Annotated in this window: 47 protein-coding genes (2 of these 47 cut by a window edge); 34 read left to right on the top strand and 13 right to left on the bottom strand. The window is 62.5% G+C overall.

The features are described 5' to 3' along the window. From FYJ44_RS03445 to FYJ44_RS03400, 9 genes are all read left to right on the top strand, one after another. Nucleotides 1-460: the end of an alginate O-acetyltransferase AlgX-related protein gene (locus tag FYJ44_RS03445; RefSeq protein ID WP_195840938.1), read on the top strand. The gene continues 752 nt to the left of window position 1, outside the view; 460 of the gene's 1,212 nt are visible here — the last part of the coding sequence; the start codon falls outside the window, past its left edge; it ends in the stop codon at nt 458-460. A 221-nt stretch (nt 461-681) separates the two neighbouring features. Continuing rightward, nucleotides 682-1,398: a glycosyltransferase family 2 protein gene (locus FYJ44_RS03440; RefSeq protein WP_229772472.1), complete on the top strand. Its 717-nt coding sequence runs from the start codon at nt 682-684 to the stop codon at nt 1,396-1,398. After that, nucleotides 1,395-1,982: a phosphatidylinositol-specific phospholipase C/glycerophosphodiester phosphodiesterase family protein gene (locus tag FYJ44_RS03435; protein ID WP_154509170.1), complete on the top strand. Its 588-nt coding sequence runs from the start codon at nt 1,395-1,397 to the stop codon at nt 1,980-1,982. The genes FYJ44_RS03440 and FYJ44_RS03435 overlap by 4 nt, the downstream gene beginning before the upstream one ends. Then, entirely contained in the window at nt 1,973-4,042 is a 2,070-nt protein-coding gene (locus FYJ44_RS03430) for a hypothetical protein (protein WP_154509168.1), read from the top strand. Before FYJ44_RS03435 ends, FYJ44_RS03430 begins: the two co-directional genes overlap by 10 nt. Continuing rightward, complete coding sequence (locus FYJ44_RS03425) at nt 4,043-4,768, top strand: HAD family hydrolase (protein WP_154509166.1); 726 nt, start codon at nt 4,043-4,045, stop codon at nt 4,766-4,768. It abuts the gene before it with no gap. Nucleotides 4,769-4,772: 4 nt separating this feature from the next. Beyond that, the gene (gene gmhB, locus FYJ44_RS14555) at nt 4,773-6,011 is read left to right on the top strand and encodes a D-glycero-beta-D-manno-heptose 1,7-bisphosphate 7-phosphatase (RefSeq protein ID WP_229772471.1); all 1,239 of its coding nucleotides are present in this window, start codon (nt 4,773-4,775) and stop codon (nt 6,009-6,011) included. A 111-nt stretch (nt 6,012-6,122) separates the two neighbouring features. Then, nucleotides 6,123-7,607, top strand: coding sequence for a glycosyltransferase family 4 protein (locus FYJ44_RS03410; RefSeq protein ID WP_154509164.1), 1,485 nt, complete (start codon nt 6,123-6,125; stop codon nt 7,605-7,607). A gap of 129 nt (nt 7,608-7,736) precedes the next feature. Then, nucleotides 7,737-8,807, top strand: a complete 1,071-nt coding sequence (locus FYJ44_RS03405) for a glycosyltransferase family 4 protein (RefSeq protein WP_154509162.1) — start codon at nt 7,737-7,739, stop codon at nt 8,805-8,807. A gap of 58 nt (nt 8,808-8,865) precedes the next feature. Further along, nucleotides 8,866-9,918, top strand: coding sequence for a glycosyltransferase (locus tag FYJ44_RS03400; RefSeq protein WP_195840937.1), 1,053 nt, complete (start codon nt 8,866-8,868; stop codon nt 9,916-9,918). Nucleotides 9,919-9,935: 17 nt separating this feature from the next. Here the strand turns inward: FYJ44_RS03400 and FYJ44_RS03395 are convergent, their stop codons facing one another. From FYJ44_RS03395 to FYJ44_RS03385, 3 genes are read right to left on the bottom strand one after another with little or no spacing between them, the layout of a single operon-like run. After that, on the bottom strand, nt 9,936-10,421 hold the full coding sequence (locus FYJ44_RS03395; protein ID WP_154509158.1) for a GNAT family N-acetyltransferase: 486 nt from the start codon (nt 10,419-10,421) through the stop codon (nt 9,936-9,938). Nucleotides 10,422-10,471: 50 nt separating this feature from the next. Next, complete coding sequence (locus FYJ44_RS03390) at nt 10,472-14,434, bottom strand: translocation/assembly module TamB domain-containing protein (protein ID WP_154509156.1); 3,963 nt, start codon at nt 14,432-14,434, stop codon at nt 10,472-10,474. After that, nucleotides 14,434-16,500 carry an autotransporter assembly complex protein TamA gene (locus FYJ44_RS03385; RefSeq protein ID WP_320860705.1) on the bottom strand — a complete coding sequence of 689 codons (2,067 nt, stop codon included), beginning with the start codon at nt 16,498-16,500 and terminating at the stop codon, nt 14,434-14,436. Before FYJ44_RS03385 ends, FYJ44_RS03390 begins: the two co-directional genes overlap by 1 nt. Before the next feature lie 277 nt (nt 16,501-16,777). Between FYJ44_RS03385 and FYJ44_RS03380 the strand changes: the two genes are divergently transcribed. The 7 genes from FYJ44_RS03380 (at nt 16,778) to FYJ44_RS03355 (ending at nt 22,239) form a co-directional block, all read left to right on the top strand. Continuing rightward, entirely contained in the window at nt 16,778-17,125 is a 348-nt protein-coding gene (locus FYJ44_RS03380; RefSeq protein WP_154509152.1) for a DsrE family protein, read from the top strand. Between the two features lie 250 nt (nt 17,126-17,375). Further along, a complete protein-coding gene (gene thiM / locus FYJ44_RS03375) occupies nt 17,376-18,278 on the top strand; it encodes a hydroxyethylthiazole kinase (protein WP_154509150.1) in 903 nt (300 codons plus the stop codon). Between the two features lie 236 nt (nt 18,279-18,514). Next, on the top strand, nt 18,515-19,189 hold the full coding sequence (locus tag FYJ44_RS03370) for a TetR/AcrR family transcriptional regulator (protein ID WP_154509148.1): 675 nt from the start codon (nt 18,515-18,517) through the stop codon (nt 19,187-19,189). Beyond that, nucleotides 19,186-20,142, top strand: coding sequence for an HlyD family secretion protein (locus FYJ44_RS03365; RefSeq protein ID WP_154509146.1), 957 nt, complete (start codon nt 19,186-19,188; stop codon nt 20,140-20,142). The genes FYJ44_RS03370 and FYJ44_RS03365 overlap by 4 nt, the downstream gene beginning before the upstream one ends. Further along, nucleotides 20,139-20,936 carry an ABC transporter ATP-binding protein gene (locus FYJ44_RS03360; RefSeq protein ID WP_308579147.1) on the top strand — a complete coding sequence of 266 codons (798 nt, stop codon included), beginning with the start codon at nt 20,139-20,141 and terminating at the stop codon, nt 20,934-20,936. Before FYJ44_RS03365 ends, FYJ44_RS03360 begins: the two co-directional genes overlap by 4 nt. Continuing rightward, nucleotides 20,936-21,103 carry a hypothetical protein gene (locus FYJ44_RS14920; protein ID WP_308579149.1) on the top strand — a complete coding sequence of 56 codons (168 nt, stop codon included), beginning with the start codon at nt 20,936-20,938 and terminating at the stop codon, nt 21,101-21,103. Before FYJ44_RS03360 ends, FYJ44_RS14920 begins: the two co-directional genes overlap by 1 nt. After that, nucleotides 21,100-22,239, top strand: a complete 1,140-nt coding sequence (locus FYJ44_RS03355; RefSeq protein WP_154509144.1) for an ABC transporter permease — start codon at nt 21,100-21,102, stop codon at nt 22,237-22,239. Before FYJ44_RS14920 ends, FYJ44_RS03355 begins: the two co-directional genes overlap by 4 nt. A gap of 143 nt (nt 22,240-22,382) precedes the next feature. Here FYJ44_RS03355 and typA read toward each other — a convergent pair whose 3' ends face one another. Further along, nucleotides 22,383-24,218 (bottom strand): translational GTPase TypA, encoded by a 1,836-nt coding sequence (typA, locus tag FYJ44_RS03350; RefSeq protein WP_154509142.1) that lies wholly within the window; start codon nt 24,216-24,218, stop codon nt 22,383-22,385. Nucleotides 24,219-24,380: 162 nt separating this feature from the next. Next, a complete protein-coding gene (locus FYJ44_RS03345; RefSeq protein ID WP_154509140.1) occupies nt 24,381-25,250 on the bottom strand; it encodes a purine-nucleoside phosphorylase in 870 nt (289 codons plus the stop codon). A gap of 191 nt (nt 25,251-25,441) precedes the next feature. On the opposite strand from FYJ44_RS03345, the gene FYJ44_RS03340 reads away from it, so the two are divergent. The 7 genes from FYJ44_RS03340 to sat all read left to right on the top strand — a co-directional run bounded on the left by FYJ44_RS03340 (nt 25,442) and on the right by sat (nt 33,225). Beyond that, nucleotides 25,442-26,860: a biotin carboxylase N-terminal domain-containing protein gene (locus FYJ44_RS03340; RefSeq protein WP_287701963.1), complete on the top strand. Its 1,419-nt coding sequence runs from the start codon at nt 25,442-25,444 to the stop codon at nt 26,858-26,860. A 19-nt stretch (nt 26,861-26,879) separates the two neighbouring features. Next, nucleotides 26,880-27,563: a DUF1847 domain-containing protein gene (locus FYJ44_RS03335; RefSeq protein WP_154509136.1), complete on the top strand. Its 684-nt coding sequence runs from the start codon at nt 26,880-26,882 to the stop codon at nt 27,561-27,563. A gap of 17 nt (nt 27,564-27,580) precedes the next feature. Continuing rightward, nucleotides 27,581-29,830, top strand: coding sequence for an acetyl-CoA carboxylase carboxyl transferase subunit alpha/beta (locus FYJ44_RS03330; RefSeq protein WP_154509134.1), 2,250 nt, complete (start codon nt 27,581-27,583; stop codon nt 29,828-29,830). A gap of 179 nt (nt 29,831-30,009) precedes the next feature. Then, nucleotides 30,010-30,660, top strand: a complete 651-nt coding sequence (locus tag FYJ44_RS03325) for a biotin attachment protein (protein WP_154509132.1) — start codon at nt 30,010-30,012, stop codon at nt 30,658-30,660. A gap of 72 nt (nt 30,661-30,732) precedes the next feature. Continuing rightward, complete coding sequence (locus FYJ44_RS03320; RefSeq protein ID WP_154509130.1) at nt 30,733-31,071, top strand: hypothetical protein; 339 nt, start codon at nt 30,733-30,735, stop codon at nt 31,069-31,071. Between the two features lie 46 nt (nt 31,072-31,117). Then, a complete protein-coding gene (locus tag FYJ44_RS03315) occupies nt 31,118-31,690 on the top strand; it encodes a single-stranded DNA-binding protein (protein WP_154509128.1) in 573 nt (190 codons plus the stop codon). Nucleotides 31,691-31,953: 263 nt separating this feature from the next. Beyond that, nucleotides 31,954-33,225, top strand: coding sequence for a sulfate adenylyltransferase (sat, locus tag FYJ44_RS03310; RefSeq protein ID WP_154509126.1), 1,272 nt, complete (start codon nt 31,954-31,956; stop codon nt 33,223-33,225). A gap of 145 nt (nt 33,226-33,370) precedes the next feature. Here sat and FYJ44_RS03305 read toward each other — a convergent pair whose 3' ends face one another. Both FYJ44_RS03305 and FYJ44_RS03300 read right to left on the bottom strand, forming a co-directional pair. Next, nucleotides 33,371-33,622 carry a hypothetical protein gene (locus tag FYJ44_RS03305; RefSeq protein ID WP_154509124.1) on the bottom strand — a complete coding sequence of 84 codons (252 nt, stop codon included), beginning with the start codon at nt 33,620-33,622 and terminating at the stop codon, nt 33,371-33,373. A 101-nt stretch (nt 33,623-33,723) separates the two neighbouring features. After that, a complete protein-coding gene (locus tag FYJ44_RS03300; protein WP_154509122.1) occupies nt 33,724-34,473 on the bottom strand; it encodes a sulfite exporter TauE/SafE family protein in 750 nt (249 codons plus the stop codon). Nucleotides 34,474-35,074: 601 nt separating this feature from the next. On the opposite strand from FYJ44_RS03300, the gene FYJ44_RS03290 reads away from it, so the two are divergent. From FYJ44_RS03290 to rlmN, 9 genes are all read left to right on the top strand, one after another. Next, complete coding sequence (locus FYJ44_RS03290; protein WP_154509118.1) at nt 35,075-36,145, top strand: hypothetical protein; 1,071 nt, start codon at nt 35,075-35,077, stop codon at nt 36,143-36,145. A 258-nt stretch (nt 36,146-36,403) separates the two neighbouring features. Continuing rightward, a complete protein-coding gene (locus FYJ44_RS03285) occupies nt 36,404-36,928 on the top strand; it encodes an RsbRD N-terminal domain-containing protein (RefSeq protein ID WP_154509116.1) in 525 nt (174 codons plus the stop codon). A gap of 228 nt (nt 36,929-37,156) precedes the next feature. Beyond that, a complete protein-coding gene (gene dsrM, locus FYJ44_RS03280) occupies nt 37,157-38,176 on the top strand; it encodes a sulfate reduction electron transfer complex DsrMKJOP subunit DsrM (RefSeq protein WP_154509114.1) in 1,020 nt (339 codons plus the stop codon). Between the two features lie 12 nt (nt 38,177-38,188). Further along, nucleotides 38,189-39,850, top strand: coding sequence for a sulfate reduction electron transfer complex DsrMKJOP subunit DsrK (gene dsrK / locus FYJ44_RS03275; RefSeq protein WP_154509112.1), 1,662 nt, complete (start codon nt 38,189-38,191; stop codon nt 39,848-39,850). Next, nucleotides 39,851-40,234, top strand: coding sequence for a sulfate reduction electron transfer complex DsrMKJOP subunit DsrJ (gene dsrJ / locus FYJ44_RS03270; RefSeq protein ID WP_154509110.1), 384 nt, complete (start codon nt 39,851-39,853; stop codon nt 40,232-40,234). It abuts the gene before it with no gap. Further along, complete coding sequence (dsrO, locus tag FYJ44_RS03265) at nt 40,234-41,025, top strand: sulfate reduction electron transfer complex DsrMKJOP subunit DsrO (RefSeq protein WP_154509108.1); 792 nt, start codon at nt 40,234-40,236, stop codon at nt 41,023-41,025. Before dsrJ ends, dsrO begins: the two co-directional genes overlap by 1 nt. A gap of 12 nt (nt 41,026-41,037) precedes the next feature. Then, on the top strand, nt 41,038-42,204 hold the full coding sequence (gene dsrP, locus FYJ44_RS03260) for a sulfate reduction electron transfer complex DsrMKJOP subunit DsrP (protein ID WP_154509107.1): 1,167 nt from the start codon (nt 41,038-41,040) through the stop codon (nt 42,202-42,204). 261 nt (nt 42,205-42,465) lie between these two features. Continuing rightward, complete coding sequence (locus FYJ44_RS03255) at nt 42,466-43,797, top strand: HD domain-containing protein (protein ID WP_154509105.1); 1,332 nt, start codon at nt 42,466-42,468, stop codon at nt 43,795-43,797. Nucleotides 43,798-44,294: 497 nt separating this feature from the next. Then, nucleotides 44,295-45,353, top strand: coding sequence for a dual-specificity RNA methyltransferase RlmN (gene rlmN / locus FYJ44_RS03250; RefSeq protein WP_154509104.1), 1,059 nt, complete (start codon nt 44,295-44,297; stop codon nt 45,351-45,353). A 62-nt stretch (nt 45,354-45,415) separates the two neighbouring features. Here rlmN and FYJ44_RS03245 read toward each other — a convergent pair whose 3' ends face one another. The 6 genes from FYJ44_RS03245 to FYJ44_RS03220 all read right to left on the bottom strand — a co-directional run bounded on the left by FYJ44_RS03245 (nt 45,416) and on the right by FYJ44_RS03220 (nt 54,715). After that, on the bottom strand, nt 45,416-45,901 hold the full coding sequence (locus FYJ44_RS03245) for a FeS-binding protein (RefSeq protein ID WP_154509103.1): 486 nt from the start codon (nt 45,899-45,901) through the stop codon (nt 45,416-45,418). Beyond that, complete coding sequence (locus tag FYJ44_RS03240) at nt 45,898-46,884, bottom strand: 4Fe-4S dicluster domain-containing protein (RefSeq protein WP_320860713.1); 987 nt, start codon at nt 46,882-46,884, stop codon at nt 45,898-45,900. The genes FYJ44_RS03245 and FYJ44_RS03240 overlap by 4 nt, the downstream gene beginning before the upstream one ends. A 42-nt stretch (nt 46,885-46,926) precedes the next feature. After that, nucleotides 46,927-48,351: an oligosaccharide flippase family protein gene (locus FYJ44_RS03235; RefSeq protein WP_154509102.1), complete on the bottom strand. Its 1,425-nt coding sequence runs from the start codon at nt 48,349-48,351 to the stop codon at nt 46,927-46,929. 9 nt (nt 48,352-48,360) lie between these two features. Then, nucleotides 48,361-49,296, bottom strand: a complete 936-nt coding sequence (locus FYJ44_RS03230) for an HlyD family secretion protein (RefSeq protein ID WP_154509101.1) — start codon at nt 49,294-49,296, stop codon at nt 48,361-48,363. After that, a complete protein-coding gene (locus FYJ44_RS03225) occupies nt 49,296-50,762 on the bottom strand; it encodes a TolC family protein (protein ID WP_154509099.1) in 1,467 nt (488 codons plus the stop codon). The genes FYJ44_RS03230 and FYJ44_RS03225 overlap by 1 nt, the downstream gene beginning before the upstream one ends. Nucleotides 50,763-50,839: 77 nt before the next feature. Then, nucleotides 50,840-54,715, bottom strand: coding sequence for an acyltransferase domain-containing protein (locus tag FYJ44_RS03220; RefSeq protein ID WP_154509097.1), 3,876 nt, complete (start codon nt 54,713-54,715; stop codon nt 50,840-50,842). A gap of 298 nt (nt 54,716-55,013) precedes the next feature. Here FYJ44_RS03220 and FYJ44_RS03215 point away from each other — a divergent pair, with 298 nt between their 5' ends. Together FYJ44_RS03215 and FYJ44_RS03210 are read left to right on the top strand one after the other, a co-directional pair. Beyond that, on the top strand, nt 55,014-56,333 hold the full coding sequence (locus FYJ44_RS03215) for an aminotransferase class I/II-fold pyridoxal phosphate-dependent enzyme (RefSeq protein WP_154509095.1): 1,320 nt from the start codon (nt 55,014-55,016) through the stop codon (nt 56,331-56,333). A 99-nt stretch (nt 56,334-56,432) separates the two neighbouring features. Continuing rightward, a protein-coding gene (locus FYJ44_RS03210) for a glycosyltransferase (RefSeq protein WP_154509093.1) crosses the window boundary here: on the top strand, nt 56,433-57,671 show its 5' portion. Its footprint extends 93 nt past the window's final position; 1,239 of the gene's 1,332 nt are visible here — the first part of the coding sequence; it begins with the start codon at nt 56,433-56,435; its stop codon lies beyond the right edge, outside the window.

The raw sequence follows: 57,671 nt of genomic DNA, 5'->3' as shown, positions 1-57,671 counted from the left end.
ATTCTCTCCCACGGATTTTAGCCCCTGCACGACACGGTCGGATCTGGCACATTTAGTGGGGATAAATGACTTCATGAATGAAAATGATCTGTGCCCATCAGCAGAATTCTATGTCGGGGAAAACATCGTGGACTCTGCCCTGGCAGAGGCATTCCCCGAAAGCCGAGGAGCACACGTGTCTGCCGGCACGTACTATAAAAATACGGCGGTGGCGTCAGGAAAAATTCTCGTTATCGGGGACTCATTTAATTTTAATTTGGGTATTCCCTTAGCCAGAAATTTCAGAGAGGTGCTGGTGCTTGATTATTATGGGGTTATGCGCGAAACGCATAACAACTCCGAGCCCGTTTTGCGCCAGATCAAAAATGCATATAATCCAGAGCAAATCGTTATTGTACGGCATAATATTTTTATGGACTTGCAGGCTGCCCGCGAGCTGTGTATCTTTTTTGAAAATTAGGAATTGTTTCAGTCTGCGCTAGTTGCAGAAGGACATGACTCTCTTGCACAAGCGTTGTGCCCTTGGGCGGAGCACTGTCAGGCGAATTTATGCGGCATTTATGGGGGGCAGGTTCGCACCAGCCAAAGCAATCTCCCATTCAGGTTTGTGTTCAGCGCAATCATTGGGACGGCATCATACCCTGCTGCCCGTTGCGGAATCGGAATAAGAAGTGAGTATCTATGGAATCCCTGCTGGCATCACTCGTTATTCCCTGTTACAATGAAGGCGACAATGTGCCCTTGCTTGTCGAGCGACTTACATCCCTGCAAGAACAGTCTTCAGACCTGGAATTTCTCATTGTCGACAATGGTTCAACGGATGGCACATCAGGGCTTTTTATTGACGCGGCGGCATCGCACAAACACATCCGAACAGTGCGCGTTGAAAAAAATCAGGGATACGGATTTGGCATCCTTTGTGGATTGCGGGAGGCCAGAGGCCGCTATTTGGGCTGGACACATGCGGACCTGCAAACCGACCCGGCTGATATAGTGCGCGCTCTTTCGTTATTGAGCGCAGAGCGCCGTCCCGAGCGGGTATTTTTCAAGGGTCTGCGGCAAGGCCGTCCGCTGGGAGACAGAATTTTTACAGCGGGGATGGGTATCTTCGAAAGTGTATTGTTCATGTGTCCTTTGTGGGACATCAACGCTCAACCCAATTTGTTTCATCGGAATTTATTCAAAAGCTGGAAAAATCCGCCGCATGACTTTTCGCTTGATCTCTATGCTCTTGTTGCGGCCCATAAGATGGGCTATGCCGTCCGCCGTTTTCCGGTAGAATTCACAAACAGGCTGCATGGCCATTCCAGCTGGAACATAAACTGGAAGGCGAAACTTAAATTCATCAGACGCACCATTGATTTCAGCTTGAAATTGCGCCGGAGGCAACACTTATGATTATTATCCGTCATCGGCGGAATACTGTCGCCGAATTGGAAGCAACCGAGCATGGCTATGGCATTGAGGTGGACATACGAAGCTTCGGCGACGCTCTGGTGACCCATCACGAACCTTTTGTCAAAGGGCCGCTTTTTGACGACTGGCTTCAGTCATTTCATCATAAGACGCTTATCCTCAACGTGAAAGAAGAGGGATTGGAAGATCGCGTTCTTGATCTGATGCGCAAGCACGGCATAACCGATTTTTTCTTTCTGGATCAGTCCTTCCCTTTCCTGGTGAAAACGGCAGGAACCGGAGAAAAACGTTGCGCCGTCAGGGTTTCCGAATTCGAGTCCATTGAAACCGCCATGTCGCTGGCCGGGAAAGTGGACTGGATATGGGTGGACTGTTTTACCAGATTTCCCCTTGCGCATGCGTCAGCGGCCCGCCTGATGGATGCGGGCTTCAAGCTATGCATTGTTTCGCCCGAGTTGCAGGGACGGCATGCGGCTTCAGAAGTTCCCCTGATGCGGCAATTGCTTCAAAAAGAAGACATTCCGTTCCATGCGGTCTGCACCAAGGAGCCCAAGCTTTGGAGCTGAGGGAATACCTGCAGAAACCATTATTCCTATGGGGAGGCGCGGCCAAAATTTTTCTGGCGCTCTTTCTGGCGCCCGCGCCGCAAACAGACTGGTTCACGCCGTTCATGGCGGCTTTCTGGCAACATCCCAGTATAGTGCCTTGGGATTACGTCTTTCAAAACAGTGCGGCCTTCCCTTACGGGATATCCATGCTGGCGGCTTTGCTGCCCTGTACGTTTGCCGACTACGCCATTGCGCACATTCTTTCCCGCCCCATGTTCGGCTTCGGAATATCTCTTACGTTGATACTTGCCGACCTGTGGCTCCTTTACCTCCTTTGCCGACTGCTGCCGGGTAAATATGAACAAATTTTGCGGACATACTGGGTTTCCCCCATCGTGTTTGCCGGCGTATACTGGGTCGGACAATTGGATACCATTCCCGTCTGCTTTCTGTTCAGCGCCTTGCTGGCATTGCGCCAGCGCAGATCCGCGCTTTCCGGCGTTCTGCTTGCCGTTGCCTGCTCGGCCAAGCTGAGCATGGCTGTGGTGCTGCCGTTTTTTCTTATTTATCTCTTCCTTACCCCCCGGTTGAGAGAATTCGGGAAAAGTTTTTTAAAAGGGTTCGTTGCCGGAAGTTTGATTTTTTTGGCGCCGCCGTTGTTTTCTCCCGGTTACAGGCTGATGGTGCTCGGAACTCCGGAAATGCTTCGCGTATTTGATCTGCACCTGCAGATGGGTGCGCTGACACTATACCTCACGCCGATCATGTATGGCTTGGGGCTGTATTTCGCATGGCGTATCCGGCGCATGTCCTTCGATCTGTTTTGCACCATCCTGGGATTGTCTTTTTTTCTGCTCGTTTTTTCGACGGCCGCACCGCCAGGCTGGTATTTATGGCTTGTGCCTTTTATTACCATTTTTCAGATCAAGGCGGCCAACGCCAGACAGAGGAATCTTCTTCTCCTGTTCAGCGTCAGCGTGTCGCTGACGCAGATATTGTTCTGGCCAGGACCAAGCATACCCGTGCTAGGAATATCATTACGCGATTTTTTTCCGGATCTCGTGCGGAGCATGCCTGTACAGGCGCATTCTATCTGGATAAGCCTTCTGGTTTTCCTGGGTTCGGTGGTTTATCTCAGTATGTTGCGTGAGAACGTGTACCGCAACAAGGCATATATCGCATGGCGAAATCCCATGGGCATTGCGGTGGCAGGGGATTCAGGCACCGGCAAGGACCGGTTGGCCCGGACACTGGCCGGAATGTTCGGCAAGGAAAGCATCACGCATATCAGTGGTGATGACTACCACCAATGGGATCGCTACGGTGTGATGTGGCAGGCTTTTACACATCTGCATCCCGGCGCCAACAATTTGCGTCAGTTTGCCCGGGATGTGGCAGACCTCTTCAGTAAAAAAAGTATTGCCTGCCGTGAATACAATCACAGCACGGGACGTTTCACGCCTCCAGCGGCGCGACACGGCAATGATTTCATTCTCGTTACCGGGCTTCACGCACTTATAAACAAAAGCCTGCGTGAAAAATATGATATCAGCATATATCTTGATATGGACGAGACACTGCGACGCTGGTTCAAGTGCCGCCGCGACTCTCTGGAACGTGGGCATGCGCTTGCATCAGTGCTGGCAAGCATTGAGCGGCGCCGAAGCGATGCGGAGCAATTCATTCATCCCCAAGGCAAACAGGCGGATATAGTTTTTTCACTGTATCCTGTCAGCCGGTTGCGGCTGGAGGATATGGATGGTCAGGCTTCTGTTCCGGAACTGGGACTAAAAGCCACGTTGCGCGGAGCCCATTTTTCAGACGCCATAGTCAGGTATTTGATAGGGCTTTGCGGCATGCGGGTGGATGCGCGCTTTACTGAGGATCTTGACGCCATTACGTTGACTGTGGAAGGCGATCTGACAAAGGAAGACATGGCGTTCATCATACCACGTCTGTTCCCAAATCTTCAGGACCTGCTGGCGCTGGAGCCACAGTGGGCGGGCGGTATGGACGGTGTAATGCAGATAGTGGTTCTCAGCTATCTTGCCGACAAAATGGAATCAAAGGAACTATAGATGCCTTGCGAACACGCTTTGTCACCGAGCTTCCCGCGTGCGGTCATCTTCGATATGGATAATACACTGTATCCCTATCCGCCCAGTCACAAGGCAGGCATGGGAGCAGTGGAGGAAAAGCTTGTCACGGATTACGGAATCACGCCCAGAAGTTTTGCGGAATGCTTTATGCGTGCCCGGGAGGAATTAAAAAAACGCCTGGGGGCAACCGCCAGTTCTCATAGCCGTCTTTTATATTTTATGCGCACGTTGGAGTTGTTGGGTTTCAAGTCACAGCCGCTGCTGGCGCTTGACCTTGAGCAGAGTTATTGGCGAAATTTCTTGAAGGCGGCGGAACTTTACCCTGACGTTATTCCACTGTTCGAATTTCTTAGATCTTCCGGCGTGGTTATTGCCATAGTCACGGATCTTACCGCTCAGATACAATTGCGCAAGCTGATATACTTCGATATAGATAAATATATAGATTGTCTCATTACAAGTGAAGAAGCCGGGGTGGACAAGAGCGGCCTGATTCCTTTTGAACTCGCGATTGAACGGCTTGGTATTCCGCCACAGGAAATATGGGTTGTTGGCGATGATGAACAGGCAGATATGTACCCGGCCCGTCATTTTTCAATGACTCCGGTATTTAAATCTTCCGCTGCATCATCCGCCCCTCAATGGGTGCCGCTGAAATTCCAGTATTTTGCTGAATTGAAAATTTTTTTGGAAGCTCTGAAATAACAGCTTGGGGGAAAAGGTGAGTGGAACGCCTGAACGCAATGCCACGCCGCAACCGGCGCTTTTTTTGGATCGGGACGGCGTAGTCAACGTTGATTGCGGCTACGTCCATCGCAAAGAAGACATTATTTTCATTGATGGCATTTTTGCCCTTGCCAGAACCGCTCATGAAGCAGGCTATCTGGTGGTGATCGTCACCAATCAAGCAGGTATTGGCAGGGGATATTACGATGAGGCGCAATTTCATGATCTGATGGCCTGGATGCGGGAGGAGTTTCGCAAGCATGGGGCAACCCTGGACGCGGTCTATTTTTGCCCGGATCATCCGGAGCATGGCATCGGAAAGTACAAGAGATCGTCCGAAATGCGAAAACCCGGGCCGGGCATGCTGCTGCTGGCCGCCCGTGAGCACAAGATTGACCTGCATTCTTCCATCATGATCGGCGATGCCTGCCATGACATGGAAGCCGGGGCCGCTGCGGGGATTGGCGCCCTTCTGTATTTCGGCAAAGATGCCTGCCCGCGGGGTGCCAGGAAGATATCCTCCCTGGCCGAGGCGGAGCAAACCCTCCGTTCCCGGCATATGTCCCGGCAAAACCATATGGAGGACTTTCCGCATATCAGAAGCCTGCTGGCGCGTCATCCCGAACTCGCGCCTCTGGAACCTCAGCTCTATGCCTGCGTGTCCATGCTGTCTGAATGTATCCGGTCTGGCGGGAAAATTCTGACCTGCGGTAATGGAGGCAGTGCCGCCGACGCTGAGCATATTGTGGGCGAGTTGATGAAGAGTTTCCTCTGCCAGCGCCCCCTGCCGACGTCGGATGTGGAGGCTCTGGAAAATATCTGCGGCCGTGAAGAGGGGCGACGGCTCGCCGCCAGCCTTGAGGGCGCTATCCCAGCTCTCTCCCTGGTCAGCGGAGTAGCTCTGCCCACCGCATTTGCCAATGATGTCACCGCGGAAAACTGTTTTGCCCAGCAGGTGCTCGGACTGGGAAATCGTAATGACCTCTTGTGGGTTATCAGCACATCCGGCAATTCGCGTAATGTGGTGCAGGCTCTTCGCGTGGCCAAGATGAAAGGTTTACGAACTATTGGTCTGACCGGAAGCGCGCCTGGAGCCGTTGCCCCTCATTGCGATGTGCAGTTGCAAGTGCCGGCATCGTCGACACCGGCTATTCAAGAGTTGCACCTGCCGGTCTATCACGCCCTGTGCGCTGAGCTTGAGCGTATACTGTTCACCCATTGATACATAGCCCACAGAGGATGTAACCGCGGAACAATTTGAAAAACAAAGTTTCCCTTAGGCATTACGGAGAGATGCCTAACTTTGCCCGCTGTCCTCTGTACACTGGAATATATGAAAAAATTAGATCCATTATCGCTGGGTATGGTTCGCCTTCTGCTTCGACCGGTTTATGCCAAACTGAACCGCGCCGGGTACAGGTGTGATTATTGGGCAGACCCCATTCTGCAACCGGACTTATTCAAAGAAATACAGGCGAACCGGTCCGGGGCATGCGCCAGACTTGACGGCTTCAGATACACCGTTGCTTACTATATCTACATAAAAGGGGGGATCTTCCAGCTCTGCCGCGAGGCCCTGGCTCTGTTTCTGTCACCCCGGCGGAGAACATTGAAAAACTGTTCCCTCAAATTCCGGGCTCCAGAGAAAATCAATATAGCGGCGGACAGTGAAGTTGACCCGCGGGCGATTCTTGTTGTGGGGGCCAATATTCCACGTGCGGAAGTCTCTGCCGGCGATCTGGCCATCATCGGGATACTGGAGAATTTACGGCAATTGGGTTTCGCCCCGGTTTTCGTGCCGTTGACCATGGCGGATGAAGCCGATGCCGCAGCGTTCTCAGATCGTTATGGCGTGCACGTGCCTTGTGTCCAAAATGGCTACCGTAACGCTGAGGATTTTATTGCTCGCGTGGGCAAGGACTTTGCCACGTTTTTTATCATTGCGCGTGAAGCAGCGCAGATGGTATTGTCCATGTGCCGTATGGTGGCCCCATCCGCACGCGTTATTTTTCATGCTCCCGATGTGGCATTTCTGCGTGAAGAACGCTGTGCGGTTGTCGCCCCGGAAGGTGACGCGCACAGGATAGCTGTCCGTAACAAACATATCGAATTGTCGCTGATGCAAAAAAGCGATCTTGTCGTAACTGTCAGCGATAACGATGCGCACGTGTTGCGTCTGGCAGGCTTGACAGTACCGATAGCGGTGCATCAGGCTTTGAACGTGCCGGTCAGGGAAAATACCCCGGATTTTGAGGACAGAAACGATATGTTTTTTCTGGGCAATTTTGGTCACAAGCCCAATATTGATGCCGCTGTCTGGTGCTGCCGGGAAATCTGGCCAAAAATTTGTGAGGATCTGCCGGATGCCCGTCTGCATATAATCGGTTCTGGCGGTGGACAATTGCGGAACGCGTTTGCGGATATAGATCGGGTTGTCTTTCACGGATTCGTGCCGGATTTGTCCCCACTTCTGCTTTCCATGCGTCTGTGCCTTGCCCCCCTGCGCTATGGCGCTGGCATCAAGGGCAAGGTTGCCATGAGTCTGGGAGCGGGGGTGCCGTGCGTTTGCACCAGCATTGCCGCTGAAGGAATGCTGCTGGTAAATAATGAAACCGTTTGTGTAGGCGACAGCCCTTCGGACTTTGCTTCGGCGGCTGTGCGCCTGTATTCCGACAGGGAATTGTGGGATAAACTCTCCCATCAGGGCAAAGAGCATGTGCGGCGGCACTTTACGCTTGAGGCAAATAAACGTTCCCTGCATAGCCTGTTTGGCGCATTTCCAGAATACAGTTGGCTGGATAGCCAGAAGACGGCATAGCTTGACCGCATTTTGAGGACAAGTTTTCAGCTCAACAGAAAAACAGATTGCACGAAATTCCGGACACTGTCTTGCATATTTTCATTCCTGTGACAGGAACCCGCTCAGCATTGCTACCAGGGAGCTTCCGTGAAAACGCTTGCCATTGATTGCCGGATGGCCCGCATGTCCGGGATCGGCGTATACTTGCGCAACGTGGCGCCTCGTTGCATGGCCGCGATGCCGGACGTGCGTTTTCGTCTGCTCGGCTTTGACGGAAGTTTTCAGCCCCCGGAAGACTGCCGCTGGGAGTCCGTGCCGTTTGCCGCCCCCATTTACAGCCTGACGGAGCAAATGCGCATTCTGCCGCTGTTGAAAGACTGCGACGCATTATGGACGCCGCACTATCCCATCCCCATCCTCGCCTCTCCGCCGCTTGTGGCAACCGTGCATGATACCGCGCATCTGGCGTTGCGCGATCTGTTTTCCGGAATGCGCCGCGCGTATGCCGCCCTGATGTTTCAGGCCGTGCGCTTCAAGGCGGCGGAAATCCTCTGCGTCTCAGAATTTACCCGACAAGAATTTCTGCGGCGTGTGGGCAAACCCAAAGGCCGGATGACAACGGCTCATAATGGCGTGGATGACGTCTGGCTGCGTCCTGTTCCAGAACAACGGAAGGAACCGCCTTACTTTCTGGCGGTGGGCAATATCAAGCCGCACAAAAATGCCCATCTGCTTTGCCGCGCTTTTGCCGCCATCGCCGGGGCTTGTGCCGCCGACCTGATCTTTGTGGGCGAAAGCCGCTTCCGCACAAACGAAATCTCCATAGAAAGCCTGATGGCCATGTGCCCCGGCAGAATCACCTTTACAGGCAACATACCACAGGAAGAACTCATCGCGCGCATGGCGGGCGCGACGGCCCTTGTATTTCCCTCCTGCTATGAAGGCTTCGGACTTCCCCCGCTGGAGGCCCTCGCCCTCGGCGTGCCCGTCATCGCCTCGGATATCCCGGCCACGCGCGAGGTCTGCGGAGAACATGCGGCCTATTTCCCTCGTAATGATGCCGGACGACTGGGGGAGCTTATGCTGTCGGCCTTAGAGAGCACGCCCGAAGAACGGCGCGCGGCGGGAGAGCGCGGTCGCGACTGGGCCCGGAACTTCAGTTGGGAGAAGAGCGCCGCCATAACCGCCGAGGTGTTGCGCCGGGTCTTGAAAAAATAACCTGTGCGGCGTCATGCTTGACAGCCTGGAAGGCCGCGCAAAAAAGCGAAAGGACATTGTGACGTTCTCTGCTGCCGACTTGCATGCCGCCCGTTGCGCCGTGGTTCTTGTGCATTACAATTCCGCGCGCGACGCCCTGGCCTGCCTGCGTGCCCTGAATGCCCTGACCGCCCGGCCCGCCTGCGTGATCATCGCCGACAACGCCTCCCGTCCCGCTGAACGCAAGGCCCTGCTGGAAGGCTGGCAAGCGTTGCGGCGCGCGGACGGATGTGAGCCTCCCGCCTTTCTGCATTCCGGCCAGACGCCTCCCGGGACGGATGCGCTGTTTCTGGCGCTGCCCGAGAACAGCGGCTTCGCGGGGGGCAACAATGCGGCATTGCGCCTTTTGCTGGCAACGCCCGCCTTTGACGGCGTAGAGGCTTTCTGGCTGCTGAATACGGATACGGAACCGGCCCCCGGCGCGCTGGACGCCCTGTGCGCGCGCCTCAACGCGCGACCGGATGCCGGACTGTGCGGCTCGACGCTGTGCTACGCCCACGCGCCGGATGTGGTGCAGGCTGCGGGCGGCTGTACGCTTTGCCCGCTGACCGGCCGCACATCCTTCCTGATGGGCGGTGCGGCCCGGTCCCAGGCGCTGGCGGCGGATCCCGCCGCCGTGGAAGCGCGCATGGCCTGTCTCGTCGGCGCTTCAGTGCTGGTGCGGCGGCGTGTCCTGCGCACGGTCGGCCTGCTGCCGGAAGCCTATTTTCTGTATTATGAGGATGCCGCCTTCGGCATTGAGGCGCGCCGCGCGGGCTTCTCACCGGCCTGGGCGCCCCGAAGCCTTGTCATCCACAAAGAAGGCGGCAGCACAGGCGCGCGCGGCGGCGGACATGCCTCATCAAAACCCGCGCGCAGCCGCCTGATGGACTATCTTGCCATACGGAACAGAATATACCTCATCCGCAGCTATTATCCGGGCTTTCTGCCCACAGCCCTGGCAAGCCTGGCCGGGGTGGCGCTCAACCGCCTGCGCCGGGGCCAGACCGACCGGCTGTCGCTGATCTTTCGGGCCGCCTGGCACGGCCTGCGCGGCCGCATGGGCCGACCGGACAACCGGAATCTTTCCTGACTGCGACCGGAGCGGCCTCACGCCCGCCAGGCCAGATGCAGCAAAGGATATGGCCGCCCCGCGCTGTCCAGAGCCGAACGGCCCGTGATCACAAAGCCTTGGCGCTGATAAAAAGCCAGCGCCCTCGCGTTCTGCTCGTTGACTTCCAGACGCAACGCGCCGTGCCGGTTCCGGGCGTGCCGCAGCAGCGCGCCGCCCACGCCGCGTCCGAAGAGTTCCGGCTTCACGAAAAGCATTTCCACATGCGGCCCGTCGCAGCCCAGAAAACCCGCCGGGCGGCCGCCCTCTTCCGCCAGCCAGACTTCCCCCAGCCCCGGCAGATAGACAGTCGCCACTTCCGCGCCGATCCGTTCCAGATCGCCGGGCAGCAGAAAATCGTGCGTGGCTTCCACACTGCGCCGCCAGAGTCCGGCCAGTGCCGGAAAATCCCCGGCACAGGCCCGGCGGATAAACCAGCGTGCTTCGGCGGCAACAGACGCGGCGGCACGAGACGGGGTGGACATGAACGCTCTCCGGTCTTCGGATTTTTCACGCTCCGGCGGACAAGGCCGGATCAGTAATTGTATTTCCAGCGCACGCCGCCCCAGGTGTCCTGCTGCTCGGTGCGGAGTTCCAGATTGATGCGCGGGGTCAATTCCAGCTGGATGATGAAAGCCGTGCTGTCCGGCTTCATGCCCTGCTGCACGCCCACGTAGATCAGGTCGCCGATATACTTGCCCATTTCCAGGGTGGTGCCTCCGGCGGTCTGGTCTCCGGGCTCTCCGGCGGCCCCGGTGGGCGACGTTCCCAGCCGCAGCACGTCCACGCCCAGAGCCTTGCGGGTGAAGTCGAACATGCCGCCCCCGCCCGAGCCGAAACCGGCCAGCTGGGCCACGGCCCCGGCCAGTTGCAGGGCTTCCAGGCGGCCCAGTTCATTGGTGCTGCGGCCGAAGAGAATCTGGGAAAGGATTTCATCCCTGGGCAGGCTGGGTTCACTGCTCAGGCTGAGCTTCATCTTGCTCACGGTGCCGGTGATGCTGATATGCGCCGTGAGGTTCGGCGTTTCATTGGTCAGCACGATATCCAGCAGCGGATTGCTCAGCGAGCCGCCGCCAAAGGTGATCACCCCGCGCGTGAGCGAGAAATTCTTGGTCAGAAAATCGAAATTGCCCTTCAGAGCGCGCAGTTCCCCGGTAATCACGGGCGCTGCCGGACTGCCGCCGACCAGCAGATTGGCCTGCCATTCGCTGGTCAGGCCGTGGCCTTCGACCATAAAGCGTCCCGGCGCGCGGATGCGCAGATTCAGGGAACCCTCGACTTCGGCGGGCGCGGCCGCCGGAGCGGCGGGGGGCGCGGCATTCGCCACGGCTTGCGGCGTTGCGGCGGCCTCCTCAATGGGCAACGTGGTGATGCTGCCGCCCACGGCCAGATTGTTGAGCAGGAGAGCGCCCTGATTGATGACGATTTCGCCGCGCACGTCCGGCGCGGTGGCGCTGCCCGTCACCTGCGCCTGGCCGGAAAGATTGATGCGCAGATCCCGGCGGCGCAGGGGTCGCAGATGGTCCAGAGCGGCCCGCAGGTCCAGGTGGCGGCCGTCCAGACCGCCGCCGCCCGCCAGACGCAGGCTGCCGCCCAGGCCGTCGGCGGCGGTGAGTTCCAGACGCATGCTTCCGGTCAGGGGGCTGCCCCCGCCTGCCGCGTCCGTCTCCCCCGCTCCAGCGTGCCGGACGTCCTCTTTTCCGGTTCTGGCCGCAGCCTGTTTCCCGTCCAGATCCAGACGCAGATTGATGTCCGTGAGCAGTACGCCCAGCAGCAAATCCTCGTAGCGGGCCTTGTTCACGCGCAGGCCGCCGGTCACGCGCGGCGCGGACAGGGTGCCGCCAAGGTCCAGATTCAGGGATATCCGGCCGTTGAGACGGCGGTCCGCCAGGGGCAGCAGGCTCCAGACAGGCCCCACGGCTCCTTCCCAGCGCACCTGTCCCGCCAGTCGCCCCTGCGGGGCGGGTTTGGGCAGGCCGTCCGGGCCGAAGAGCAGGGGCAGGCGCAGATTGAGGCGGGCCTCGCTGCCGCCCAAAGCCTTCACTGCCTGGGGGTCCAATTCCAGGCGGGCCGTCAGCGCGCTGCCCGCGCCGCCGTGCTCAATGCCGCCCGCCAGAGCCACATCCAGCGGAGCCAACGGACTGCCCGAGACGCGCAGACGCCGCACGCCCAGCCGGAAGTCCCCGCCGGGCCGGGCCGGGCTGCCGCTGAGGCGCACGCGGGCCTCGGCCGTGCCCAGAGGCAGGGCGGGCGCCAGAGCGCGCCAGGGCTCCAGGGCCAGACCCTCCAGCGTAACCCGCAAATCCAGTTTTTCCGGTGCAAGCGCGCCTTGCGCCTGCAACCTGCCCGAGGGAGACAAGGCCAGGTCCAGACCGGAGACGGCCAGTCCGGTCTCGCCGTAACGGATTTCCGCCTGACGCGCGGCGCGCAGGCCCAGAGAGCGCCCTGTACCGCTCCGCCCGTCCTTGAGGCCGTTCAAATGCAGATCCAGGCTTTGCAGCAGAATCTGGCCGGGCCGCCACTGGATGTTGAGATGACTGGCCACGCCGCCCGTGCTTTCCAGACTGAGGTCCAGCGGCCCCTGCAAGGGCCCCTTGGCCGACGCCCGCGCCGCCAGACGCAGGTCGCCCCGGTCCAGACCGGCGAGATCCAGCCGCGCCGTGAGGGCCGCCTGGCCGAAAAGATCCGTAAGCCGCAGTTCACCGTCCAGACCGTGCACGTGCAGCGCGTCGCCCTGCCCCTGAACGGGACTGAGGCTGAAACGGGGAATTTTCCAGCGCGCCAGGGCCTGCTGCGCGCCGGAGTCTGCACGCAGTTCCAGATCCAGCGCGGCCTCGCCGTCCAGGCGCCGGCCCGGCACAAAAGCGGACAGAGCCTGCCAGTCCGTCACGCGCAGTCCTATTTTGCCGTTCAGGGTGGGCAACCCGCCCGGCGCGAGCAAAGCCGTCACATCGCCCGCGCCTTCCAGACCCGCCGCACTCAGGCGCAGCTTGCGCAGACCGGCGGAAACAGTCTCAGACACGTTTGTCGGGCCGCCTTCCAATCCCTGTTTTGCGTCCGCCCCGTAAAAAAGCTCCGTGCTCAGACTGAGGGGCCGCTGATCCAGTCGGGCGCGCAGGTCCAGAAGCAGACGGGCCTCCTCGCGCGCGCCGTCCAGGCCCAGCGCCCCGCTCCAGGTCAGAGGCGCGCCCGTGAGCGACAGCAGCGTATCCTTGAGGACATGGCCGCCGTTCTGAATGTCCGCGCAAGCCAGACGCACTTCCACGTCGGGCCGCAGGAGCGCGCCTTTGGCGCTCACACTAAAGGACACAGGCGCGCGCAGCATGGCCAGCATGTCCTCAGCGCCCGCGACGGGGAGGGCTTCCTTTGCCGGGCCCTGCAGATTGACGGCCAGATTCAGGTCCAGAGGGCCGTCAGGCCAATCGCTGCCGCCGCTTTGCCACTGCCCCTGTCCCGTGGCCGTCAGACGGCCCGCCGCCAGATTCAGGCCGGTCAGGGCCAGATGCGCCGAAGATGCGGGCCCGCTCTCCGGTGCGGCCACGCCGCCTTCCAGACCGAGACTCAGGCGGGCTTCGGAACCCAGCAGATCAGGGGGCAGGCCGTCCACATTGAGCGCGGGGTTCCGCAAAAGCGCGTCCAGACGGCTGCTTACAGAAAAACCGGCGCCTTGGTCCGCCGTTTTCGCCGGACCGGCCTGGATTTCCAGGCTGGCTTCCGCCGCCGCGCAATCCAGGACGGACAGCGAGAACGGGGCCGCCTTCGCGCCGGACAGCCGCGCCCGCGCGTGCGCTTGCGCGCCGTTGCCGTCAGCCGCCAGCCCGGCCTCCAGGTCGGCCCGCAGGGGCTGTGGCCCGGAGGGCGCGGCCTTGTCCTCCGGCGTCGGGACAGCCGCGCCGCCCAGCAGTTCCGGCGGCAGCAGCGCGTTTTCCAGCGCCAGCGTATCCAGACGCACGGCCGGAAGCCAGCCGGGCAGATCATTCAGGGCGCGCGTCGCGTCGCCCAGCATCAGGCGCAGGAACTCCACGGTCAACGGAGGTTGCGGGGCGGACTCCGGACCGGGAGGCAGATCGGGCAGACGGGTCAGCGCCGGATTGACGCTGCGGACGGCCGTAATACGCACGGTGCCGGGCAGAGCGCGCCAATCCCAGTCAAAGCTGTTTTCCGGGGCGGTCAGCCAGACGCCGTGGGCGTCGGCGACTTCCAGGCCGAAGGAGCAGGCAAAGGGCAGCGGACCGGACAGACGGGTCAGACGCGCGCGCAGGCCGCTCTCCCGCAGGGAGCTTTCCAGCGTGGCGTTGACGGTTTCCAGCAGCCAGGCCTGGCCGCTATCGCTGCGCAGCACCCAGACCAGACCGGCCGACGCGGCCAGCAACAGGCCCAGCAGGCCCGCCAGAATGCGCCGCAACCAGCGGGTCCACCTTCCGGAGCGTCCGGAGCGCGGGGGCCGCGACGTTCCCGCCTCCCGGACCGTATGCTGTTCTTCGTTTATCCGCGCCATCAGAAGGACTGCCCTATGCTGATATAGACCTGTACCGGCGGATCGCCGTCAATGCGCCGCAAGGGCGCGGCCACGTCCAGGCGCACCGGCCCGATGGGCGTGTAGTAGCGCAGGCCCAGACCCGCGCCCCAATCCATATCCCCGATGATGCGCGGGAATTCGTCCGTGTAGACCATGCCGCCGTCCAGAAAGGGCACCAGGCCGATGTTTTCGGTTATCTTGAAGCGCGCCTCCAGATTGACGATCTGGTAGGAACGCCCGCCCAGCGGGTCATCCTCATTGTCGCGCGGCCCCAGAGCCTGATAGGCGTAGCCGCGCACCGAACCCGCGCCGCCCGCATAATAACGCATGCTGGACGGAATGTTGCGCAGCGCCGAGCCGGCCATGGCCCCGCCTTCCACCCGGCCCGCCAGCACCAGCCGGTCGTCGGGCCGCCCCGCCTTGTCGCGCAGGGGCGCGTAATAGACGCTGGCCGCCACGCTTCCGGCCATGGCGCTGAACGATTCCTGATAAAAGCCGGTAAAGGGCGTGAGCTTGATTTCCACTTCCGAGCCGCTGCTGGGATTGAGCACATTGTTGCGGCTGTCGCGCCGCAGGTTCGCGCGGGGGCTGACCACGCCGTAAGGGTGTTCGCTGTTTTCGTTATCCTTGAGGGAACCGCTTTCCACGAACAGGCTGATGCCGCCCCACCACTGGCGGGCAAGCCGCCGGTCCAGACCCGCCGAGGCGTTGCCGGCCATTTTGCGGTAGGCGCTGGTATCCTCGCGCAGGGCCGAGGCCGAGGCCAGCAGGCGCTGCTCCCGCACCAGAAAAGCCGGTTTTTCAAAGGCCGCCTTGATGCCCTGGATTTCCGTGGCCAGAGGGGCTGTGACCGTCAGCTTTTCGCCGTTGTGGAAAAGATTGCGGTGTTCCCAGGCCCCTTCCAGGCCCAGACCCGTGTCCGTATCATAGCGGGCGCTGCCGCTGATGGAGCGGAAAGGCGCTTCGGCCACGGTGATGTCCGCGGGCAGCACGGCCGCGCCGCCCTCTCCGCCGCTCTTTTCCAGATCAGCCTCAGCCGGGGCCGCCTCCACGGAGCGGAACAGGCCCAAACCGCGCAGGGTGTTGGCGTAATCCTCCAGCAGTTCGCTGTCCCACGGTTCCTCGCCCGGCGTCCAGGGAGTCAGGCGTTGCAGATATTCGGCATTGACTTCCTTTGCGCCTTGCACCCGGATGGTCCCCATAAGCGCGGGCGGGCCGGGCCGCACCAGGATGTCGGCATTGAGGGTACGCGCTTCATGGTTCAGGCTGTACCGGGCGTCGGCCACCTTGGCCAGGGGATAGCCCTCACGGCGCAACCGTTCCGGCAAAGCCTCCACGGCGGCCAGCATGGCGTCGGCGGTCACCGGCCGCCCCACCGTCACGCCGGGCAGCACGGGCGGAAAGGACGGCGGCGGCAACGTCTCCCGCTCCAGGCCCCAGAAGCCCGTCTCGCGGCTGCGGTTTTTGAAGGACTCCGGCACCTCGGGCGCGGGATCGTAACGCACGTCGGCCCGGCCCAGACTGTAACGCGGGCCCGGCTCCAGCAGCAGGGTCACGCGTACCGGCGAGACGGCCTCATCCAGGCTGAAAGAGGCCTTGCCGTCATAGTAACATTGAGAATGCAGCAGTTTCAACGCGCTTTCCGTATCGGCGCGGGCCCGGCGTTCCAGGGCCAGCAGGCTGTCCGGCGGTTCTTTGGCAAGCTGGGCGAGCTGGCTGGCGTCCTTCATCTTGCCCTCCAGCCCATTCTCGTCGGACGATTTGTCACGGACTTCAATGCGCAGGGTATAGGGTATGGGCGTGCCCTGCCAGGCCGGATCCGCTTCGCCGCCTGTTTCCGCCTGTTGGGCGTCCGCCGCCTGCGGACCGGCGTCGCCGCCCTTGGCCAGCAGACCACAGCCGCCCAGCCCCGGCAGCATGAACAGGGCCGCCAGCAGAAAAGCCCGCGCCGCAGACGGGGACAGAGGGAGGAAGAAAGAGCGGAAGGTGCTCCCGACGCAACGCCGCCCGCTGACGGCATGGAAAAAGCGGAAAAAAGAGAACACGGCAGAACGCATAGTGTATCGTATATACCCCCGAGTGTCAGCGGGCGCAAGCCGGACGCAGGCGGAGGAATACGGCACCGGCCCCAAAAGATGTTCGTCCGCATCAGGGCTTTGGGCGCAGGAATTTTCACCGGCCCGGAGGGATCACCTGAACGGGGCTTGTCGCCCGCACAGCATCCCGGTGAGGCACAACGCTCCGGCTTGGCAAAGCCGCTTCGCTTTGCTAGGCTGGGACATTACGCTCTGGCGTGAAATCCAAGCAACATCCGGAGAACATATGAACTACGATCTCTGCCTGCATATAGACAGCAACGACCCCGCCATGCTGCGTCTGGTGCTGAAAAACGCGGCCAATTACATCAAGGGCCTGCCCGGCGAAAATTTCCAGTTGGCCGTGGTGGCCAACGGACCGGCCGTGACCCTGTTCACCAACGAGCACGCGGACCTGCGCGAACTGGCCGCGCCGCTCTTGGCACATGGCGTGCGCGTCATGCTCTGCGCCAACGCCCTGGCGGATAACAGCATTGACGACAGTCGCCTCTGGCAGGGCTGCACGGTGGTGCCCGCCGGTCTGGTGGAAGTGGTGCGCCTGCAACGCGAGGGCTTTGCCTACATCAAACCGTAATGCCGCTTCCGGATAAAAATTTCCGTCATTTTTATCTCAAACAGGCATAGACGGCGAGGATGTGACCTCGGACGGCCTCGCCTTCCGGCGGTGTGGCGCAATCGCGGGCGCGCGGCCGACACGTAGCAATTGCATGGGCGCGGTTATTACGCGAAAACAGCGGAAGACCCATTGACTGAAAACTGAAAGCAAGGCCCCCGTTTCCGGCTCGCTGGACGGGGGCTCTCCTCTGCGGGCGGGAGAACGGGGAATGGAGAACTTCACGGAAATTTTGGGCGCCACGCGGCAAGCAACACCGCTCGTGCATTTCATCACAAACTACGTCACCGTCAACGACTGCGCCAACATCACCCTGGCCGCCGGAGGTTCGCCCATCATGGCCGACGACGCCAGGGAGGCCGGGCAGATCGCGGGCCTCTGCTCGGCTCTGGTGCTGAATATCGGCACCCTCAGCGAGCGCACGGTGCGGGCCATGCTCCTCGCCGGTCAGACAGCCAACCTTCTGGGCCGCCCCGTGATTCTTGACCCTGTGGGCGCGGGCGCCTCCGATTTCCGCAACGACACGGCCCTGCGCCTGTTGCGCGAGGTCCGCTGCGCTGTCATCAAAGGCAACAACGCCGAGATCAGTTTCCTGGCGGGCGGTCTGGCCGCCGCCAGAGGCGTGGATGCCGGTCCGGAAAACCTGGTCACGGAGGAAAATCTGGCGGAAAGCGCCCGTCGCGCGCAACAGCTGGCCGCGCTGACCGGCGCGGTCATCGTGATCAGCGGTCCCATCGACATTGTGGCGGACAGCCGGGAAGCCTGGGCCGTGCGCAACGGGCATCCCCTGATGGCGCGCATCACGGGCACGGGCTGCATGTCCGCGGCCGTGACCGGCGCGTTTCTGGGCGCGAATCCCTACGCGCCCCTGCAAGCCTGCGTCTGCGCCATGGCGGGCATGGGCGTCTGCGGGGAACTGGCCCATGAAAAACTGCTGGCCGTGGGCGGCGGCAACGGCACCTATCGTATGCTGCTGCTGGACGCCATGAGCCGACTGGATGAAGCCACGTTGAACGCGCGGGCCAGGGTGGACGGCTTTAGGCTCAGTCCTCATTCATCCCCCTGCTGCAACGCCGCCTTTTTCCATACAGCGGCGTTGCAAAGCAAAAATTGACCTTGCAGTGCGCTAGCCGTTGGGCAGCGGAGCTGCCTTACGGATAGCGACACCAGCGCTATGCCGATACAGCTTCAGCCAATTTCTGCTTTGCGCCTTGCTGCCTGAAAAATTCAGCTTTTTGTGATCGAGGGAGCAACGACGTTGCGTTCTTTTGCCTCTTGATCGCCTTCTCTGTTCGCGTGTCCGCAAATATCCGCTTGCTGTTAATTAACTAATTAGTTAATTAACAGCACATGAAGCAGACAGCAAAAAAATACGGCCCGCACGGACGGCCTCCGGCGGGCAAAAACGGCGACAAACGGGAGCATATCCTGGACAGCGCCCTGAATCTTTTTGCCGGACAGGGCATAGCCGGAACGACCATCGCCCAGGTGGCCAAGGCCGCCGGGGTCACCCCGGCCATGGTCCATTACTACTTCACCAACCGCGAAGGCCTGCTGGACGCTATTGTCGCCGAGCGTCTGGCCCCGGTCATCGCCTACATCTGGGCGGACATTTCGGAAAAAACCCTCAATGATCCGCGCCGCGTGGTGACGGAACTTGTGGACCGTCTGCTGGAAACCGTGGGGCGCATGCCCCAACTGCCCTTTCTCTGGAGCCGTGAAGTCCTGCATGCCGGAGGCTTGCTGCGCCGACGGGTCATGTCCCTCATTCCGGTGGAGCGCTTTGAAACATTGAGCCGCTATCTTTCCGGCGCGCAACGCGAGGGTCTGCTCAATGCCCGGGCCGCCCCCGCCCTGGTGTTCATTTCCGTCTTGGGCGTGATCATGCTGCCCCTTGCCGCGCAGGATATTCTCGGCAGGACGTCGGCCGGCTCCGCCCTGAACCGGGAGACGCTCAGACGGCACGTTCTCGCCCTGCTGCTGGACGGCCTGTGCCCGCAGCCGGAACCGGAGGCAAAACCATGACGCGGAAGACCATGGCGGCCCTGCTTGTTGTGTGCCTGCTTTCTCTGGCGGGCTGCGGCGATTCGGGACAGGGCGTTTTCCAGGGCTATGTGGAGGGAGAATACGTCTATCTGGCCTCGTCCCAGGCCGGACGGCTCGAAAGCCTGGCCGTGGAGCGCGGTTCCAGCGTGAGCGCCCGCAGTCTTTTGTTTGAGCTGGAAGCGGAATACGAGCGCCAAGTTCTGCGCCAGGCGGAAGAGGAAGAGCTTTCGGCACGGGCCCAGCTCAAGGACATGGAAACGGGCAAGCGGCCCGAGGAAGTCGCCATGGCCAGAGCGCAGCTTGAGCAGGCCCGGGCGGAAGCCGCCAACGCCGCCGCGCAGTTGCGCCGCAACGAAGTCCTGGCCCGGAGCGGGGGAGTTTCCAAAGCGAAGCTGGACGATTCCAGAGCCGCCGCCAGGACAAGCGCGGCCCGCGTGGTCGAGCTGGCCAGCCAGGTTGACGTCTACCGGCTGCCGGAACGGGAAAAAAGAATCGAGGCGCAGCGGGCCGCCGTGCGGGCGGCCGAAGCGCGCGTCGCCCAGGCCCGCTGGGACCTGGAGCAGAAACAACTGCGCGCGCCCGCGAGCGGCCTGGTTTACGACACCCTCTTCCGCGCGGGAGAGTGGGTGCCGGCCGGCAGCCCGGTGGTCCAGGTGCTGCCGCCGGGCAACGTGAAAATCCGCTTTTTCGTGCCCGAACCGCTGGTGGGCGGCCTGAAGACCGGCGGACAGGTGCTGGTGCGGGCGGACGGCCGACCGGAACCCTTTGCCGCCGCCGTCTCCTATGTGGCGTCCAATGCGGAATACACGCCGCCGGTCATCTACAGCAACGAGACGCGCTCCAAGCTGGTCTTCATGGTCGAGGCGCGGCCCGAACCGGGCATTGCCGCCGAACTGCATCCGGGGCAGCCCGTGAGCGTGAGCCTGCCATGACCGCGCGCTACGAAAATCCGGCTGATCCGGCGGGCTCGCCGGAGCTGGTCATCGACGTCAGAAACCTGAGCAAAAGCTTCGGTTCGAAAAAAGTCGTGGATGACGTCTCGCTTTCCGTCAGGCGCGGCGAGATCTACGGCTTTCTCGGCCCCAACGGCAGCGGCAAGACCACCTGCATCCGCCTGATGTGCGGGCTTCTGACGCCCGACTCCGGCAGCGGCGCCTGCCTGGGCTTTGACATTGTGCGGGAGAGCGAACGCATCAAGCGCCGCGTCGGCTACATGACGCAGCGCTTTTCCTTCTGGGAAGACCTGACCATCCGCGAAAACCTGGAATTCGTGGCCCGCCTTTTTGAAATGAAAGAACGCAAGGCCGCCGTGGACCGGGCCCTGGAAAACCTGGGCCTGCATGGGCGCTCGAACCAGCTCACCGGCACGCTTTCCGGCGGCTGGAAGCAGCGCCTGGCCCTGGCCGCCTGCATGCTGCACGCGCCGGACCTGCTCCTGCTCGACGAACCCACGGCCGGGGTGGACCCCACGGCCCGCCGCGATTTCTGGGAGGAACTGCACAGGCTGGCCGCACAAGGCATTTCCGTGCTGGTGAGCACGCATTATATGGACGAAGCCGAACGCTGCCACAAACTGGCCTATATCGCCTACGGCAAACTGCTGGTCAAGGGCACGCGCGGGAGATTGTCGCTTCGCAGCGACTCCACACCCTGTCCGTGTCCGGGGATGAGCTCAACGCGCTGTCCGCACGGCTGGAGGGCGCGCCCGGCGTCGAGCAGACCGTGATGTTCGGCAGCGCGCTGCACGTCAGCGGACGGGACGAGCAGGCCCTGCGCCGGGCCGTGGCCGCCGTTGCCGGGCAGCGGCGCGTGCAGGACGCGGAGACCAGCCTGGAGGATGTTTTTATCTACATGATGCGGCGCTCCCGGGACAACTTCGAGGCGGCCCGATGAACGGCGAACGCGTCTTTTCGCCCACGCGCTGGTGGGGCGTGGTGATCAAGGAATTTCTGCAGCTCAGGCGCGACCGTCTGACCTTCGGAATGATCGTGGGCCTGCCGATCATCCAGCTTTTGCTGTTCGGCTACGCCATCAACAGCGATCCCAAGCATCTGCCCACGGCGCTTGTGCTCGGCGAACAGAGCCGTTTTACGCGCAGTCTCGCGGCTGCCCTGGAGAATTCGGCCTATTATTCCATTGTGAAAAACCTGGACGAGAAAAGCGCGCGGCACGCCTTGGCCAGGGGGGACGTGCAGTTCGTGATCAGCGTGCCGTCCGACTTTTCCCGCCGCCTGCTGCGCGGCGAGCGTCCCGCCATCCTGGTGGAAGCCGACGCCACGGACCCCACGGCCACCGGCGGCGCGCTCGGCGCGGTGCAGGGCATCGCCCAGGCCGTGGCCGAAAAGGAACTGACCGGCGCGCTCGCGCATCTGCGGGCTTCTCCGGAGGCCTTTTCCATTCAGGCGCACCGGCTGTACAACCCGGAGGGACTCACCCACTACAATATCGTGCCGGGCCTGATGGGCGTGATCCTGACCATGACCACGGTGATGATGACCGGTCTGGCCATCACCAGGGAACGGGAGCGCGGGACCATGGAAAATCTGTTGTCCTCGCCGATCAGCCCCCTGGAAATCATGACCGGAAAGATCGTGCCCTACATCCTGATCGGCCACATCCAGATGGGCATCATCGTCGCCCTGGCCATGCTGCTGTTCAACGTCCCGTTCGCGGGCGACCCCCTGGCCCTGTATGTGGCCGCCCTGCTGTTCATCGCGGCCAACCTCACGGTGGGGGTCACGCTCTCGTCCTTTGCCAAAAACCAGCTTCAGGCCATGCAGATGACCATTTTCTATTTTCTGCCCAGCATGATGCTTTCCGGCTTCATGTTTCCCTTCGCCGGGATGCCCAAATGGGCCCAGGCCATCGGCAGCCTTCTGCCGCTGACCCATTTCAACCGCTCGGTGCGCGGCATCCTGCTCAAGGGCAACGGCTGGGCCGACCTCTGGCCTTCCCTGTGGCCTGTGGCGCTGTTCAGCGTCGTGGTCATGGCCGCCTGCGTGCGCTTCTTCCGCCGCACGCTTGATTAGAATATGCGCATGCTCCGGCGGGCCGTCTTGGCAAAACCCGCCGGCAAAAAAACGCCCCGCCGGGCATGCCGACAGGGCGTTGTGCTTGTATCCCGGCACGGCGTCCGGCAAAAGAGACAGCCGCCGCGTCCGGTCCCGACCGGTCAGGATTTGTTCTTGGCGGCCTTGCCCGCGATCTGGTAACGCCGCAGGGAGGACAGCTCGGCCTTGCGCAAACGGATGGACTGGGGCGTCACTTCCACCAGTTCATCCTCGCGCACGAAGTGCAGGGCGTGCTCCAGGGTCATCTTCTTCACCGGCGTAAGGATGACGTTTTCATCCTTGCCCGCGGCGCGCAGGTTGGTAAGCTTCTTTTCCTTGGTGGCGTTGACGTCAATGTCGTTGTCGCGGTTGTGCTCGCCCACGATCATGCCTTCGTAGACCGGGTCGCCGGGCTCCACAAAGAGCGTGCCGCGCGGCTCCAGGTTGAACAGGGCGTAGGCCACGCCCACGCCGGGCCGGTCAGCCACGATGGAGCCGGAAAAACGCGTGGGGAAGTCGCCGCGCCATTCCTCATAGCCCTCCAAGTAGGAGTTCATGATGCCCGTGCCCTTGGTGTCCGTGAGAAATTCGTCGCGGTAGCCGATCAGCCCGCGCGAGGGCACGGAAAACTCCAGGCGCACCCGGCCCGTGCCGTTGTTGGTGCAGTTGAGCATGCGGCCCTTGCGCTGGGCCAGCTTGTCCGTGACCACGCCCATGAAGGTTTCGTCGCAGTCCACATAGAGATGCTCGATGGGTTCCAGGGTCTTGCCGTTGGCGTCCTTTTTCAGAATCACTTCGGGCCGTCCCACGGACAGTTCAAAGCCCTCCCGGCGCATGGTCTCGATAAGAATGGCCATCTGGAATTCACCCCGGCCCTTGACCAGAAAGGCGTCGCGGTCCGCGGTCTCTTCCACGCGGATGGCCACGTTGCGCAGGCTTTCCTTGACCAGACGGTCCTGGATGGCCCGGCTCTGCACGATCTTGCCCTCGCGCCCGGCCAGGGGCGACGTGTTGATGCCGAAGCGCATGGCCACGGTGGGTTCGTCCACGCGGATGCGCGGCAGGGCGCGCGGGCTCTCGCGGGTGCAGATGGTGTCGCCGATGGTCACGTCCTCAATACCCGCCAGCACCACGATGTCGCCGGGCTGGGCCTCCTCCACCTCGGAAAGCTGCAAGCCGTCGTAAACCTGAAGCCGGGTGGCGCGCAGGGGCCGCGCCGCGCCGTCCTCGCCGATGCAGGCCAGGGATTCCTTGGCGAAAACCTTGCCGTGCATGATCCGGCCCACGGCCAGCCGCCCCAGATAATCCGAATAATCCAGATCGGCCACCAGCATCTGGAAGGGCTGTTCCGGATCGTAGGACGGGCCCGGCAGCCTGGTCAGAATGGTTTCAAACAGCGGGGACAAATTTTCCTGCGGATCGTCAATATTGTTCATGGCCACGCCCGCGCGGCCGATGGCGTAAAGCACGGGGAATTCCAGCTGCTCCTCGCTGGCCCCCAGGTCGATGAACAGATCATAGATTTCGTTGAGCACTTCCTGGGGCCGGGCGTCCTTGCGGTCGATCTTGTTGATGACCACCACCACGGGCAGACCGGCTTCCAGGGTTTTGCGCAGCACGAAACGGGTCTGCGGCAACGGGCCTTCCGAGGAATCCACCAGCAGAATGGCCCCGCTGGCCATGGACAGGGAACGTTCCACTTCCCCGCCGAAGTCCGCGTGGCCCGGCGTGTCGATGATGTTGATCTTCACGCCTTTCCAGCGCACGGCGCAGTTTTTGGCGGCAATGGTGATGCCGCGCTCGCGTTCCAGATCCATTTTGTCCATGACGCGGTCGTCCACGCGCTGGTCGGCGCGGAATACGCCGCTCTGCTTGAAAAGGGCGTCCACCAGCGTGGTCTTGCCGTGGTCGACGTGGGCGATGATGGCCACATTGCGGAGAGAATCATTCTGCTGCATGGGAAAAACCTTACATTAGAAAAGAATAACAACGGCGGACAAAACGGTCCGCCGTGGGAGCCGCGCAAGCGCCTTTGCGCCGACGCTCTGGAACATTGCGCAAATGAACGAAGACGATGATTTGCCGCATGCTCTGAAAGAACTTCGGTTTGTACGCATTTTTCAGAGTTTTGTCACCAAGGCCCGCAACAGCCGGGCCAGATTTTCGCCCGCGCGTCCGGCCACGGCGATGATCTCCGCCAGGGGCGCGGGCACCATGCAGTCCGGCAGGTTTTTGTTGGACAGGCAGGAAACGCCCAGCACCCGCATGCCCAGATGCCGCGCCGCGATGACCTCCAGCACGGTGCTCATGCCCACGGCGTCGGCCCCCCACTGGCGGTACATGCGCGTTTCGGCCGGGCTTTCCATCTCCGGCCCGTGCACGCCGATATAGACCCCGCGTTCCAGACGGATGCCCAGCGCCCCCGCCGTTTCCAAGGCCAGGGCCTGCAGGGCCGGGTCAAAGGGCGCGCTCATGTCCGGAAAGCGCTCGCCCCAGGCCGCGCAATTGGGGCCGGTCAGCGGCGACGCGCCGGTGTGGTTGATCTGGTCGGCCATGCACATCAGGGTTCCGGCCTCAAAGCACGGGTTCAGCGCTCCGGCGGCATTGGTGATGATCAGGGTTTTCACGCCCAGACCGGCCATGACCCGCACGCCCATACAGACTTCGGCCGGACTTCTGCCCTCGTACAAATGGCAGCGGCCCTGCTGGGCCAGCACCGGCACGCCGTTCAGGCGGCCCCGCACAAAGGCCCCCTGATGCGAATCCACGCCGGGCAGCGGGAAACCGGGCAGGTTCACGAAAGGCACGCGCACACACGACGCCCCCCCGGCCGCCGGGCCATTCGGGGAGCCGGTCAGCAGTTCGGCGGCCAGACCGGACAGTCCTGTGCCCAGAACCAGGCCCAGCAACGGCGCTTCTCCGGCCGCGGAAGCGGGCAGCGCGGCCCGTAACACATCAACGGCAAGCTGGACTTCTTGCGAATTTTGCATAAGATTATCTCTCGACTTCTGGTAAATTTTCGGGTCCGACAGCCCGCCCACTATAGCCCGCGCGTATCCCGCCCACAAGGGCGGCACGGGCATGACGCGAAGGGAAGAGCACTGTTCCCGGGGAGAGAGGCTTGAACAAAGTTCAGGACAGCAGCAAGAAGAAGGTCGCCGCCAAGGGCGCGGCCACGGAAATTCCGTTGAGCGACCACAAGGTTCTGGTGGCCAACCGGGGCGAAATCGCCATGCGCATCATGCGGGCCTGCCGCAAACTGGACGTGGCCTTCACGGCCGTGTACACGGCGGAGGACGCGGCTTCCGGCCATGTGCGCCTGGCCCGCGAGGAAGGCGGCGAAAAAAGCCTTTTCCAGGTCTCCTCCTACCACGACGCCAACGAGCTGATGGCCGTGGCCGACGAGGCGGGCTGCACCGCCGTGCATCCGGGCTACGGCTTTTTCGCCGAGGATTTCCGCTTTGCCCGCCGGGTCACCAAGCGCGACCGCAAGCTGATCTTCATCGGCCCCTCCTGGAAAATCATCCGCGAACTGGGCGACAAGATCAACACCAAGCGCCTGGCGCGCGGCCTGGGCGTGCCCACGGTGCCCGGCTCGGACCGCCCCATTTACGACGAGATGGAGGCCGAGCGCATCGCCAAGTCGGTCTTTGAATTTCAGGAACAACAGGGCATCCAGCGCCCCCTGGTGCTGGTCAAGGCCTCGGCCGGCGGCGGCGGCATGGGCATTGAGGAAGTCTACGACCCGGACCAGTTCCGTTCGGTCTACCGGCGCATCCGCAATTACGCCCTGCGCCAGTTCAAGGACGAAGGCGTGCTCATCGAGCAGCGCATCACGGATTTCAACCACCTGGAAGTGCAGATCGTTTCTGACCGCTCGGGCACGAATCCCGTACATTTCGGCACGCGCAACTGCTCCATCCAGTCCACAGGCCTGCAAAAACGCATCGAGGTCGCGCCCGGCTTCGCGCCGGACGAGTTGGAGTACACCTTCAACGCGGGCCGCGTGCTCACGGACATTGTGGACTACTCCCTGGCCATGGCCCGCAAGGTGGGCTACGACAACGTGGGCACCTGGGAATGGATCGTCACCCGCAAGGGCGAGCCCTTCCTTATGGAGGTTAACACCCGCATCCAGGTGGAAAACGGCGTTTCGGCCCGCATCTCGCGGGTGCACGGCAAGGAGGGCGTGGACCTCATCGCCGAGCAGGTCCGCATCGGTCTGGGCCAGCCGCTGGGCTACAGCCAGGCGGACATCGCCTCCGAGGGCGTGGGCATCGAGTACCGCCTCATCGCCGAAGACCCGGACAACAATTTCACGCCCTGGGTGGGCCGCATCGAGCACTTCCAGTGGAAAGACCAGCCCTGGCTGACCATGCTGACCCACGTGCCCCGCAACGAACCCTACGAAATTCCCACGGAATTCGACCCCAACCTAGCCCTGGCCATCATCTGGGGCAAGGACCTGGACGAGGTCAAGGCGCGCGGGCTGGAATTTCTGAACAACCTGCGCCTGGAAGGCCAGAACGGCGCGGGCGAGCCCCTCAAATCCAACGTGGATTTTCTGAAGGCCAATACCGGACGCATTCTGCGTTTTTAACCGCAACCGGATTTTCCGCATGCACGGCGCTTCTCCCCTGCCCCATTGCGCGGCCTGCCCTTTCAAACGTGAGGAAAGGCTCTGTTGCGTGCCCGGCGGCAAACATCCGCCGGACTGCCCTTCGGCGGCCCGGCAAGATCTGGTGGAGCAAAGCCGCCAGGCCTACGCCAGGCCGGACATCCGGCATTTCGCGCGCCAGGCCGCCAAAGTGGAACGGCACAGTTACGCCCGGCTGCCCAACGGCGGGCGCATGCCCTGCCGTCCCCGGATTCTTGAAATCGTGGCCTTCGCCAAGGCCATGGGCTATCAGCGCCTGGGCCTGCTTTTTTGCATCGGCCTGCGGCGCGAGGCCGCGGGCGCGGCGGAAATATTCAAGGCCCAGGGCCTGGAGGTTGCTTCCGTGATCTGCAAGGCGGGCGGCCTGTCCAAAAGCGAGCTGGACCTGACGGGCGAGGATCTGCTCAACCCGGAGCACCCGGAAAGCATGTGCAATCCGCTGCTCCAGGCCGAACTGATGAACCGGGCCCAGGTGGACTTCAACGTGCTGCTGGGCCTCTGCGTGGGACACGACACCCTGGCCCTGCGCCATCTGGAGGCCCCGGCCACGGTGCTGGCCGTCAAGGACCGCATGCTGGGCCATAACCCGCTGGCCGCTGTCCAGTGCAGCGACAGTTATTTCAACTACCTCAAGACACCGATGTAACCGGCGCACCCCAAATTATGGACAACAATATCGAAAAACGCATCCAGAGCCTGCGCGACAGACTGACCTACATGCAGGACATTTTCGCGGGCAAGCACAAGGACAACGCGGACCTGCTGGAAGAGCGGCTCTCGGCCTTCGCCGAACGCGCCCGTTCCGGCTCGCTCAACGATCCCTATGCGGAGCTGGCCACGGTCGAGGATCTGTTCGCCTATGTGGAGCGCCGGCTGGAAAGCGGCGTCATGCCCATGGACCGGGTGCGCATCGTGCGCCACCCCCAGCGCATCTGCCTGCGCGACATTCTGGAAAACGTCTACGACAACTTCACGGAAGTGGGCGGCCAGGACGAGCACAGTCTGGACCCCAGCATGCTCATCGCCCGGGCGGTGATCACCCGCCGCCGGGGCAAGAAGACCTACACCCAGTCGGTGATGGTCATCGGGCAGGAAAAGGGCCACGGCGCGGAATTCCGCAACGGCGGTTCGGTCAAGCCCTGGGGCAACGCCAAGGCCCTCCAGTACATGCGTGTGGCCGAAACCGAAGGCATCCCCATCCACGCCTATATCTTCACGCCCGGCTCCTTCCCCATTGAGGACTACCCCGGCGCGGCCCAGCAGATCGCCCGCAACATCTACGGCATGGCGGGCCTGCGTGTGCCCATTGTGGCAGTGATTTCCGAGGGCGGCTCCGGCGGGGCCGAGGCCATCGGCCTGGCCGACAAGCGCCTGATGCTCTCGCACGGCTATTATTCCGTCATTTCGCCGGAAGGGGCCGCGGCCATCGAAGGGCGGCTCAAGGCCGGGCAGCGCGCCACGCCCGAACTCATCGAGCACTGCGCCGAAAACCTGCACATCACGGCCCAGGACAATCTGCGCTTCGGCTACATCGACCGCATCGTGCAGGAACCGCCCCTGGGCGCGCGGCCCTGGCATTTCGACTTTTTCCGCCAGCTGCGCCAGGAGGTCATCCGGGCCACGGACGAGGTGGTCATCTCCACGCGCAAACTGCCCGGCTTCCGGGGCCTGGCGCTTTCGCGCCACCGCAATCCGGACGCCAACCTGGATGAGCTGCACATCCGCTGGGGCCTGTCCACGGCGGCCAAAAACCGTTTGCGCGACCGCCGCCAGCAGAAGTTCCTGCGTCTTTCGCGCCAGGCCGCGCGCGACCGCCGTCCCTTCCTGACCAAGACCGCCACCGCCTTCTGGGACTGGTTTTCCAAGCCTTGGGTCAGCTTCAAGTACGACTTCTACCGCAAGCACCAGCGGCAGATCCGCGGCTTCATGGAAGAAATGGACAACGAATGGGAAATGTTCAAGGGCCGCCTGTTCGCCCCCTGGCGCAAACTGACCCGCAATCTGCCCAGCCGGGCGGAGAACAAGGCCAGGGAACTCACCGCACTTTCGGCCTGGTCGGACGATTCGCGCCGCCACAAGTGGAACTACCTCTCGCCGCGCTACAAGATCGACCGCACCCTGACCTGCCCCAACAGCGCCTCCTACGGCTGCCTGGACCTCTGGGGCCCGGACCTGTTCGCGGAATTCGCGGGCGTGTGCAGCCACTGCGGCTACCACTTTCCCATGGAACCCGAATGGTACGTGAAAAACGTCTTTGATCCGGGCTCGGTCTTTGAATTCAACAGTGAAATCGAGGCGGGCAATCCTCTGGACTTCCCCGGTTTCGCCGAGCGCATCGCCGAAGCCCAGAAAAAAACCGGGGCCAAGAGCGGCTGCATGACCTTCGAGGCCCGCATCGACAACATCAAGATGGTGGTGGCCATGCTCATGGGCACCTTCCGGGGCGGCTCCGTGGGCGCGGCCGAAGGCTATAAATTCGTGGAAGCCGCGCAACGCGCCGCCAAGAAGCGTTACCCCTTCCTGGCCTACGTGCACGGCACGGCGGGCATCCGCATCCAGGAGGGCACCCACGGCGTAATCCAGATGCCGCGCTGCACCGTGGCCGTGCGCCGCTACATTGAATCCGGCGGTCTGTACATGGTGCTCTACGACACCAATTCCTTCGCCGGGCCGGTGGCCAGCTTCCTGGGCTGTTCGCCCTACCAGTTCGCGGTGCGCTCGTCCAATATCGGCTTCGCCGGGCCGGGCGTCATCAAGGAAACCACGGGCATGGACATTCCGCCCAAGTACCACCGCTCCTACCGCGCCCTGTCGCGCGGCCACATTCAGGGCATCTGGGACCGGCGGCAGATCAGGGCCAACCTCAAACAGGCCCTGCTTACCATCGGCGGCAGAAACTTGTATTATCGGTAGCATTGAATCGGGGGCTCCGCCCCCGCCCCCCGGCAGGGGCATGATGCCCCTGCACCCCCATTGCCGACATCGTGTTGCGCGGCAACACGATGTCGGAGGCGCGGGGGTCCGGGGGGAATCATTCTCCCCGGACGGGGTTTGGGGCGGTAAGCCCCAAAAAGAGATCATACGGACAGAAAATGATCGACATTTCCGCCTTGCTGGATGAAATCAAGGCCTCGCCCTACCGCGAGATCGTCATCGCCACGCCCCACACCGGACGGGTGACCTTCGCCGGTCTGAAAACCGGAGACAAGGTCATGGGCCCCCAGGGCCAGTGGAAGGAAAAACCCGGCACCCAGATCGCCACCCTGGAGCGCGAACGCAATCCCAAGCCCATCTGCGCGCCGGAAAAAGGCGAAGTCAGCGTGCTGCACAGCGAGCTGGAAGGCCGCTTCGTGGAGGCGGGCACGCCTCTGGCGGTGCTGCGCCACATGCTCACCCGCGAGGAAGTGCAGCGGGCCATCCTGCAAAAGGCCCTGCACCTCTTCCGCGCGCCGGAGCGGGCCAAATACTATTTCACGCCCGAAGTGGACAAGAAAATACGCGCTTCGGACGCGCATTCCGTGGCGGTGCGGGACGGTATGGAGCTGTTGATCATGTCGCGCATGAAGCGCGAGGTGCCCCTGCACTACACGGGCCCGGACGGCGTCATTTACGCCGTCTACTTCAAGTACAACGAAAACATGGACACGGGCGCGCCGCTCATCGGCGTCTGCCCGCAGGATCAGCTTCCGGCCATTCAGGACGTGATCATGCGCGTCCAGACGGAATGGACGGAAAAAGAGTAACGGCGGCGGCCCGAGGCCGGCTGACGCGGCCCGGCGACATGCCGCCCCACCCTTAACATATGGTACACTATTATGGGAAAAGCACTGCAAATCCGGGTCAGCGCCGTGACCTGGAATGAAGATCTGTTGGAAGAACTCTGGCCCAAATTGACCGAACTGGCCTTCAGCGTGCCCATCAAGCACGAAAAACACGGCGTGTTGGAAATGGTGCGCGCTCTGGACGAGGGCCTGACATTCATGAAGTGGTCTAAAGCCCGCCAGGAGGCCCTGGGACCGGGCATCCGCGAGGCCGCGCGCCTGAAGCAGAATCTGGAAAAGGCCCTGGCCGACTGGCAGCCGCGTGAAGCCAACGTCCTGAGCGATCAACTGGAAGACGTGCTGGATCAGCTGGAGCAGGCCTTCGTGGCCTGAACCGACGACGGTCGTCCTGTATCCGTATTCATCCTGGAGCACAGCAATGCTGAATAAAGTCATGATCATCGGCCGACTGGGCCGCGACCCCGAACTGCGTTACACCCAGAGCGGCTCGCCGGTGGCCAGCCTGAACGTGGCCACCGACGAATCCTATACCGACCGCGACGGCAACAAGGTGGAACGCACCGAATGGCACCGCGTGTCGGTGTTCCAGCGACAGGCCGAAAACTGCGCCAACTACCTCTCCAAGGGCAGCCTCGTCTATGTGGAGGGCAGCCTGCAAACCCGTAAATGGCAGGATCAGCAGGGCCAGGACCGTTACACGACGGAAATCAAGGCCCAGCGCGTGCAGTTTCTGGACCGCAAGGGCGACGCCCCGCGCGGCGGCCAAGGCGGCTATGAGGATGAGTACGCGGGCGCTCCCGGCGGCGCGCCCCGGCAGGCCCCGCGCGGACAAAGCGGACCGGCCGGATCGGCCGGACAGGGCGGCGGTCAGCGGAGCCAGGGCGGAGGGCAGGCGCCGCAACGCCCGGCCCCGCGCCAGCAGCCTCAGGACGAAGATCTGGGTCCGGCCTTCCCCTCGGAAGCTTCCAATATGGACGAAGTACCTTTTTAGCGTACCTTGCGCATGAAAGGCTTCAGGGCGCATCCTCAACCATGAATACGCGGCCCGCACGGCGTCCGAAAGGCCGCCGCGCGGGCTTTTTTGCTTTACGGCCGCGCCGGAAAGGCAAAAGAAGCCACAAAAAATCCTGAAAGGTAGTTGACTTTTTGTTAGATTATTCACAAGATGTTTACCGGAACAGCCCCCTTTCCGGCCGGATTGGATTTTGCCCGGCGCGGTGAGGCTTCCATAACTAAAACACGGAGGATTTCGCGATGTCCAAACTGGTACCCCCGCATGGCGGCAAAGGCCTGGTGTGTTGCCTGCTGGAAGGCAAGGCCTTGGAAGATGAAAAGAAAAAGGCCGCCGGCCTGAAGCAGATCGAGATTTCTTCCCGCGCCAAGGGCGACCTGATCATGATGGGCATTGGCGGTTTTTCGCCCCTGACCGGCTTCATGGGCAAGGCTGACTGGAAGAGCGTATGCGAAAAGATGCTGCTCGCCGACGGCACCTTCTGGCCCGTGCCGGTGACCCTCGACATCTCCGCCGAAGACGCCAAAGATTTGAAGGTCGGCCAGGAAGTGGCCCTCGTCCGTAAGGGCGAAGTCATGGCCACCATGAAGGTGGAAGAAATCTACGAGATGACCGAAGCCGACAAGAAGTGGGAATGCGAACTGGTCTTCAAGGGCGAAGGCCCGGACTCCGAAAAGTTCTGGGAAGTGGCCCCCAATGACCATCCCGGCGTCAAAATGGTGCTGGCCCAGAAAGAATACAACATCGCCGGTCCGGTGAAAGTTCTCTCGCAGGGCGAATTCCCCGAAAAGTTCCCCGGCGTGTACATGACCCCCGCCCAGCTGCGCGAAAAGATGGACGAACGCGGCTGGCAGAAAGTGGCCGCCCTGCAGCTGCGCAATCCCATGCACCGTTCGCACGAATACCTGGCCAAGATCGGCGTGGAAGTCTGCGACGGCGTGGTCATCCACTCCCTGGTGGGCTCCCTGAAGCCCGGCGACATCCCGGCCGAAGTGCGCGTGAAGTGCATCGACACCTTGGTGGACAAATATTTTGTCAAAGACTTCGTGATCCAGGCCGGCTATCCGCTGGACATGCGTTACGCCGGTCCGCGTGAAGCTCTGCTGCACGCCACATTCCGTCAGAACTACGGCATCAACAATCTGCTGGTGGGCCGCGACCACGCCGGTGTGGGCGACTTCTACGGCATGTTTGAAGCCCAGGAAATCTTCCGCAAGATGCCCGTACCCGCCGAGGAAGGCAAACGTCTGCTCTGCGAGCCCCTGAACATCGACTGGACCTTCTACTGCAAGAAGTGCGACGGCATGGCCTCCATGCGCACCTGCCCGCACAGCAAGGAAGACCGCGTGATCCTGTCGGGCACCAAGCTGCGCAAGATGCTCTCCGAAGGCGCGGAAGTGCCGGATCACTTCGGCCGCGAGGAAGTGCTCGTCATTCTGCGCGAGTACTATTCCGGTCTCACCGAAAAGGTGGAAATCAAGATGCAGCGCGCCGCCGCCGGCTCCACCATGTAACGGACCGCGTCAGCATGATATAAAAGGGACGCCCTGCAGGGCGTCCCTTTTATATTTGCATTGACGTCAAACCACGCTTCTCGGCACGCCGCCGGGCGTGCGGCCGCTCTCGCAGCCGTCAGAGCAATTTCAAAATAACATTGCTCTATTTCTTGCACTTCACAATAATATTCCGCATGGGCGTATCGCGCACGCCGACGGTATTGGTGCTGACGATCTCATAGGGGCCGCCGCACTTGTCCGCCGCCTGATTGTAGCAGTCCGCCCAGTCGCTGTCCTCTCCATTGCAGTTGATGGAATAGCCCTCGCTGCCGTCAGGCAGTTTGGCGTTGCGCACACCGCCGCAGGCGCAGAGCAGAAAAGCGAAGGTTCCCAACAAGATGACGTTCTTCCACATAATTTTTCTCCAGACACGTTTTGACGGGCAATCCCGTAATCCCGTCGCACCGGTTCAGTGTGGCCCGCGTCATTGCGGAAAACAAGGTTTTTCCGCATCCGTCAGCCCGCAAGCTTCAGGACGGCGGGCGCCAGGCCCGCCAAAGCCATCAACAGCAGCAACGCCAGCACCACGCGCCGAAAGCGGGCCTCGTCCACATGCCGAAACCAGCGCGCGCCCAGCCAGATGCCCAAAGCCACGCAGGGCAGCAGCACGGCGGCCAGCAGGAACACCTGCACCGTCATCAGGCCGTAGCCCCAGTACACCAGCGCGGCCAGCACATCGGTGAACAGAAAAAAGGCAATGAGCGAGGCGCGGCTGACCGCCGCGCTGGACGGTCCGGACAGGAAAAAAAGGATCACCGGCGGTCCGCCGTTGGCCGACGCGCCGTTGATCAGGCCGGTAAGCGCGCCCACGCCGCAGGTTCCCCAGCGGCCCGGCCGTTGCCGCAGCTTGAAGCCGAAAAAGAGCATGGCCGTCAGGACCAGCACCACGGCATTGATGCCTATGGTCATGGGCGCGGCGGGCAGAGAGGCCAGGCAGTACGCGCCCGGAGGCGTGCCCAGAACCACGCCCAGACCCAGATGGCGCAGGGCTTTCCAGTCCGCCTCTTTATAAACAAAGGGCAGATGCCCGGCGCTGGCCGCGATTTCCCAGAGCACGATGACCGGCGCGATGCGCGCCGGGGGCAGCAGCAACGTCAGCAGCACAATACAGATCATGGAAAAGCCGAAGCCCGTGGCCCCCCGGACCAGACCGGCGCAGAACACGGCCGCGGCGGCGCAAAACAGTTCCAGAGGGGAAAGAAGCATGCGGGCCTCCACAGGGAAAAAAGCCGCTCCGTCGTCGTGCCGACGCGAACTCGGACTGCTTGCAAACTCCGCTTCGCCGTGTTTGCGCGGCCAACGGCTCGTTTTCAAAAAATCCGCCGGGCGGAGCGGCACGAAATCCGCACGCCGACGGCGGGAATAAATCCCGACGATTCACGGAGTATCGGAGTTGCTGATCTTAGAGCAGATTGCCTTTGAAAAATCGCAGCTTTTCAAAGGTTCATTCTGCCGAAAAGCACGGTTTTCGGCTGAATCCAGGCCGCTTCGCGCCGCGCCGCACCGTGTGCGGCGTCAGAGCATTTTAAAGTTGCAATGCTCTCGTCGGCACCCGCCGCCCACGCCGTTGTCGATTCGGACTGCTTTTTTTCATAAGCCGTAGCCCGGTTCAGGGCAAGCCCGGCCCGCCGCCTCACCGTCCGGCGCGTGGCGAAGCGCTCCAAAAGCTCCCGCGCTTTACGAAAAGTAAAAAACAGCCTATAAATTTTGTACTTTTGCGGCCAACGCTTCCGAGGAAGCGGTCTCCCCCACGGCGTATTGAAAACAGCGGCGCGTCCGCGCCTCACAGCCATACCACAGGTGTTTCATGAAGCGATCCCGCGAGATACTCACCGGCCCTTTGTGCATCGCGCTGCTGGCAGCGGCTTTCTGCATCTGGAGCGCCTTCGGCAATGACGTCAATTTCTGCGTGACAGCCGGTTGCTCATTGTATCAGGATTTCACAGTGGGCGGCGTTTCGCTCTGGTGGCTGGGCACGGGAACCTTCGCGGTTCTGGCTCTGCTGGCCCTGCTGGGGGCCGCCGCACCGGGATGCCTTCTGGCCGGGCTGGCCCTGCTGGGCGATATCTGCCTGTTGCTGCTCATGGCCCTGACCGCGCCCTGCGTGAGCTGCCTGGTGGTGGCCGTGTTCTTCGCCCTGACCTACCTGGGCTTCCGACAGGCGGAACAGGGGCAGGCGCGCGGGCGCGGCATCCAGCCCCGCCGCTCGGCCCTGCTCCTGGTCTGGGTCCTGCTGTTCACGGTCAATGTGGGAGCTGTGGCCCGCTCCCAGACCGCGATCTGGCCCATCACGGAGGGCGACGACGAGGCCACGGTGCGCATGTTCTTCTCCCCCTCCTGCCCGAGCTGCCGCGAGGGCATTGACATCCTTTCGGGGCATGTGGACGTGGCTTTCTATCCCCTGGCCGAAAACGACAGCGACGTGTACAGGGTGGCCCAGATGCGCCGCCTGCTGGACACGGGCATGAATCTGGCCGAAGCCCTGGGCCAGTCCCAGAACGTGACCCCGCCGCGCGGACTCGCGGCTCTGAGCCCCGACCTGCTCTGGCTGCGTTTCAGAATGCTGCGCAACAAGGCCCATGTCTTTTCCGCCGGCGCGCAGACCGTGCCCTTCTTTGAATACCACGGGCTGCCCAGTATGCTGGTCAAGCAACAGGCCCGGCAAAACCGCCAGCCGGCGGGCTCCGCATCAAACCGGACGGACAGCCGGACGGATATCCCGGCGCCCCCCCCGCCCGCGCAGTCCCAGGAGACGCCGTCTTCCGCGCGGGACGACCAAACCGGCGGCCAGCCTGGAGCGCAGGACGGACAAGACGCCGCTCTGCCCCTGGATCCCCAGGTGGCGGGCCAGTGCGGCGGCGCTGCCCCCTGTCCGTAGCCGACGGCGATTTACTGATGGGAACGTCCTGATTGTGCATTTTAGCACAATCCATGCATACCCACTTGCTTCTGACGGATAAACTTTTGCCGCAGTCGACCAGAGCGCCTTCGTCCCGGCCTTCGGGCCTGAAACCGCGCGCTTTTTTCCAACGCCGGGAGCTGGGGACAGCGCGTAAAATGCCCGAAAGGGCTTGACGCGCTTGACCCTTCCCGCTTATATGAGAAAACTATACGCTTGGCCGTTTAGCTGGAATCCATGAACATACAAGAAATATTTCGCAGCCGGAAAAACGATGTGGTTCGCCTCTGGACGGAGGCGGTATACTCTACCTATCCCTTTGAAACCACAGGTTTTCTGCGCACCAAACGGGACCCTTTCGGCAATCCCGTGGCCCATATGACCAAAGAGGCGGCGGGCACGCTGTATGATGCCGTGGCCGGGGAAGAGGTGGAAATCGACACGGTCAAGGCCGCGCTGGAACGTTTCGTGAAGCTGCGCGCCGTGCAGACCTTCACGCCCAGCCAGGGTCTGGGCGTTTTTTATCTGATGAAGCCTCTGCTGCGGGAGCACATCCTGCCGACGCTGGCCGCCCAGGGCGAACTTGACGCCTATCTCACGGCCGAATCCCGGCTGGACAGCCTGGCGTTGTTGGCTTTTGACATCTACACCGCGGCCCGCGAAACGCTGGCGGAGTCGCGCATCAAGGAAATCCGCAACCAGCACGCTCAATTGGCGCGCTGGGCGCAGAGGTTGGAGGAAGGCCCGTCCGACGCGCGCTGACGCGCAACGGCGGGAGGCGGCCTGGAGCCGGAGCGCGGCGGCGGACCCTGCGTCCGCAGCCGGTTTTCGCTGTGGCGCGGGGCGCGACACAAGGGCGTCGGGGCGGCCATCCGGCCGGTCCCCGGCGAAAACACGCGGACGGCAAGGCCCACAGACGTGTGGAGCGCAAAGATCTTCCCGGAATCCGCTCGGATGGTCGGGATAACTTGTAGTCAAGCGAGGTAGGGAATGTTCTCATCATTACTGCTGGTGCTGCTCATAGGGGCCATCGCCTGGGCGGGAGCGAGCGCGGGGCTCGCCTCTCTGTTCGGCGTAGCGCTGCCTTATGTGGCGGCAGTCGTCTTCATCGTCGGCATGGTCTGGCGCATGGTCTACTGGGCGAAATCGCCCGTGCCCTTCTGCATCCCCACCACCGGCGGCCAGGAGCAATCGCTTGATTTCATCAAGCAGAACAAGATCGACTGTCCCAGCACCACTTGGGGCGTTGTCCAGCGCATGTTTCTGGAAGTCTTTTTCTTCCGTTCGCTTTTCCGCAACAGCCTGGCCGACGTGCGCGAAAACGACCCCGTCAGCAACGGGCCTCGCAGCGTCTATTATTCCTCCAAATGGCTGTGGTGTTTCGCCCTGCTCTTCCACTACTGCTTCCTGCTGATCTTCATCCGGCACTTCCGCTTCTTCATTGAGCCGGTGCCGTCCTGTATCACCTTTCTGGAATCCATCGACGGGATCATGCAGATAGGTTCGCCGCGCTTCTTCTGGACCGGCGGGCTGGCCCTGGCGGCCCTGCTCTTTCTGCTGGCCCGGCGCATTTTCAACCAGCGCCTGCGCTATCTCTCCCTGCTCAACGACTACTTCCCGCTCTGGCTGCTCATCGGCATCGTGGGCACCGGCATCTGCCTGCGCTATTTTGATAAAACCGAAATCGCCCAGGTCAAGATCTTCGTCATGGGCCTGACCCACTTCGCTCCCGTGTCCGGCGCGGGCATCAACGCCCTGTTCTTCGTGCACCTGACCCTGGTCAGCGTGCTGCTGATCTACTTCCCCTTCTCCAAACTCGCGCATATGCCGGGCGTGTTCTTCAGCCCCACGCGCAACCAGGCCAACAATTCCCGCCGGGTGCGCCATATCAATCCCTGGAATCCGCCCAAGCAGTACTTCACCTACCCCGAGTACGAGGATACCTACCGCGACGCCATGGCCGAAGCCGGCCTGCCGCTGGAGAAGCAACCCGAAAAGGCCGCCGAGTAAGGAGTCGTCATCATGGCAAAATTACCTACGCCGCAAATGCTCGTCGCCAGCCGCCCGGCCTTTCCGGACAAAAGCTGGCTCGACACCAAGCCTGAATTCACGCCGGGCAGCTTCTGCTACCCGGCCAAAAAAGAGACCATGGAACTCCTGCACATGCCCAATCCCCACGATTGGGATCCGGCCGCAGAGGACTGGAACCTGCCGGAGAACTGGGAAAAGATTCTCTGCGACGCCTTTGCCGACCGCCTGGAGAAGCATCGTTCGCTGAAACTCTTCATGGACATCTGCGTGCGCTGCGGCGCCTGCGCGGACAAGTGCCATTTCTTCCTGGGCACCAACGATCCCAAGAACATGCCCGTGCTGCGCGCCGAGCTGTTGCGCTCCCTCTACCGGCGCGACTACACCATGCTCGGCAAGATTCTGGGCAAGAAGGCGGGCGCGCGCGGCTGGGACATGAGCGTGGTCAAGGAGCTTTTCTACTACGCCTACCAGTGCACGGAATGCCGCCGCTGTTCGCTGTTCTGCCCCTACGGCATCGACACGGCCGAAATCACGGCCATCGTGCGCGAACTGCTGCATGAGGTGGGCCTGGGCATCCACTGGATCATGGACCCGGTCAAAAACTGCAGTTTCACCGGCAACCATCTGGGCATCCAGCCTCATTCCTTTGTGGAAATCGTGGAAATGCTGGCCGACGACTGCGAAACCATCACCGGCATCCGTCCCAAGACGCCCTTCAACGAAAAGGGCCACGAGATCCTCTTCATCACGCCCTCGGGCGACGTGTTCGCGGATCCCGGCATCTACACCTTCATGGGCTACCTGATGCTCTTCCATGAGCTGGACCTGGACTATACCTTCTCCACCTACGCCTCGGAGGGCGGCAACTTCGGTTCCTTCACCTCCTTCAACATGGCCAAGAAGCTCAACGCCAAGATGTACGCCGAAGCCGAGCGCCTGGGCGTCAAATGGATTCTGGGCGGCGAGTGCGGGCACATGTGGCGCGTGATCAACCAGTACATGGATACCTACAACGGACCGGCCCCGGCCAATATGGAAATTCCGGTCTCGCCCATCACCGGCACGGTGTTCTCCAACGCCGCCTCCACCAAGATGGTGCACATCGCGGAATTCACGGCCGACCTGATCCACCACAACAAGCTTAAGCTCGACCCGAGCCGTAACGACCATCTCGTCACCACCTTCCACGACTCCTGCAACCCGGCGCGCGCCATGGGTCTGCTGGACGAGCCGCGCTACGTGCTCAAGCACGTCTGCAACAACTTCGTGGAAATGCCCGAAAACACCATCCGCGAGCAGACCTTCTGCTGCGGCGCGGGTTCGGGCCTGAACACCGAGGAAATCATGGAACTGCGCATGCGCTCCGGCATGCCGCGCGGCAACGCCCTGCGCTATGTACAGCAGAAAGACGGCGTCAACCACATGGCCTGCGTCTGCGCCATCGACCGCGCCACCCTGCCCCCGCTGGCCGACTACTGGGCGCCGGGCGTGAGCGTGAGCGGCCTGCACGAGTTGGTGGGCAACGCTCTGGTCATGAAGGGCGAATGCAAGCGCACCATGGATATGCGTCAGGAAGACCTGCCCAATGTGGCGGAGGACGAGCCGGAGGAAAGCCCGGCTGATGCGCCTGAGGCGCAGGGGGAGGGCCGATAGATGTATAACGCCAAAGCTGTGATCACGGGCATCGTCATTTTTGTGGTGCTGTTCAGCTCCCCTTTCTGGGTGAGCTATCTGGGACAGGACTACACAAAAACCGACGTGGTGCTGCCCAAGGATGAAAAGAACTGCATTGAAGACGTGGAATTCATGCGCGCCCAGCATATGCGCCTGCTCAACGAGTGGCGCGACGAGGCCCTGCGCAAGGAAAACCGCGTTTATGTGTCCGCCAAAGACGGGAAAAAGTGGGTCATCAGCCTGCAGAACACCTGCCTGAAGTGTCACAACAACTACAAGGAATTCTGCGAAAAGTGCCACGTGGCCAACAGCGTCTATCCCTATTGCTGGACTTGCCACATTATTCCCACGGAGGGCAAGTAATGAACACGAGCAGAAGAAGCTTTCTGAAAGTGGCGGGGCTTTCTGCCTTTGCCCTGAGCAGCGGGATGGCGGGTCTGGCCGGCACGGCCGGAGCGGCGCGGGCCCAGATCGCGCCCGGCCGGTATGAGCGGGGCGAAAACGCCCTGACCGCCAAGCGCTGGGCCATGGTCATCGACACCCGCCAGTTCCGCGGCCCCGAGGACTACGAGGCGCTCATCGAAGCCTGCCACAAGGTCCACAACGTGCCGCACATTCCCGGCAACCAGAACATCAAGTGGTTCTGGCTGGACAAGTATGACCGCGTCTTCCCGGACGACATGAACGCCCATATCAACGACAAGACGCGCCAGGCCGACTATCCGCTGCTGTGCAACCATTGCACCAATCCGCCCTGCGTGCGCGTCTGCCCCACCCAGGCCACCTACAGGATGGAAGACGGCATCGTGGCCATGGACTACCACCGCTGCATCGGCTGCCGCTTCTGCATGGCCGGCTGTCCTTACGGCGCGCGCTCTTTCAACTTTGTGGACCCGCGTAAATACCTTTCGGATCCCGTGCCCAACCCGACCTTCCCCACCCGCATGATCGGCGTGGTGGAAAAATGCACCTTCTGCGCCGAACGTCTGGCCGTGGGCAAGATGCCCGCCTGCGTGGAAGCCTCGGGCGGCAAGATTCTCTTTGGAGATCTGGAAGACCCCAATTCAACGGTGCGTCAGGCCCTGGCCGCCAACTACAGTATCCGCCGCAAGCCCAATCTGGGCACGCAGCCCGGCGTCTACTACCTCATCTAGGGAGAACTGGCCATGCTTGAGAAATTGTTTACCGGTCCCAAGAGCTATTATGTGTGGCTGCTCTTTCTGCTCTGCGTCATCGCGGGCTGCGGCCTTGTCTACCTGGACCAGCTCCAGAGCGGTCTCGGCATCACGGGCATGAACCGGGACGTGTCCTGGGGGCTGTATATCTCGCAGTTCACCTATTTCGTCGGCGTGGCGGCCTCGGCCGTAATGCTGGTCCTGCCCGCCTACTTCCATCACTACAAAAAATTCAAGCGCATGATCATCTTCGGCGAATTCATGGCCGTGGCGGCCGTGGTCATGTGCGCCCTGTTCATCGTGGTGGACCTCGGGCAGCCCCAGCGCATGCTTAACGTCATGCTCCACCCCACGCCCAATTCGGTCATGTTCTATGACATGATCGTGCTCGTCGGCTATCTCTGCCTGAATATCATCATCGGCTGGGTCACCCTGGAAGCCGAACGCCTGGATGTGGATCCGCCCAAATGGGTCAAGCCCCTGATCTACCTTTCCGTGCTCTGGGCCTTCTCCATCCATACGGTCACGGCCTTCCTGTACGCGGGCATTCCGGGCCGCCATTACTGGCTGACCGCCATCATGGCCGCGCGCTTCCTGTCCTCGGCCTTCTGCTCCGGTCCCGCCATTCTGCTGCTCCTGCTCTTCCTGGTGCGGCGGCTCACGGGCTTCGACCCCGGCAGGGACGCCATCAAGACCCTGTCCACCATCATTGTCTACGCCATGTGCGTGAACGTCTTCTTCTATCTGCTGGAGATCTTCACGGCCTTCTACAGCCAGATTCCGGGCCACATGGAACCCATGCTCTTCCTGTTCTCCGGCCATGGCGGACATCTGGCCTGGGTGAGCTACTGGATGTGGGCCGCCGTGATCATGGCCTTCGCCTCTCTGGCCATCCTGATTCCGCCGCAGTGGCGCACCGGCCCCCTGCTGCCTCTGGCGCTGATCATGCTGGTGGCCGCCAGCTGGATCGACAAGGGCCTGGGCCTGCTTATCGGCGGTTTCACGCCCAACATGTTTGAAGCCTTTACGCCCTATATGCCCACGGCCAAGGAAATCGCCGTGGCCCTCGGCGTTTACGCCGTGGGGGCGCTGGTGCTCTCCCTTCTCTGGAAGATCGCCCTGGGCGTCAAGCGGGAAGCCCGCCATTTCGGCGACTAGAGCAGATTGACTTTGCTGGCGGCCGCTTTCGCGGCCGCCAGAGCACTTTTAAAGCGACATTGCTCTTAGCTTTAACATCCGCGTTAAAGCAACGCCCCGCGCTGTAGTATGGCGCGGGGCGTTGCCCGTTTTCAGCCGCCGCAACAGAGCGTCATGCTTGACTTTCAGGCCTCGTCCTGTACATAATCGGAATATTGCGCCAATCCCGCCCTTTTCGTATGCGGTGGCGGCGTATTGCCCACATTTCGCAAGGAGCCCACGATGCACCAAGCGCTCAAAGAAGCCATTACCATCTGCAAAACCCTGCTGCGCAACGGCTATGACGCGCATGTAATCAACGCGCCCTTGCAGGAACAATTGCTGCGTTCCGCCAGGCAGCCCGCCGTGGACATCGCCTGTGAACCGGATATGGATACCCTGGTCAAACTCTTCCCCAAAGCCCGCATGGAGTCTGAAAAACGCGCCATGGCCGAGATGGAGGAAAACGGCATCCTGTTCCGCTTCTATCCGCTGGAAGTGGAGGACGCGGGTCATCCCGAACTTTCGCTGCTGCGCATCACGCCCAGCATGGCCGCCATGATGGACCCCAAGGAACGCCAACAACTCCGCCTGACCGGCTTCGGCAGCCCCGCGCCCAGCGGCGACGCCTACGAGGGGTTCGCCGACTTCAAGGGCGGCAGCATCCGCTTCACCGGCCTGCCGGACGAAACCCTGCGCCACAACTATCTGCTGGCCGTGCGGGCTTTGCGCTTCGCGGCCAATTTCGACATCCCCATTGAACCCAACACATGGCTGGCCATTGTGCGCTCCTCGGTGCGCGTGCTGGACTATGTTCCGGCCACGGACATCATGGATGAATGGCGCAAGGTGGCCGCCGAATCCATGCATCGCTTTGTGCGCCTGCTGTATGACGCCCATATCCTGCAAGGCCTGATCCCGGAAGTGGCGGCGCTGTCCTGCGTCTGTCAGGAAAAGGACAAGGACGGCGTGGAAGTTAATGTCTTCGACCACACCCTGGAGTGCATGAAGCACTATCCGGAAGAAGGCTTCCACTACGACTGGCTGGGCACCATGGCCATGCTGTTCCATGACGTGGGCAAGCTCTTTACCGGCGAGTATTTCGACGGGCAGTGGACGTTCTACCAGCACCACCGGGTGGGAGCCAAGGTCACGCGCAAGATTCTGCGCCGCCTGCACTTCGCCCCTGAGGACATTGATCTGCTCTGCCATCTGGTGAACCATCACATGCGCTTCCATTTCATGATGACCGACAGAGGCATCCGCCGTTTCAAGGCGCTGGACGAATACCCGCGCCTCATCGCCATGGCCCGCGCCGACCTGCAGGCCCGTGAAGGCAGCTACACTTCATTCAATCACAATATGAAGTATCTGGACCGGGCCGAAACGCCGGAACAAATGCTGGAGCCCCTGCTCAACGGCAATGAGATCATGAGCGAAACCCGTCTGGCCCCCGGCCCGCTGGTGGGCGTGATCCGCGACGCGCTGCTGCAGGCCCAGATCGCCGGAGAAGTGACGGATCTGGAGTCCGCCGTGGCCTTTGTGCGGGAGTACGCGCGGAAGTCCGTGGGATAACGGATTTCCGGCGAACGAGTGTGACAAAAAAGACAGGGTCCTGTCGCGCGCATGCCGTTTACGCGCCCTGCGGGCATCGAATCTTTTTGCACCGCTTTCGCTCGGGCCGCCTCCAGTGTGGGCAGGGGACGGGTTATGGGGATCTCCCCCCTCCTCTGCCCTTGCATCCCCCGGGAACACTACGGCGAAACTTTCCATTGCTTAAGGATGGCGAGGTCTGCGCGGCTTATACTCCGCGAGCTTCCCTCGCCCGCTACAAGGTAGCAGGCGATCTTCTTTTGTGCCGCGCAAGGCCATCCACCGGCAGTCTATAAACATAGGGAATATCCGGCCGCCGGCAGTCGGCATGCGACGCTCAATTGTCAGCCGCGCGGTTTCTCATTGACGCGGCGCGCCGCCGCCGTAATCAAACCCGCAACTGGAATAAGCATCAGCCAAGGGACAAGCCCATACCCTCACGCCGGAAAAACAAAAAATCTCACCGGGCAGGATATGCCATGATCAACCTCCTCAATCTCACCCTTCCCGAACTCACGGACTGGATGCAGGCCGAACTGGGCGAACCCAAGTTCCGGGCCGTGCAGGTCTGGCAATGGATCTGGCAGAAAATGGCCCGCGATTTCGAGGCCATGAGCAATGTCTCCAAGGCCTGCCGGGCGCGTCTGGCGGAAACGGCGCGCATTGCCTGGCCCGAAGTGGCTCAAGTGCAGGAAAGCGGCGACGGCACCACCAAATTTCTGCTCCGCCTGGAAGACGGCGCGCTGGTGGAAACCGTCCTGATTCCCTCTGATTCCCGTGAGGGCGTGCGCCGCTGGACCCAGTGTCTGTCTTCTCAGGTGGGCTGCGCCATGGGCTGCACCTTCTGCGCCACAGGGGGCATGGGCTTTGAGCGGAATATGAACATGGGCGAGATTCTGGGCCAGATTCTGGTGGCCCGCGAGCATCTGGGCGACAATCGTCCCGACTGGCCCGTGCTGCGCAATCTGGTCTTCATGGGCATGGGCGAACCCCTGCTCAACCTGCACGAGGTCATGCGCGCCCTGCAAAGCCTGAACAACGATAAGGGACTCAATTTTTCGCCGCGCCGGATCACGGTCTCCACCTGCGGCATCGAGAAGGGTCTGGTCGAATTGGGCGAAAGCGGCCTGGCCTATCTGGCCGTGTCCCTGCACGCGCCCAACCAGGAACTGCGCGCCCGGATCATGCCCAAGGCCGCGCGCTGGCCCCTGGATCAACTGCTGGCCGCGCTCAAATCCTATCCGCTGAAGACGCGGGAACGAATCACCTTTGAATACCTGCTGCTGGGCGGGGTCAACGACGGACCGGAACAGGCCGCGGAACTGGCCCGACTGGTGGCCGACATTAAGGGCAAACTCAACCTTATCGTCTATAATCCCGCCGAAGGCGCGCCCTACGCGGCTCCGGACGAAGCGCGCGTGCTGGCCTTCGAGCAATGCCTCTGGAAGCGCCACATCACGGCCATCATCCGCAAAAGCAAGGGACAGGACATCCAGGCCGCCTGCGGCCAGCTCAAGGCCGCCGCGCGGAAGGCCTGACGCCGCTGCAATGGAAAGGCGCAGAGGGCTTCCGGGCTGGTATTCGGGGAAACGCCTTGCGCCTAGGCCGAACCGCTTCGCCGCCGCACTTTGGACAGAGGCCTGACCCACAGGCCGCGTCCCAGAAGCCGCAGGCAATAATGGAGGAGCAGAAGCAGGGGCAGGGCCAGAGCGCAGAACAGATGGCTGAGCTTGATGACGGCGTAGGCGCCGCCATACATGGAAAAACCAGGCAGATTGTGCAGGACCAGCAGCAGGCCTGTGGCGGCCAGCACCACAAGCAGAGTAACGCGCAGACCGCCCAAGCAGGTCAGCGCATAGCGCCGCCGCCCCGCCGCCAGCCAGACCACCGCCGCGTAGGTTCCCAGCAACAGCAGGGCCGCCGCCGACCAGTAGTGCGCCACGGTGGGCGAGGCGCGCCAGGAGTTGATCAGGCCATAACGGAAGGCGAAAGGCAGATGGGCCAGCCCGCTGACAATGGCGGCCAGCATGGCGGCCACCCAGAGCAGCTTGAAGAAAGCGGAAAACAGACAAGGCTCTTCTTTCATGGCCGCCGCCTTTTCTGTTTTTCCCGCCAGAGGCGCACACCGGCCAAGGCCGCGCCGGCCAAAGGCGCCAGCAACACCGTGCTCAACAAGCGGTTTTCCTTGTCCATGCTGGCCCCGGCCGGTCGCAGGCTGGGGCGGCCGAAGCCGATCTGGTCTTCGCGCAGCAGTTCCGCTTCCATATCGCGGAAGGGCTGCGAGGAAACATAGAGAGTGTTGGTGCCGCCGTTTTCATTGAGGCCGAAAATATCTCCCTGACGCTCCGCGGCCATAATTTCGGCCTTGCGCACGATCTCCTTGCGTGGTCCTATGCTCTGCGCCTGGCGGGGACAGGCCGTGATGCAGGCGGGCCGCTCTCCCTGATCCAGCAGATCCTGGCAGTAATCGCATTTGAACATCTGGCCGTTGCCCGCATAGCGCGGCGCGAAGTCAAGATAGGGCCCCACGCCGGACTGGCGGCGCGGAATCATCCAGGGGCAGGCGCGGTCACACTGGCCGTCGCCCATGCAGGTGCTCTGATCAATGTATACCGCTCCGCTGGCCCGTTGGCGGGCCGCGCCCGTTGAACAGAGGTTGGCGCAGGGCGGATTGATGCAGTGCATGCAGCGCCGGGGCAGAAAAATCCTGCGCGAGCCCGCAGCCGTCTGTACCGTGCAGGATTGGATATACAGCCAGTTGTACGGGGTGAGCCGGTCAATGACGTCGCGTCTGCCTGACCAGTCCTGGCTGCGCACCCGGCTCGGATAGGGCTGGGGCAAGGGTTGTGCAGGCAGGGGCACGCGTTCCAGATTGCGGGTCCGGCAGGCCTGAACGCAGGCCCCGCAGCCGTCGCAGGCGTCCACATCAATCAACGTGGCCTGCGTTTCGCCGCCCAGAGCGGCTCTGGCCGTCGCAGGCGTCAGAAGTTCAGGCAGCATGCCGCCCAGCAACAGGCCCGCAGCGCTTTGCAAAAAGCGGCGGCGCTGAAAAACGCGTTTATTCCCCACAGCTTTTATCCTCGGACCGGATTCACAACCAACGCGGCGGCGTCAACCCGCCGGTGCCGGAGTGACGTCATCTTTTTCAAAGGGCGGCGGCGGCCGCCAGAACCAGAACAGCGCCAGCAGCGGCAGCAGACCGGCCAGTTCCGCCACTTCGCGCGGCAAAGCCAGACCCACTCCCCACCACAAGCCCACGGCGGCAAAGGCGGCCCCGAGCATCAGAGCCCACTGGGCCAGACTCATGGGTCTGGCCGCCCACTGGAAAAAGCTGACTGTCAGAATGGCGACCCAGACCTTGGTAATGGTCAGAGAGAGGGCCGCGCCTTCCAGCGGCATGGCCGGAATCAGCGTGAAGCAGCAGACAAGGTTGAGCGCCAGTCCGCTGAGATAAAAGCCCAGCAGCAATTTATGCCGCCGCATGCCGATCATGGCGTAGGCCGCCAGATTGTGCAGAAAAGCCGTGGCCAGGCAGGGCGTGAGCAGGCGCTGGGCCGTCACGGCGCTGGCGTAATTGGGGCCGTAAATCAGGGGCAGAAAGCGGTCGCTCTCCACGCAGATCAGAAAGATCACCGGCAGGGAGGCCGCCCAGAGCGTGCGCGCGGTCTGCCCGGCCAGCCGCCGGAAGCCCGCGCGGTCCTGCTGCCAGAGCTTGGCCAGCAGCGGGAAAATCACCTTGCCCAACAGCGCGCTGGAAACCAGCACGGACAGGCCTTCCACGGTTTCCCAGGCCACGCCGTAGCCGCCCACATCCGCGTCGCCGCCGTACTGCTTGAGAAAAATCACATTGATCTTGTTGTAAAACATGGCGCAGGCCGCCATGCAGGTAAAGATCAGGCCGCTTTTCATCTGCCGGGCCAGATCCAGCATGCCGTCCATGCCCACTCCGGCCAAGGGGTTGCGGCCCAGCGCGCCGAGCGCCAGGACAATGCAGAGCAGGGATTCCACGGGCTTGTACAGAGCGATGAGGATGGGCGGCGCGCCCAGCAGAACGCAAATGATGCCGTAGCCGATGCCGACAAGGGCCGAGGGCACGCGGATGCGCATTTCCACGTCCTGCCGCCCCCGGGCCTGGCAGAGCGCGAAAAAGGAATCGCTGACGGCGTCCAGCCCCAGACCGGCGGCGATGCAGAGCACGATCAGGCGCAGTTCGGGCGTGTACTGCTGCCAGCCGGTGACCAGCCAGGTAACGCCCAGGGCGGCCAGCAAAACCACGATCTTGAGCCAGCTCACTTCACCCAGCAGGGCGCGGGGCCGGCCCTCGCGCCGGGCGAAGGTGGAAAGCAGAAAGTCGTTGAGGCCCACGTCGGCCACGGTTTTGACCAGATAGCCGAAGGTCAGGGCCAGTACTATCTGGCCCAGAATGTCCGGACTGCGACGGGCCAGCAGAATGGTGAACAGGGTCCAGGAAAGATCTCGCGTCCATTGCGCGCCCAGAATATAACCGAGCCGCCGGGGGATGCTTTTCAGCTTCATGGAGGCGGCTTACCTGCCCCCACTGAAACGCACAATAGCCTTGAAGCCGGGCTTCAGTTCAAGGTCGGGATTGGGCACGGTCAGCTCCACCGTGTAGTAGGACGGATTGGCTACGTTCATGTCGTTGGAAACCCAGGAAATTTCATTGACCGTAGCCGTGAATTTCTTGTTGCCCAAGGAAGGGATTTCCACCTCGGCGGTGTCGCCCTCCTTGATGCCGTTCACCTCAGCCTCATAAACCGGCACCTGGATCAGCACAGGGTTGAGCTGCCCCACGCGGATGGGCATGGTCCCGGCGGGCAGCACCGTGCCGGGATTGAGCGTTGCGTCCAGGGAAAGCACATAGCCCTTGATGGGCGAGGTCAGCACCAGGGTGGCGGGCAACTGCTCGCCCTCCTTGATGGGCACGCCGAAATAGCCCGCCAGTTCCTTGAGTCTGGCGGCGAAGTTGCTTTCGGCCTTCTGAATGGTGTCGCCCAGCAGGTCAATACGGCTTTTGAGAGAGTTCACATCGTCTTCCAACCGGACCAGAGCCTGACGGGAACCCAAGCCTGAAGCCACCAACTGGCGCGCCTTGTTGCGCTGGGCCGTGGTCTCGGCCAGACGCCGTTCAAAATCCAGCACCTGGCCTTTGAGATTCTCGGTGCCCGCGCCTATGGTAACTTCGCGCTGCAGAATCCGTTCGGCTTCTTCCTGCAGATGGTAGCGCAGCAGGGGCGAGCCTTTTTCCACGGCATCGCCGGGTTTGACCAGCACGTCGTCCACCACGGCATTGAAGGGAATGGGCACAGCGCGGGTCACGGTGGTCACCACCTTGCCGGTCAGGATGGTGGTGGCCTCGGCGGCCAGTGCGGGGCCGGAAACGGTCAACCACAGGCCGACGCAGCACAGTGCGGCCTTCAGCGCCCGGCGGGAAAAACAGAAAGAAAAAACAGGGGACGACATCAGATGAACTCCTTGGCGGGCAGGCCTAGGAAGCGTTCCTGCAGGAGGTTGGCCACGTACATCCATTCCAGATTGGCCAGCTTGTATTCCAGTTCCGCATCAATGTAAGCGATGCGGGCATTGACCATGGCCTCCTGACGGTCGGCCACCACGGGCAGTTGCTCCGTGCCTTCGTTGAAGGAGATACGCGCTTCCTTGTACTGCAGTTCCGCCGTGTCAAAACGGGTCTTGGCCAGTTTGAGCTGCGTTTCGGCCAGAGCCACGCGCTGCTCGGCCTGCAGCCAGGTATTGGAATAATTCGTTCGCTTGCGGGCCATCTCGTGAAAAGCCTGGGCCTTCTGCATGCGGGCGGTCTGCACGCCGCGGTAACGGCGGCCCCAGTCCAACAGCGGAAAATCGAACAGCAAGTGCAGAAAGGTGTCTTCACTGCCGCTGGCCGGCTGATACTGACCGGCCGGCGGGTAGTTGTTGATCTGAATGGTCATGTCCGGAATATACTGGGCCCAGGCTACCATGATGTTGTAGTCGGACAGCTTGACCTGCGCGCGTAACAGCAGATCGTCCTCAGTGGCGGGCCAGCGCTCTTCCCACTTCAGCTTGTGTCCGTCAAAGCCGGCCAGGATATCGCCGGCGCTCTCGGTATCCACGTTCAGACGCTGTTGCGGCTCCACCCCGGCCAGAATCTTGAGCTGGGTGCGCTGCATGATCTCTTCCATACGGGTCTTGTCAACTGTCAGTTCCAGTTCGCGCTGGTGCTGGGTGGCCAGATTGAGCGACACGCCCTGACGGCCCTCCACAGACTCCACTTGCTGCCAGTAGGCGATCAGTTCCTTGCCCACAGGCAAAAGCTCTTTCTGGGCGGCCACGATTTTGCTCTGGGCCTGGAGCTTCAGGTACGACTGGGCAATTTTGTAGACAGCCTCGCCGATGGCCTTGCGGTGCGTGGAAATGGCCAGATTGACCATGATCTTCTGCACCTGATGCTCGAAATAGGTGGCCACAGGGTTGGGGAAAGCGGCATAAAAACCGACCTGCAGCTTGGTCCGCCCGTAATCGCCGGGCGTGTCCTTGTTGTCCATATTCAGGCGGGTCAGGTTATTGGAAACCTGAAACGTCATGCGCGGTTCGGGCAGATACTTCCAGACGGCGCTGGTGAGGGCCACCCGCTTGATTTCCAGATCCACGGCGCTGTTGACCAGCAGAGGCGACTGCTGGATGGTCAGAAAAACGCAGTCCTCAAAACTGAAATTCTTGTCCGCGTCATACAGATTGGGCACGGCGGCTTCCAGCTTGGCCTTGTTTTCCACGGGAACGCCCGGAGCTTCCTCCAGCCAGTGCCTGGCCGGCAGTTCCGGCGATTTGAGTCCGGCCTTGTTGGAGGCGCAGGCCGGGAAAAACAGGATCAGAATCATGAGCAGCGGCAGAAAAGCGCGCGCTGACGGCGTGGATGGTACGAAATACGGCATCGGTGATCGCCCCTTTGCGGGCTTGCGCCGGAGATCGGCGGCGCGCCATGTCAAGATTGTTCAACGGCGACCGGCGGTTATTCCGCAGGAGACGCCGGTTCCAGCCGGTCAAATTCCAGGTGATGGAGGGTCAGCAACACGCGCTCCCGCGCGTCGGAAATCTGGGCGTCAAAGCGCAGCAACTTGTCGTCGGCCCAGGAACGCCGCAATTGCAGGCGCCACGGCCCCCGCGCGCCGCGCTCTCCGCCGAAACGGATAAAGCCCGCCGCATTGAGCCGCCAGCGCCGCAACTCGGCGGCCATGGCGACGTTGTCCCTCTGCCGGGACAGAGCCAGAGACGCGGCCTGGACTATCCCTTCCACCATGTGCAGGCAATCAGTATAGCCCCAATTGCCTTCGGGGGCAATGGGCGCTTCCGGCACGGCCAGGGCCGCCCGGTACATTCCGCCGGGCAGCGCCGCGAAGCCGGACAGCAGCCGCCAGGGCGCGGACAGGCCCAGCGCGTCGTAAAACGCGGCCAACTCATCATGATCCCCGTCCGTTGCCGCATCCGCACGAGAGGCGTCATCCGGCCCGGCGGCGGGCCAGAGCGGCGGCACTTCACCGGAAGCGGCGGCCAGCAGCACCATGCCCTCGGCCACCGGGGAGTAATGATCCATACGGCGGCCGTTCTCCGTCAGTTCACGAACCGCGAGATCCGCGCGGCACATGCGGGTCATGACCCGGTCGTGCATCAGCCAGGGCCGGGCCTCCACGCTCAGGCGGCACTCGCGGGTGACGCCCGGCGGCAGCAATGGGGATTCATGAAAGCGCACGTCGGACAGGCCGGTGACGGCCAGCCAGGGCAGCAAAAGGCGGGAGCCTTCCAGCAGGGCCTGAAGGGCACGGCTGACGGGCAGCCAGGGTGTTGCCGTCCCCAGGGCATTGCCCGCCCCTCCGCCATGCACGGCAAGAGCCGGATCCGCGAAACGGGAAAACTGACAGGCCCCCTGAAACAGAGTGGCCGTGGGCCGGAGGGGTGGTTGGGGGTCCGGGAAAACCAGCGGGAAGAACTCCGGCCTTTCCACCAGGCGCGGTCCGCGCGGCGCGCGGCCGGGATAAAGGACGCTTTCGCGGGCCCAGATCACCCGTTCGCTGTCCCCCCGCAACAGTTCGCGGGCCAGCATATCGCCCAGCTCACTGGGCCCGGTCCCCTGACCGTCGTCCAGCAGAACAACGGCACGGCAGGCGAAGCCGCCTTCCCGGGCCAGAACCGCCAACCGACCGGCCAGCGGGCCGCCGTCGGCCAGAGCCTTCTCCACGGTTTCGGGCGTCAGGGGCGGACGGCTGAAGCAACAGGCGTAACGCAGGCCATGGTTCAACGCCGGACGCAGGCAATCCTCCAGCAGAGAGAATGCGGCGGCATCCCCCGGAGCGGGCGCGAAAAATACGCCGTCCACCCGGCCTTCCTCCCCGGCCAACCGGCAAAGGGCCGCGCGCAGACTCTCGGCGTCCGGCTTTCCGTCCTCTCCGGCGGCGGGAAGCGCCAGCGACGTCAGGCGCGAGCCCGCCTTCGCCAGAGGCGCGCAGATCTCCAGCAACTCGCCGGGCAGGGCCAGCGTGCAGCCCAAGGGCGCAAGCCCGCTCAAAAGCCCCGGCAGAAGATCCGGATCAAAAACGCAGAGCGCCAGCACATCGCCGCGCCGCAAAGGCAGGCCCTGGCCGCAGGGGTCCAGCGAGAGAGAGGAGAGGGGCGGCGAACCGGGGGGGACATCACCGCCTTCGGCGCCACGGGCGCGGGACGCGCCGGGCGCGAAACGGCACAGCGGCGCGCGCTGACGACGCCGCGCATATCCGGGCGCGGGCGCGGCTGTTCCGGCCTCCCGCTTCATGCCGGTCTGCGCGTCTGCCCGCGTGCCGGTCAGAGCGCGCGCCAGATCTCCGATGGTCGAGACCTGGAGCAGATCCTCAAAATTGACGCTCAGGCCCAGCCGCTGTTCGGCCTCCTGGATGATCAGCGGAAAACGGCTGGAGCGCAGCGCCAGATCGTAGCGCAAATCCATTTCGGGCCGCAGGTCTTTTACCGGCCTGCCGCTGGCCTCGGCCAGCACTTCCAGCACTATGCCCATCTGCCCGGAAACAGGGCCGGAAAACGAATCTGCCGCCGAGCGCGCCGCACCGGCCGGAGCCGTTCCCAAGGACGCGGAGAGCGCGGGACCCTCCCGTTTCGCGGCCGCCGCCCTGGCGCGGATGGCCGCGCGCGGCAGATGGCCCAGCGCGTACAGTCTGGCGCAGGCCTGGCGCAGGCCTTCGGTTTCCCTGCCCTTGCGACCGGCGGAAAGGCAAAGGGCGCGCGGCTCAATGTCGCCCACCAGACCGCAGAGCGTGTCCTGCGGACCCAGTTCCAGAAAATGGCGGATGCCGTCCCGTTCCCACATGGCCCGCACGCCTTCCACCCAGCGTACGGAATTTTCGTCCAGATCCGTGATATAGCGGCAGATGGAGGGCTGATCCTGAGGATAAAAGCCCGTGGTGATGTCGCTGAGCATGGGCAGGCGCGGGGCGCGCATTTCCAGGGCGTTCAGCCGCCGCAGGGAAAGATCCCGCAACACGCGCATGCTCGGATGATGAAAGGCCAGGCTGACGTTGAGCATGATGGCCGGAATGCGCCGCTTGCGCATGCTTTTCCGGGCTTCCAGCAGGACTTCGCGCGGCCCGCTCAGGATGAACTGACGGGGCGTATTGTAGTTGGAGACATAGAGCGCGGGCCATGTTTTGCGGGCTTCCTCAATGACGTCGGCGTCGGCATGCACGGCCATCATGCCGGTTTCGCGCGTGGCCTTGGCCTCCAGTTCGGCCATGTGCGCGGCGCGGGTGTCCAGAATATACCAGGCCACTTCCGGTTCATAGATGCCGGCGAAACAGAGCGCGATGAGTTCGCCCAGGCTGTGGCCGCACATCAGGGCCGGCGCGAGGCCCAACGAGACGAACTGGCTCCACTGGGCGTATTCCAGCAGAAAAAGATACGGAACCTGCCAGCGGGTCAGGCTGATTTTTTCCACGTCCGTCTCGTCCATGAGCGCGAGCACGTCCCAGTCGGCCACCGCCGCGATGCGCTCCATGGCCGCTCTGGCCGCCGGAAAACTGTCGTACAGTTCGCGCCCCATACCCGGCCAGACCGACCCCAGGCCGCAGCACATCACCGCCAGCGGCGGCGCAGCCACGGCGGGCGCGAGCCACAGGCCGCGCGCCTCAAGCGCGCTGACGGCCGCGGCGTCCGGGCTTGCGCCCAGCCCCACAAGATCCTGCCGCCAAAGCGGATTGACCCCGGCCAGCCGCCATTTCAGCCCATTCTGGCGCAGATCCACATAGCGCACGCCGTCCAGCGCCAGTTCGTCCGGCGCGGCCTCTTGCCCGGCGTTTCCGCCCAGCGCGCCCATCTTTCCGGAAAGTGCCGGAGCGCGATCCGGACAGGCCGCAACCGGCGCGACAAGAGCCGCCTCGCCGGCCACAGGCCGACGCAACAGCAAAGGCTCGCAGCTCAACACGCCGTCAGCGGCGGCAGCACGCGGCGCGCCGCAAATCAGCAGGGCCAGCAGCGTGTCGGCATGCTCCGCCAGAAAAACCCCGGCCTCTTCCAGCAGGGCCGGACTGAAATCCGTGACCAGAACACGCGGCACGCCCGCAAGGGCGGCGTCCCCGGCGAAAATTTCTTCCAGCTTCCGGGCAAGGAGGACGGCCGCAGCCGCAAGGGAGCAGTCGGGCGCCGCACAGACCCAGAGGGCCGTTCGCGCGCCGCGCGCCGCGCCCAGACGCAGCAGTTCCCGGCAGGGAGCCGACAGGAGAGCGGCCGCGGCATCCGGACCGGAAGCGGCAACGGACAACGGGACGCGCCGGAAGGTTTCCAGCGTGAGAAAAGCGGAAGGGTCGGCAAGGGAGGACGCCGTAGAAGCTGTGGAATTGTTATTCTGCATGGCCTCTGTGGTGCCGCCGCAAGGCCGCGCGGGGCATCCGGCGGCGGGCTTGCGGATCGGGCGAAAAATGCTAGGGCATATTACGCGCCTTGTCCAGCCCGCGCGGATTTACGCCGTCCGACGGCGTTCGCGGAGATCACGGTTAAAATGCGTCTTCCCTGCTTCCCGCGCACTCCGCGCTTGCTTTGCGTTGCGGCTTCGGCTATACTGAATCGTTACAAAGTCGTGCTGAATTGAGCAGCGCATCATCACGCCGGTCCCATATCCGGCAAATTCCGGACAATCGCGAGGATAAGGCATGAAGAACAACCATTCCTGTCAGGCCGGCCCCATGGCGGAGCAGCACGCTGTCGCGCAAGAAGGCTGCGCTTCCGGCTTCAACCGCATGCGTTCCAAGCTCTCCTTTGAACGGAGTGTGGAAATGGCCAGTCAAATGGGGATGGACAATCCTCTTTTCGTTTGCCACGAGCGGGCGGCCAAGGCCACTACGCTGATCAACGGCAAGGAATACATCAACTTTTCCACCTATGATTATCTGGACATCAACGCCCATCCCGAAATCACCGCAGCCGTGACCGAGACGGCCGGCATTTTCGGCACTTCGGCAGGAGCCAGCCGCCTGGTGGGCGGCGAGCGCCCGCCCCACCGCGAGCTGGAGCGCGCCCTGGCCGATCTGTATGAGGTGGAGGACTGCATCATCTATGTCAGCGGCCATGCGGCCAACGTCTCCACTCTGGGCTTCATGTTCGGCCCGCGCGACGCCATCTTTCACGACGGCCTCGCCCACAACTCTCTGGTCCAGGGCGCGCGCCTTTCCGGCGCGACGCGTTACTCTTACGCCCACAACGACTGCGACGCCCTAGAAGAGATGCTCAAGGCCCACCGGAGCGAGCACAAGTACGCGGTCATCGCCACCGAGGGTCTGTTCAGCATGGACGGGAACATCCCGGACCTGCCCCGGATCATCGCGCTCAAAAAGAAATATGACTGCATGCTGCTGGTGGACGAAGCCCACTCTCTGGGCGTGCTGGGCAAGACCGGTCGCGGCGCGCGCGAGTATTACGGCATTGACCCCACGGATGTGGACATGTGGATGAGCACGCTCTCCAAAGCCATGTGCGGCTGCGGCGGCTTTATTGCCGGCCGGCGCGACGTGGTGAAATTTCTCAAGTACGGCTCGCCGGGCTTCGTCTTCAGCGTGGGCATGCCGCCGGTCATCGCCACAGCCTGCCGCAAGGCTCTGGAAATCATGCTGCGTGAGCCGGAACGCGTGCACAAGCTCCAGAACATCAGCCGTTATTTTCTTGAATACGCCCAGAGCAAGGGCCTGGATACAGGCGCGGCCCAAGGCTATGCCGTTGTGCCCGTGATCGTCGGCGACTCCATGGTTTCCGGCTTTCTGTCCCAGGCCTTGTTCAAGCGCGGCATCTACGTCATGCCCGTCTCCTTCCCGGCGGTCAAGGAAGGCACGGCCCGTCTGCGCTTCTTCATCTCCGCCGCCCACACTGAGGAACACGTACGCAAAGCCCTGGACGCCGTGGTGGAAGAAATCCCCACGGCCCAGGCCATTGTGGAAAAATACCGGAGCGAACATCAGGACGAAGAGCAGGACGTCTAAACGCCGTGCTTCGCCCTGGCCGTCCGATTCGGCGTTGACAGCAGCCTTGGCCGGACCGGCAACACCGGTCCGGCCTTTGTATTTTCAATGGAGAAAGTCATGCCCCTGTCCGAGGCGGCCCCCGCGGCCATTTCCACCGCCTCTTCCCACGCAGAAACCGGAAACGCGCCCCGGCGGGACGACGCTGTTCCGCCGCGCACTCTGGCCTATGTGCTGCTCTGGTTTCCGCTTTCCTCGGAAACCTTTATTTTCAGAGAAATCGTGCAGCTTATGGCCCTGGGCCTGCCTATCCGCGTCTATACCATGTACGGCAAGACCCTGAAAGGATGCTCCCGGGAAATGCGCGCATTTCCCGGCCCGGTGCGCCGCATGGGCGCACCGGCTTTTTTCCGGATCCTGGCGGCCTTTTTCCGCGCCCTGCGCCGCGAGCCGGGCAACGTCTGGCGACTGCTGCGCGAAGGCTGTTTCCGCCGCATGCGCAACCTGGAATCCCTGGGGGAAAACCTCTGGTGCTTTATGGCCGGTTTTCTGCTGGCCGAGCAATGCCGGGCCGACGGCGTCGGGCTGATCCACTCCTCCTGGGCCAACGGCCCGGCCACGGCGGCCTGGGTGGCCTCACGCCTGACGGGCATCCCCTTCGCCTTCACCGGCAGAGCCGGCGACATCTATCCCCAGGATGGCCTGTTGCGTGAAAAATCGCGCGACGCGCTGTTCATCCGCACCAACAATCTGGCCAATGTAGGCTGGCTGCAAAGCTTCTGCCCGCCGCAGCAACGGGACAAGGTGCGTCTGGTCTACAACAGCCTGACCTTCACCCAGCGTACGGAATGCGCGCTGCCCATGCGGCCGCCCTACCGCCTGCTGGCCGTGGGCCGCTTCGCGCGCACCAAAGGCTTTCCCGAACTGCTCACGGCCATGGCCCGGCTGCGCCGCGAACGGGTGCCCGTGCGCCTCACGCTGGTGGGCGACGGAAGCTGGCGGCGTAAGCTCACGGCCCTGCGCCGCCGCCTGCGTCTGACCGACTGCGTGGACATGCCGGGTTTCGTGCCCCATGACCGGCTGCGGGAATTCATGCTCAGCCACGACATACTGGTGGTGCCCAGCGTGGTGCACAGCAACGGCGACCGCGACGGCATCCCCAATGTGATCATGGAGGCCCTTTCCCACCGCATGCCGGTGGTGGCCACGGACGTCTGCGGCATCGCCGAGGTGATCCGCGACGGGGAAACCGGCCTGCTGGTACCCCAGCGCGACCCGCGCGCTTTGGCCTTGGCTGTGCGGCGCATGCTGGACGACCGAAACCGCGCCCTGCGCATGGCCGAGGCCGGGCGAGCCCTG

This window comes from Desulfovibrio porci (genome assembly GCF_009696265.1).
Lineage (GTDB): Bacteria > Desulfobacterota > Desulfovibrionia > Desulfovibrionales > Desulfovibrionaceae > Desulfovibrio > Desulfovibrio porci.
The sequence above is the reverse complement of the archived record's forward strand: the minus strand, read 5'-3'. Positions and strand labels throughout refer to the sequence as shown.

What these genes read in the sequence shown, in the direction of transcription:
- FYJ44_RS03225 (WP_154509099.1), bottom strand. Translation starts at nt 50,762, where the DNA reads ATGCCGTATTTCGTACCATCCACGCCGTCAGCGCGCGCTTTTCTGCCG.
- FYJ44_RS03315 (WP_154509128.1), top strand. Translation starts at nt 31,118, where the DNA reads ATGCTGAATAAAGTCATGATCATCGGCCGACTGGGCCGCGACCCCGAA.
- FYJ44_RS03435 (WP_154509170.1), top strand. Translation starts at nt 1,395, where the DNA reads ATGATTATTATCCGTCATCGGCGGAATACTGTCGCCGAATTGGAAGCA.
- FYJ44_RS03290 (WP_154509118.1), top strand. Translation starts at nt 35,075, where the DNA reads ATGAAGCGATCCCGCGAGATACTCACCGGCCCTTTGTGCATCGCGCTG.
- FYJ44_RS03335 (WP_154509136.1), top strand. Translation starts at nt 26,880, where the DNA reads ATGCACGGCGCTTCTCCCCTGCCCCATTGCGCGGCCTGCCCTTTCAAA.
- rlmN (WP_154509104.1), top strand. Translation starts at nt 44,295, where the DNA reads ATGATCAACCTCCTCAATCTCACCCTTCCCGAACTCACGGACTGGATG.
- FYJ44_RS03255 (WP_154509105.1), top strand. Translation starts at nt 42,466, where the DNA reads ATGCACCAAGCGCTCAAAGAAGCCATTACCATCTGCAAAACCCTGCTG.
- FYJ44_RS03355 (WP_154509144.1), top strand. Translation starts at nt 21,100, where the DNA reads ATGAACGGCGAACGCGTCTTTTCGCCCACGCGCTGGTGGGGCGTGGTG.
- FYJ44_RS03245 (WP_154509103.1), bottom strand. Translation starts at nt 45,901, where the DNA reads ATGAAAGAAGAGCCTTGTCTGTTTTCCGCTTTCTTCAAGCTGCTCTGG.
- FYJ44_RS03365 (WP_154509146.1), top strand. Translation starts at nt 19,186, where the DNA reads ATGACGCGGAAGACCATGGCGGCCCTGCTTGTTGTGTGCCTGCTTTCT.
- FYJ44_RS03345 (WP_154509140.1), bottom strand. Translation starts at nt 25,250, where the DNA reads ATGCAAAATTCGCAAGAAGTCCAGCTTGCCGTTGATGTGTTACGGGCC.
- thiM (WP_154509150.1), top strand. Translation starts at nt 17,376, where the DNA reads ATGGAGAACTTCACGGAAATTTTGGGCGCCACGCGGCAAGCAACACCG.
- FYJ44_RS03380 (WP_154509152.1), top strand. Translation starts at nt 16,778, where the DNA reads ATGAACTACGATCTCTGCCTGCATATAGACAGCAACGACCCCGCCATG.
- dsrJ (WP_154509110.1), top strand. Translation starts at nt 39,851, where the DNA reads ATGTATAACGCCAAAGCTGTGATCACGGGCATCGTCATTTTTGTGGTG.
- FYJ44_RS03360 (WP_308579147.1), top strand. Translation starts at nt 20,139, where the DNA reads ATGACCGCGCGCTACGAAAATCCGGCTGATCCGGCGGGCTCGCCGGAG.
- FYJ44_RS03330 (WP_154509134.1), top strand. Translation starts at nt 27,581, where the DNA reads ATGGACAACAATATCGAAAAACGCATCCAGAGCCTGCGCGACAGACTG.
- FYJ44_RS03300 (WP_154509122.1), bottom strand. Translation starts at nt 34,473, where the DNA reads ATGCTTCTTTCCCCTCTGGAACTGTTTTGCGCCGCCGCGGCCGTGTTC.
- FYJ44_RS03230 (WP_154509101.1), bottom strand. Translation starts at nt 49,296, where the DNA reads ATGTCGTCCCCTGTTTTTTCTTTCTGTTTTTCCCGCCGGGCGCTGAAG.
- dsrK (WP_154509112.1), top strand. Translation starts at nt 38,189, where the DNA reads ATGGCAAAATTACCTACGCCGCAAATGCTCGTCGCCAGCCGCCCGGCC.
- FYJ44_RS03220 (WP_154509097.1), bottom strand. Translation starts at nt 54,715, where the DNA reads ATGCAGAATAACAATTCCACAGCTTCTACGGCGTCCTCCCTTGCCGAC.
- sat (WP_154509126.1), top strand. Translation starts at nt 31,954, where the DNA reads ATGTCCAAACTGGTACCCCCGCATGGCGGCAAAGGCCTGGTGTGTTGC.
- dsrM (WP_154509114.1), top strand. Translation starts at nt 37,157, where the DNA reads ATGTTCTCATCATTACTGCTGGTGCTGCTCATAGGGGCCATCGCCTGG.
- FYJ44_RS03370 (WP_154509148.1), top strand. Translation starts at nt 18,515, where the DNA reads ATGAAGCAGACAGCAAAAAAATACGGCCCGCACGGACGGCCTCCGGCG.
- FYJ44_RS03320 (WP_154509130.1), top strand. Translation starts at nt 30,733, where the DNA reads ATGGGAAAAGCACTGCAAATCCGGGTCAGCGCCGTGACCTGGAATGAA.
- FYJ44_RS03440 (WP_229772472.1), top strand. Translation starts at nt 682, where the DNA reads ATGGAATCCCTGCTGGCATCACTCGTTATTCCCTGTTACAATGAAGGC.
- FYJ44_RS03235 (WP_154509102.1), bottom strand. Translation starts at nt 48,351, where the DNA reads ATGAAGCTGAAAAGCATCCCCCGGCGGCTCGGTTATATTCTGGGCGCG.
- FYJ44_RS14920 (WP_308579149.1), top strand. Translation starts at nt 20,936, where the DNA reads ATGTTCGGCAGCGCGCTGCACGTCAGCGGACGGGACGAGCAGGCCCTG.
- dsrO (WP_154509108.1), top strand. Translation starts at nt 40,234, where the DNA reads ATGAACACGAGCAGAAGAAGCTTTCTGAAAGTGGCGGGGCTTTCTGCC.
- FYJ44_RS03285 (WP_154509116.1), top strand. Translation starts at nt 36,404, where the DNA reads ATGAACATACAAGAAATATTTCGCAGCCGGAAAAACGATGTGGTTCGC.
- typA (WP_154509142.1), bottom strand. Translation starts at nt 24,218, where the DNA reads ATGCAGCAGAATGATTCTCTCCGCAATGTGGCCATCATCGCCCACGTC.
- FYJ44_RS03425 (WP_154509166.1), top strand. Translation starts at nt 4,043, where the DNA reads ATGCCTTGCGAACACGCTTTGTCACCGAGCTTCCCGCGTGCGGTCATC.
- FYJ44_RS03215 (WP_154509095.1), top strand. Translation starts at nt 55,014, where the DNA reads ATGAAGAACAACCATTCCTGTCAGGCCGGCCCCATGGCGGAGCAGCAC.
- FYJ44_RS03305 (WP_154509124.1), bottom strand. Translation starts at nt 33,622, where the DNA reads ATGTGGAAGAACGTCATCTTGTTGGGAACCTTCGCTTTTCTGCTCTGC.
- FYJ44_RS03395 (WP_154509158.1), bottom strand. Translation starts at nt 10,421, where the DNA reads ATGTCCACCCCGTCTCGTGCCGCCGCGTCTGTTGCCGCCGAAGCACGC.
- FYJ44_RS03410 (WP_154509164.1), top strand. Translation starts at nt 6,123, where the DNA reads ATGAAAAAATTAGATCCATTATCGCTGGGTATGGTTCGCCTTCTGCTT.
- FYJ44_RS03390 (WP_154509156.1), bottom strand. Translation starts at nt 14,434, where the DNA reads ATGGCGCGGATAAACGAAGAACAGCATACGGTCCGGGAGGCGGGAACG.
- FYJ44_RS03325 (WP_154509132.1), top strand. Translation starts at nt 30,010, where the DNA reads ATGATCGACATTTCCGCCTTGCTGGATGAAATCAAGGCCTCGCCCTAC.
- dsrP (WP_154509107.1), top strand. Translation starts at nt 41,038, where the DNA reads ATGCTTGAGAAATTGTTTACCGGTCCCAAGAGCTATTATGTGTGGCTG.